Consider the following 57,671-nt stretch of genomic DNA (forward strand, 5'->3'; position numbering starts at 1 on the left):
GACGTGGACGGACCCCCTCGGTCGGCTCAGCTGCAGCGTGCTGCGGGGTAGGTCGCCGTCACCGGAGTGGTGGCCCCGTTCACCGTGGCGGTTCCCTCGAGCGTCCCGGCCGACAGGGAGGCGGCCCGGGTGGTGATCGCCAGCGTGCCCGTCTTCTGTGCACCGATCTGCTGGCTGCGCGCGCCCCAGGGGGTGACCCAGGCGACGTCCGCCGTGCCGGCGCCGGCGTTGCGGGTGGTGATCGTGACGACGGCCCTGCCGGAGATGCAGCGCGTTGTGGCGGTCGCGGTCACGGTGACGGCCGACGCCTGGACGGTGATGGTGGCGCGGACCGTGCGATTCGCGGTGAGCACCTCTTCCGCGGCGCTCATGTCGAGGACCGGTCCCCCGTCGGCGGCCCAGTGGATCCGGCGGAGGTAGGTGTCGCGGTTGCTGCTTCCGTTCGAGCGGGCGTGGAACACCAGGACCTCGTTGCCGTCCTCGTCGACCGTGAAGCTGTTGTGTCCAGGGCCCCACAGGTTCGCGGCCGGGTCGCTCTTCAGGAGCGGAGCGTCGGACTTGGCCCAGACCGTCTGATCGGTGAGATCGGCGCCGGACGGGGCGGTCAGGAGGCCGACGGCGTACGTGCGATCGGTTCCCGATCCCGAGTAGGTCAGGTAGACCTTCCCGTTGTGGGTGATGGCCGTCGCTCCTTCCGCGACGTTCGTGAGGTTGGTCTCCCAGCCGTAGGAGGCGGTGACGAGCTTGCGCGGTTCGCTGGTGAGGCGCCACGGGTTCGCGGGATCGATGGTGGCGATCCAGAGCTCGGCGTCGCCGATGACACCGCCGGTGACGTAGCGCTGCGACCAGGACACGTAGGTGCGGCCGCCGTCCTGGAAGACCGTCATGTCGAGGCTGATGCCGGGGTGCTGGGCGTCGCGCTGCAGCGCCGTGCCGTCCTGCTTGAGGACGGGGCGAGGCGTCTCCCAGTCGGCGAGACGTGTCGGGTCGCCGCCGGTCTTCAGCTTCTGCACATAGGACGTCACGCGCTGCCAGTCGATCGCGCCGATGCAGGGCGAGTAGTAGATGTAGAGCTCGCCGTCGAGATCGTGCAGCTCGGGCGCCCAGTAGCAGCCGGCGATGCCGGCCGTGCCCTGCGCGACGACCATGCTGTCGGCGGCGGTGCGGAGGCCGTCGATGGTCGGTGAGCTCCGCAGGAACATGCCGGGCTGGTCGTCGCCGCGGTCGTCCGTGGAGATGAAGAGGTAGCGGTCCTTCCAGCGGAGGATGTCCGGGTCGGCCTCGGCGCGGAGGAACGGCGCCGCGTAGTCGCGCTGTCGCACGGTTCCACTGACCTGGTAGGTCCCCGGCGTGGTCGTGTCCACGGCGGCCAGATCGGCGGCCGACCAGTCGACGGGCAGCTTCTTCGTGGAGCCGTCCGAGTAGCCGAGCGTCGCTGCCCCGAGCGCGGGCACCGCCGCCCCCTGCGGGACGGTCGCGGCGTCGACGGCCACGGTGGTGTTCCGGATCCGGCCCAGTCGCTTCTCGAGCGAGGAGGCGGTGTCGGCGGGGACGACCAGCAGGTTGGACGGCACGGCTCCGGTGATCGAGGTGGAGACGGCGGCATCGGGCAGCGAGATCGCGCCTCGGCGCAGGTCGCCGCGGGTTCCCGCGTCGGCGAGGTCGGTGAAGGACCGCGAGAAGTCCGCTCCCGCCGCGTCCTTCCAGGTCACTCGGTACTGCTTGGCCGCCGAGTCCCAGACGGCGCGCGGCTCGGAGGCCACGGTCACCCCGAGGTCGACGAAGCCACGCGGTTCATAGGAGACGAGGTCCTGGGTGGTGAAGAAGAGCGGCGTTCCGCGGCGTTCGGAGTCGACATCGCCGTTGGTGAGCGTGCGGGTGGCGAGGACGCCGTAGCCGCCGGTCGCGAGCTGGAAGACGTAGGGGTCGCGGAGCGTCCGGGTCTGCACGACATCCAGCACGCCGGTGGGCTGAGCATCGGCGAACAGGACGCCGGTGTTGTCGTTGAGCGCCTCGGTGCTGGTGCGGGTCGTACCGAGGCCGAGGTGCATGCTGTACGCGACGTTGCTGCCGTACTCCTGCGATCCCAGCGCAGTGCGCTCGTAGGCGAGGAGGTAGCGGGCCTGGCCCGCCGGGAGGACGCGGACGGAGAAGGTCTTCGTCGTGGTGGCCGTTCCGGAGCGGAGCTCCCCCGTGACGGTCGCGGACACGGCCGCCGTGCCGCTCGCGCGCACCGCGCCCGCTGCGATGCTCACGCCGGCGGTCGTGGTGCGCCAGGTGAGGGTCGCGCCGGCGGGAGCGGTGGGGAGCAGCTCGCCGTCGGCGAGCGTCGGGCGGAGGACGATGCTCTCGGCGAGCGCGTCGAGGTCGGCCTGGGCGTTCTGCGCGGCGACGATGAGCGGGAAGCTTCGGGTGGTCGAGGCGCCCCCGAGGGTGAGGGTCGCCGTCAGCGTGACGGCGGCGTCGGTGCTGCCGGAGGGCCGGATGACTGTTCCCGTGCTGCTGATGCGGGACGGGTCGGAGCTGGTCCACCGGATGCTCGAGCCCTGCGCGCCGGTGGTGGGGAGTGCGAGGTCCGAGCTCACGCGGGAGGGTCCGACGTCGATGGCCGCCGCGTCGGAGGCGAGGGCCGCGGTGCGGACACCGGCGTCGACGCCGCTCCAGTAGCTGTCTGCCACCTGCTGAGCGGAGAGAGCGCTGGTGCGGATCTGGAAGTCCCGCACGCCGCCCCTGTAGAAGGGGTCGGCGTAGGACGAGCGGCCGATGTAGCCGACGAGGTCGGTGCCCAGATCGCTGACCGATCGGTTCGTCACGGTCTCGGCGATGAGGCGGCCGTTGTAGTAGCCGGTCAGCTTCCCGGGCTGCAGGACGGTGGTGTAGAGGCCCCAGGAGGCGTCGGTGGTGGGCCCGGTCGGTCCGCTCGCGGGGATCCCCGCTTCGGTCGTCCACGGCGCCTGCGCGTTGCGGCTCGCGGTGATCACCGACTTGAAGCGTCCGCCGGGGTCGCGGGGGTTGAGCAGCCAGTACTGGGACGGCGGGCTCTCGGCCGTCCCGAAGAACACGGCGGCGTAGTTGCCCGCTCCGGTGTCGTTGCGCAGCCAGGTCTGGATGGTGAGGGTGTCGCGACCGTCGATGAGGCCGCGCGGCAGTTCGAGGTAGGCCGCGGCGCTGCCGCTCGCGCCTCCCGGAAGGACGAGCTCGCTCCCCGAGACCTGTGCTCCGGAGCCGCGGAGGATCGCGGTGCGCCCGCCGCCGGAGGCATCGGGGACCGTCGTGCCGGAGAGCTGGGAGAAGTCGTAGCGGACGAGGAGATCGTCGGCGGCGGTCGCCGGGACGGCCGGCAGTGCCACGCCGGCTGCGACGACCACCGAGGCGAGCGCGCCGACCAGGGCGGCGCGCCATCGTGTGGTGGGTTTCATGGGAACTCCTTCATGTCGGGGCGAGGCAGCGCTGCCTGCCCTGATCCGGTGCGGATCGAAGTCAGAGGGTGGAGGGTCGCGGGGGAGTGGGGCCGGCCCGCGGACCGGCCCCACTCCCGGCGCCCTATCCGCAGCGAGCGGCGGGGTAGGCCGCGGTGACGGGCGTGCTCGCACCTCCTGCGACGGACGTCCCGGTGAGGGTCCCCGCCGTGATGGCGGCTGCCCGGGTCGTGATCGCGAGAGAGGCGGTCTTCTGCGCGCCGATGCTCTGGGTGCGCTCACCCCAGGGCGTCGCCCAGGTGACGACCGCAGCGGCGGCGCCGGCGTTCTTGGTGACGACCGTGACGACGGCCTTCCCCGCGACGCACCGCGACGAGGCGGTGGCGGTCACCGTCGAGGTCGTTCCCCGGACGACGACGGTGGCGGTGACGGTCCGGTTCCCCGGCGCCACCTCCTGGGTCTTCGTCAGCGACAGGTCGAGGGTGCCGTTGGCCCGGACGTTGACGCCCTTCAGCCAGGTGTTGCGGTCGGAGTCGAACAGGCCCCCGGCGTTCACCGGATCCGTCGCCAGGTGCGGGTCCTGGTACGGGCGGGCGTGGTAGGCCAGGACGAGGTTGCCGGACTCGTCCTTCGCGAACGAGTTGTGACCCGTTCCGGCCTGCTGCTTCGTGTAGTAGTTCGTCTCGTCCGCTCCCAGACGACCGGTGAAGGTGTCGTTGGTGTCGAGGACCGGGAACGCGGTCTGCTTCCAGCTCGCGGGATCCTGCAGGTCCGCCGCCGCGGTCGTGCTCAGGAGTCCGAGGCTGTAGTACTTGTCCACCGTGCCTCCCGAGTAGGTGATCGAGATGGTGTCGCCCTGCTGCACCATGAACGGCGCCTCGACGACTCCCTGGTCGCGTCCTTCGGTCGTGTCGCTGGGAGTGGGCGCGAGCTTGCCGATCTCCCACGGCTGGCTCTCGCCGTAGACGCGCGTGAGCTGCCCGTCGACGAGGGGCACTGTCCCCTTCGGGCCGGAGACGGCCTTGCCGATCAGGATCTGGCCGCCGGAGGGCATGATCCAGTAGCCCTGCTGCTTGCCGGCCTCGGTGCGCTCGAAGTAGCTGACGTCGAACGCGGCGCCGTCGAGGACGACGGGCTCGCCCCACTTGGTCTGGTCGAAGAAGCCGCCCGCGGCGATCGACGCGTCGGTGCCCGTGTAGGGAATGAGGACGGTGTTGTCGCAGAAGCCGCCGACGGGGGCGTAGCCCTTGTTCATCCCGGCGACGATCCACCAGGTGCCGTTGATCTTGTGGAACTCCTGCGCCCAGATGAAGCCGCCCCAGCCGTAGAACGTGTTCGGATACTGCCCCTCCTTGCCGGGCGTGCCCTTGTCCGGGTCGATGACGATCTGCTCCGGCGCGTCCTGCAGCCCCGCGAGCGTCGTGGCCCGCTTGAGGCCGATCTTGCGGTAGCTCGAGCTCTCCTCGATCGGTCCGAGGGAGGACTGCCCGTAGTGCGATCCGGTCAGGTAGTAGTAACCGTCGTCGGGGTTGAAGAAGACGTGCGGATCGGCGCGGGCGTCACTCACCATCTCCTCGGGGTCCTGCTGGACGGTGCCGGACACCTGGTAGCTGCCCGGCTTGGCGGTGTCCACCCCGGAGAGGTCGTCCTGCCAGTCGACGTTGAGGCTCTTCTTCGATCCGTCGTTGTAGTCCAGCGTGGCCTGCTTCGGAAGCGCGGCCGCGACTCCGGCGGCTCCGGCTCCCTGGGCGACCGTGGCGTCGATCCTCTCGACGCCCGTGTTCTGCAGGTCGACGTAGTTCTTGTAGAAGACGTCGAACTCGGCGGCCGTCAGCGCGAGGTCGCTCGCCTGGCTCTGCGCGGCCCAGGACGGGAGTCCTGCGCCCTGGACGCCGAGGACCCGGGTGTCCGCCTTCGACGTGACGCCGAGAGGAGTGCTGGCGGTCAGGTCGGCGAGGACCGTCACCCGTCCCTCACCGGTGAGCAGGTCCGTCCAGAACACCTTGTACTTCTGCGCCGTGGCGTCGAACACGATGCGCGGGTCGGTCACGACCGAGCCGGGAGCGATCCGCACGGCGCGCTGCTGCGAGAACGTGCTCCCCTCGGGGGAGGTCCACACGTAGACGGAGTCGGTCGCGTTGTTCTGCGCGGACACCGCGCCCAGCGCCCCGTTCGCGGACCGGAAGAGGCTGGGCGACCCGACCTGGGCGTTCGGCTTCGCGCCCTGGTCGCCGTCGTTGGCGACGTACAGGATCGCCTGGGAGCGGTTCAGCGGCTCCCAGCTGCTGCCGCCGGCGGGCAGTGCCGCGGCGTACAGCGCGTCGGCGCGGCGGTCGTCGTTGTAGGCCAGCGGGTCGTCCTTCGTCCCGGCGGTGGTCGTCACCGTCTTGACGTAGGTCGCGATCCGTCCGCCGGGAGCGGCGATGCGGCTGTCCCAGCGGAAGGTCCGGCTGCTGCCCTCGACGGTGGCGGTGAGCGTCACGGCGGCGGTCCCGGTGCCGAGGCCCGACGTGTCGATCGCTCCGTTCGACTGCACGCGGCCCGCTCCGGCGCCGGTGGCGCTCCAGGTGACCTGCTTGCCGAGGACGCGGGACGGCAGGTCGCCGAGCACGGTGGCCGGCACGGCCAGTGCGGCGCCCGCGTCGGAGGTGACCGCCGGGTTCTCCGCGCCCAGCTCCGTGCCGGAGAGCGCCCGGTCGTAGATGCGCAGGTTGTCGATCAGGCCGGAGAAGTACTCTCCCCCGCCCCAGTTCGCCTTGCCCACCTGGAGGACTCCGCCGGACGAGCCGAGGATCTGGCTCAGCGGGACCCCGGAGCCGTTGACGGCGACCGGCTTCCTGTCGACGAAGAGACGCGTCGTCGTCTCCGTGACGACCAGATCGACGTGCTTCCACTCGGCGTTCGTCGCCGTCGTGGCCAGGTTGCCGGCCGTGTTCCGGCCGTTCGTGTTGTCGTACCGCTCGACCGCGATCCCCGAGGTCCGATCGAGGACGCCGAGGTAGTGCTCCTGGGCGTACTCCTGACGCGTCGCCGAGCGGGCGGCGAAGACGGCCCAGCCGGTGTTCGCCGAGGCGTCGGGCTTGCTGTCGTACGAGATCGTCACGTTCTGCCGGCCGGCCAGGAGCGCCGTGCCGTCCGTGGCGGTCAGGTCGAGCCACGAGGCCGACGAGAGGCGCGCGGCTGTGCCCTGGCCGGTGTTCCCGGGGACCAGGTTCGCCGCTCCCTGGACGGCGGCGCGGGTGCTGCGATCGACGAACGCGCCGTTGCTCGGGGCCGCATCGAAGGTGAAGTCCGCGAGCAGGCTCTGCTCGGGAGACGGGACCGCATCGGCTGCCGCAGCGGCTGTCACCGGGACCGCGCAGGACGCGAGCAGCGCGACCGACGCCGCCGCGGCGGTGACGAGTGCGCGCATCGCCCTCGGGTCGGGTCGTCTGGAATCCGGTCTTCTCGAACCCGGTCTTCTCGCATCCGGACTCTTCAGGTGGGGGGACGTCGACATTGACGGTTCCTCTCCGGATTCGCCTCTGAATCCGATGCGGGGAAGGCGGAAAGCGCGAGTTGCGCAACACCTGTCGAGCTTCTGGGAGGACGGGGGATCCTCGTCGACACGCTGAACCTAATGCAGATTGTTCACGGTAACAAGACGACCGACTCCGCAGGATCGCGCTCCTCCTGCGCAGGATCACGACACCGCGGCGGCCGCGTCCGACCGAGAGTGGAACCGACCCGTTCTCCCCCAGGAAAGGACCACCATGTCGAGAGTCGTGATCGTCTCGGGCGCCTCGAGCGGCTTCGGGGCGATGACCGTCCGCGAGCTCGCCCTCGCCGGCCACCGCGTCTACGCGGGCATGCGGGCGATGGACGGCCGCAACGCCCCCGCCGCCGAGGACGCCCGCGCCTTCGCCCGCGAGCACGGCGTCGATCTCCGCCCGGTCGAGCTCGACGTCTCCGACCAGGCGTCGGTCGACGCCGCCGTCGCCCGGATCGCCGAGGAGAGCGAGCGGATCGACGTGGTCGTGCACAACGCCGGCCACATGGTCCTCGGGCCGACCGAGGCGTTCACCGTCGAGCAGCTCGCCGAGGTCTACGACGTCAACGTGCTCTCGACCCAGCGGCTCAACCACGCCGTGCTGCCGATCCTCCGCGCGCAGGAGGACGGCCTGCTCGTCTGGGTCGGCTCGTCCAGCTCCCGCGGCGGCACGCCCCCGTACCTCGGCCCGTACTTCGCGGCGAAGGCGGCGGAGGACGCGCTGGCCGTCGGCTACGCGGTCGAGGTCGCGCGCTTCGGGATCGACACCGTCATCGTCGTCCCCGGCTCGTACACGACGGGCACCAACCACTTCGCGCACGCCGGCTGGGCCGCGCGCGCGGAGATCGCCGCCGCCTACGAGGACCGCTACCCGGGCCTGATGGACGACGTCTCGGCGCGCCTCGCCGAGCTCGCACCGGCCGACGCGGACCCGCGCGAGATCGCTGTCGAGATCACCCGTGTCGTCGGGCTGCCCCGCGGCGAGCGCCCCTTCCGCGTCGTCATCGACCCGGCCGACGACGGCGCCGCCCGCGTCTTCGCGCTCGGCGACGCGGTCCGCCGCGAGTTCTACGAGCGGATCCGGATGCAGGACCTGCTGAGCCCCGCCGACACCGACGTCCCCGCCACGACCGCAGCTCAGGGAGAGAACCGATGACCACCCAGGATCAGCCCCGCACCGCCCTCGTGACCGGCGGCTCCGGCGGGATCGGCCGCGCCGTCGTCGAGCGGCTCGCCCGCGACGGCTTCTCGGTGGCCGTGCACTACTCGGGCAACCGCGAGCGGGCGGAGGACGTCGCCGCGGCGGCCCGCGCTCAGGGCGTCGAGGCCGTGGTCGTCGGCGGCGACGTCGCCGACGAGGTCGCGATGGGCGCGGCCTTCTCCGACGCGGAAGGCGCGCTCGGCGGCCTCGACGTCGTGGTGAACACCGCCGGGATCATGATCCTCGGCCCCGTGGCGACCTTCGATCTCGCGGACCTCGACCGGATGCACCGCACCAACGTCCGCGGCCCGTTCGTCGTCGCGCAGCTCGCCGCGGCCCGCCTGCGACCGGGCGGGGCGATCATCACCTTCTCCACGAGCGTCACCCGCACCTCGTTCCCGAGCTACGGCCCCTACGTCGCGTCGAAGGCGGCCGTCGAGGCGCTCACGCTCGTCCTCGCCCGCGAGCTGCGCGGCAAGGACATCACCGTCAACGCCGTCGCGCCCGGCCCGACCGCCACCCCCCTCTTCCTCGACGGCAAGTCGGAGGAGGAGGTCGCCCGCCTCGCGGGCGCGGTGCCGCTCGAGCGCCTCGGGCAGCCCGAGGACATCGCCGAGACCGTCGCCTTCCTCGCCGGCCCCGGCCGCTGGATCAACGGCCAGGTCGTCTTCGTGAACGGCGGCCTCGCCTAGCTCGAGCAGGGACGAGACGCCGCTCCGCGGCTCCTCGACCAGCACGACGCCGACCCGCCCCCTCATGCTGATCGACCAGCATCCGCAGAGCGCCCCCTCATGCTGATCGACCAGCATCCGCAGAGCGCCCCCTCATGCTGATCAACCAGCATCCGCAGAGCGCCCCCTCATGCTGATCGAGTAGCGCCCGCAGGGCGCGTATCGAGATCCACCGCACCCCCACCCGCCACCGGCTCCGCCCCGTCGTACCGCGCCCGCGCCGCCTGCACCGCCGGCAGCTGGCGGTCGGTCCAGCGCAGCAGCGCGTCGACCAGCTCGTTCAGCGTGTCCCCGATCGGCGAGATGCGGTACTCGACCGCGATCGGCCGGGTCTCGAGGACGACGCGGCTGATCATCCCGTTGCGCTCGAGCCGGCGCAGCGTCGCGGTCAGCGACTTCTGCCCCACCGCCGGGACGGCCCGCCGCAGCTCGTTGAAGCGCAGCGGCCGCTCGCAGAGCTGATCGAGCACCTGCAGCGACCACTTGTCGAGCAGCTCGTCCAGCAGCTCCCGGTGCGGAGCGTCGACCTGCAGCAGCTCGGTCACGGTGGGGGCGGCGGCGGGTGGGGGCGTACTCGGGAGGCGTGCAGACCCGCCCGCTCCTTGCCGGTCGAGGAGCGCCGAAGGCGCGTATCGAGACCCGCCCGCCCCAGCACTCAGCCCCCCAGCACCCTGATCAGGGTCATCCCCGATGCCGTCCCGCCCACGACCTCCGAGAATCGACTCATGCCTCCTGCCCCGTCCCGCCCGCGCCTCGTGCGCGCCCTCCTCGTCGCCCTGGTCGGCGGTCTGCTTCTGGGCGGGCTCACCAGCCTCCTGCAGGGCTCGCTGCCCGGGCCGGTGAACTCCTTCGCCAACTCCTCGGGCGGCTGGTCGATGCTGGTCTTCGCGCTGGTGCGGCTCGGCGGCGCGCGGCCCGTGGCGGCGGCGGCGCTCGGACTCCTGACCTTCTGGGCCCTCCTCGAGGGCTACGACCTGGTGACCGCCGCGCGCGGCTTCGGCTACTCCCCGCCCTTCACCGACGTGTTCTGGCTGCTGGCCGTGCCGGCCGGGCCGATCCTCGGCGCCGCCGCCGCACTGACGCTGCACGGCACGACGCCCTGGCGCGTGCTCGCGGTCGCCCCGCTGTCGGGCGTCCTGATCGGCGAGGGCGCCTGGGCGCTGGCGAACGTCGCCGACACCACCAGCCCGGTCTACTGGTGGCTCGAGATCGTCCTCGGCACGGCGTTCCTCGCTCTCGCGCTGATCCGGAGGCGACCGCGCCGGCCGATCGCCCTCGCCGCCGTCGCGGTCACGGCGGCGGCCGCGCTCGCCTTCGTCGTCGTCTACTCCGTCCTGTGAGCCCCCGCCGTCCCGGATCGCCCGCACGATCCCTCCCCGTCCTCGCCGCCGGCCTCGCGCTCGTGGTCTCCGGCTGCTCGTCACTGAGCGCGCCCGCCGCCTCGCGTCCGCCGACGCCGCTCCCGTCGATCTCCGCCGCAACCTCTGCGGAACCCGCCCCCGTCGACGTCTCCGCCGAGCTCGCCGCCCTCGAGGCCGAGTTCGACGCGCGGATCGGCGTCAGCGCCGTCGACACCGGCAGCGGCCGGCAGGTCCTGCACCGGCAGGACGAGCGCTTCGGCTACGCGTCGAGCATCAAGGCCCTGGCCGCCGCGGAGTTCCTGCGCAGCGTCCCCGCAGACGAGCGCGACGAGGTCGTCACCTGGACCGCGGCGGACGTCGAGGCCGCCGGCTACTCCCCCGTCACGGGCGAGAGCATCGACGGCGGGCTGCCGCTGGCGCAGCTGGCCGAGGCCGCGGTCCGCCGCAGCGACAACACGGCGCTGAACCTGGTGCTCGACCGCCTCGGCGGGCCGATCGCCCTCGACCGTGCCCTCGAGCAGCTCGGCGACACGACGACCGACGTCGTCGACGAGGAGCCCGCCCTCAACACGATCGCCCCGGGCAGCACCGCGAACACCACGACTCCGGCGGCGTTCACCGCCGATCTCACCGCCGTCGCACTCGGCGAGGCCCTTCCCGCCGCGGATCGCACGCTGCTCCTGGACTGGATGAGCGGAAACGCGACCGGCGACGCGCTGATCCGCGCGGGCGCTCCCGAGGGCTGGGCCGTCGCGGACAAGTCGGGCGGAGCCGGCGGCCTCCGCAACGACGTCGCCGTCGTCACGCCTCCCGGCCGAGACCCGATCGTGCTGTCCGTCCTGACCTCCCGCAACGACCCGGAGGCGGACTACGACGACGCCCTCGTCGCGCGGGCGGCCGCTGTCGTGCTGGGAGCTCTGCAGTAGCCGGACGAAGGTGAGCGTCTGTCTGCCGCTCCGACCCCCCTCGGGGTGGTGTGTCGCTCGTCGGCTGTTCCCTATCCTGACGAAGCTGGGAGGCTCCCTGAATCCTTCCACAGGCTCGGCACCCGCTCCGGAGGTTCGCCCTCGGAGGTCCGCGAGCACGCGGTTCGTCCTCCCCCGGGAGGGTCGAGAAGCGCCTACCCGACAACCCGATGCACGGCCGCTCCGGCGTCCGTGCCGCGGCGGCGTCACCGCGGCAGTGCCGCACTCCATCAGCCCGGACCGCAGCGACGCGTCCTTCGGCACCGCTCCCCGGCGCGGCACCGATCCGCCGCCCGCTTCGAGGCTCCCTCGTCGACGTGCTCCGGGCGACCTCCGCACCGCACCAGTCCCTCCCCGCACAGCACGAGTCGATCGGACGACACCACATGGCCCCGACCACCCGCTCCAGAACCGCCCTCCCTCTTATCCGCCGCCCCAAGGACGCCCTGCGCGTCCTGGCGATCGCCGCCGCCGTGGCGATCGGCGTCACCGGAGTCTCGATCCCGGCCGCGTCGGCCGCGGAGGGCAGCGCCTCCCACGGGCCGGACGGCACGCACTACCCCTCGGCCACCCCCGACATCCGCTCCGGTGTCGCGGACTACACCGTCGTCGACGCGGCCGCGTCCGGCTCGGCGATCCGCAAGGCCCTCGACTCGCTCACCCGCACGCAGATCGCGGAGGGAGCCGTCGTCCGGGTCGCCCCCGGTCACATCGCCGACCTGTCCGCGCTCAACGGCTACCGCAACACCGGCAGCGAGAAGGTCCTGGTCACCGCCCGCGACGGCTTCCAGTCGGTCACCGGCGGCAACTGGGCGCTGCGCTCGGTCACCGGCATCACGCTGATGCGCTTCGACATCGACTCGCTCGACGTGAAGGGCGCCACGAACGCCTCGTTCGCCTGGCTGCGGATCAACAAGAACTGGCTCGGCCTCGCCGCGTCGGCGGGCGTGCCGGTGCGCGACGTCGAGCTGATCGAGGTCGTGGTGCCGGACTCGACGGTCAAGAGCGCCGACTCGGCGCAGATCAAGGCGTTCTCGCCGGACGTGATGGGCGACGTCCTGGTCGACGGCAGCTACCTGGCGCCGTCCTACTACGTCGACGCCGTCTACGGCGGGTCGAACCCGGCGCGGCCGCACACCGACACCCTCCAGATCGAGGGCAGCGGCGTCACCGGCCAGATCACTCTCCGCGACACGGTCGTGTTCACCTCCAACAACAGCGCCGTCATCGTCGGCGGAGTCCGGAACGTGGCGTTCGAGGACTCGTTCATCGTCGGCGGCCCGCTCGCGATGAAGCGCTACCCCTTCCTGCGCGGCGGTGCCGGCTACGCCGGTGCGATCAACGGCGCGGGCAGCGTCAGCGCGATCCAGGGCACCGGAGGCGGCAACATCGACGCCTCCGACTCGATGCTCGCCGGCTCGCTCCAGCCGAAGTGGGACACCGTGACGAACACCGTCACGAACATCGCGGGCAAGACCGCGACGCGCGGCGGCTTCACGCTCGACAGCACGCTGAGCTCGATGAGCGTCGACGAGCTCGACTCGAGGACGCCCCGCCCGACCACGTCCCGCCTGATCGGGATCTGGGACGACGTCGACACCTCGACGCCCACGCCGACGCCCACCCCGACCGCGACGCCGACGGCGACTCCCACGGCGACGCCGGAGCCGACCGCGACGCCGACGGCGACCCCCACCGCGACGCCCGAGCCGACCGCGACCCCCGAGCCGACGTCGACCCCGACGCCGACCAAGACCCCGGAGCTCCCCGCGGAGACGCCCGACGGTGAGGACGGCGGAAGCGGACCCGTCGCCGACACCACCGCCCCGAAGGTCGCGATCACCTCGCCGTCGGCCGGCGCCGTCATCAGCGGCTCGACCACCGCCACCGTCACCGCGACCGACGACACCGCCGTCACCGGCGTGGCGTTCTACCTCGGCAACCTCAAGGTCGGCGACGGCACGAAGACCGGCGGCAGCACCTGGTCGCTGACCACCAGCACCGCCGGCATGCGCGGCACCTTCCCGCTCACCGCCCGGGCGACGGACGCGGCGGGCAACGTCGCCGCAAGCGCTCCCGTGACGGTGACGCTGCGCTAGCTCCCCGCGCTCAGCCCTGAAGGGCCGGCCCCTCGGCGACGAGGCGCCGGCCCTTCGCCGTCCCCACTGATCGCGCAGCCGCGTAGCGCCCCCCCCCTCATGCTGGTCGAGCAGCCGCGCAGCGGCGTATCGAGACCCACCGTCCCCAGACCCTCACCGGCCGCGGCATAGTAGAGCCCGAATCGGCGTCAGCGCCAGTGCCCCACTGACGGGGCACGTCCCGTACATTGGCCGTGGAAGCACGCCACCCCTCCCCCTTTTCCCTGCCGCGCTGCCTCCACCTCTCCCGTCGACTCCGACGGACCTCCGTCCCCGACCCTCCTCCGCGCACCACCCGCCCTGCTCTCCCCGCACCGACCGCCCGGACCGCACCGCCGCGGGACTCCGAGGCCCCTTGAGGAGCCCCGGACCGTTCAGCGCCTCGAGGCTCCGGCCGCGCCGTGCTCCGGGCACCCCTCCCCCCGCTGCCCGACCCGATCGGAAGACACCCCATGGCACGAGCCACTCCCCCCAGGTCGTCCCCCTCCCGTCCGCTCCGCCCCGCCGCGCGCCGCGCACGCCCCCGAGCGAGGACCGCCCTCGCCCGCCTCCTCGCGATCACCGCCGCCGTCGGGATCGTCATCGGCGCGACCGTGCTCCAGGACGCACCCGCCGCCTCCGCCGCCGTCTCCGCCACGACCTCCGGGCCCGACGGCACGCACTACCCCTCGGACACCCCCGACATCCGCTCCGGACTCCCCCGCGGCACCACGGTCGTGGACGTCGCGGCCTCGGGCCCGGCGATCCGCACCGCACTCGACCGGCTCACCGCGAACCAGATCGCGAACGGCGCGGTCGTCCGCGTCGCCCCCGGCCGCGTCGCCGACCTCTCGGCCCTCAACGGCTACACCAACAGCGGGGCATCCAAGGTCCTGATCACCGCGCGCGACGGCTTCCGCTCGGTGACCGGCGGCGACTGGGCGCTGCGCGGAGTCACGGGCATCACGCTGATGCGCTTCGACATCGACTCGCTCGACGTCAAGGGCGCGAAGCACGCCTCCTTCGCCTGGCTCCGCATCGCCGACAACTGGCTCGGTCTCGCCGCGTCGGCGGGCCTGCCCGTGCGGGACGTCGAGCTGATCGAGGTCGTCGAGCCCGACTCGACGGTCAAGAACGCCGACTCCGCGCAGATCAAGGCCTACGCGCCCGACCAGCTGAGCGACGTCCTGGTCGAGGGCGGCTACCTCGCGCCCTCCTACTACGTCGACGCGAAGTACGGCGGCACCCGTGAGCCGCGCCCGCACACCGACACCCTGCAGATCGAGGGCTCCGGGATCACCGGCCAGGTCACGCTCCGCGACACCGTGGTGTTCGCCTCCAACAACAGCGCCGTGATCATCGGCGGCGTCCGGAACGTCGCCTTCGACGAGACCCTCGTCGTCGGCGGCAGCACGGCCGCGCAGCGCTACCCGTTCCTCCGGGGCGGCGCCGGCTCCGCCGGAGCGCAGAACGGCCCCGGCAGCCTGAGCGCGATCCAGGGCTCGGGCGGCGGCAACGTCGACGCGTCCGGCTCGACCTTCATCGGCTCGCTGCAGCCCAGCTGGGACTCGGTGACGAACACGCGGACGAACCTGCCGGGCAAGACGGCGCGATCGGGCGGCTTCACGGTCGACCAGAGCCTCGGCTCGCTGACCGCCGCCGACCTCGACGCGCGCAGCCCCCGGCCGACCACGGCCTACCTCACCGGCATCTGGGACGACGTCGACCTCCGCGGCAGCGGCAGCACCCCGGCGGCGACCGCAGGTCCGACCGCTGCTCCCACGTCGACGCCCACGAACGCCCCGGCGACCCCCGCTCCGGCACCGACGGCGACCCCGTCCGCGCCCGATCAGCCCGATTCGCCCGCGGAGCCCGAGACCCCCGCCGAGGACACCTCCGCCCCCGAGGTCGAGATCACCGCGCCGGAGCCGGGTGACGTGCTCGGCGGCCCGGCGATCGCGACTGTCTACGCGACCGACGACGTCGCCGTGACCGGAGTCGTGTTCCTCGTCGAGGGTGTCGAGATCGGCGACGGCGTCCAGACCGACGAGGACACCTGGTCGCTGGCCTCCGACACCGCGGGGGTGCAGGGCACCTTCGCGCTCACCGCCCAGGCGACGGACGCGGCGGGCAACACGACCGAGAGCGCCCCGGTCTCCGTGACACTGCAGTAGCGTCCGCAGACCGACGAAGGGCCGCTGTGCTGAGCGCACGGCGGCCCTTCGTCCTGCGCCCGAGCGACGCGACGGCCCGCGCCATCCGCGCCGGCGACACTGCGCAGCTGGGAGAAGGGTGTGACACTTCCTCAGGTCACCGCTTTGCTCCGCCGAGCCCCCTACAGGAGTCGCAGATGCACACACGCCCACCGCAATCCCACGGACAGCGCCGACCGAGCAGCAGGCCGCTCGACGTCGCGGCGTCCCTCGTCCTCACCGTCGGACTGCTCGGCGCGGCCGCCCCCGTCGCTCACGCTGCCGAGACGACACCGTCGACCGCAGCAGCCGCGACGCCGGCCGCAGGCAGCATTGGGTCACCAGCCGCCACCCCGTCACCCGCTCCGCAGGTGAACGGGGGGCTGAAGACGTCGATCACGGCGACCTTCGGCGGTTCCCCCGACGAGATCCTGAACGTCAACTCGAGGGTCTACTACGAGCTCACGGCCACGAACGTCACCGACGCACCGCTCAACGTGCGACACGTCGAGTTCCCCGGCTACGGGAACACCCTTGCTCTCGGTCCGGGCGAGTCGAAGGTCTTCACCGAGAGCATGCCCCTCGGCGGTCAGTCGCTGCACGACGGCAGGTGGTCGACCCCGATCGAGCTGAAGACATGGACCACCTCGTACGACGAGACGACAACGGTGACGGTCGTTCCCGACATCCCCCTTCCGAGCACTCAGGTGGAGAAGCGCGTCCCGTGGTTCTGGGAGCCGTCCGCGCTGCCGACCCCGACCCCGACGCCCACGCCGACGGCCAGCACGCCGGACCCGGCACCCCTCCCGGTGCCGACCGTCGCCACCCAGGAGATCACGGTGACCGTCACGGGGAAGTTCCTGACGGAGCCGGGTGAGCTCGTGAAGGAGGGCACTCGCGTCGAGTTCTCGCAGGACGTGAAGAACACGGGACCGGTCGACATCACGAAGGTCCTCGGTCGCGAGAAGCTCGCGGTCGGCGAGTCGTTCCACCTGACCACGACCGAGGCCGTCGTCACCGCGCAGAACCTGAAGGACGGTTTCGTGACGCCGGAGTCGGAGTCCTCGAACGAGATCCTTCCGGGCGGCACCCGGGTCATCGTGTCGGCGCCGAAGCTGCCCATCCCCGCCAAGGCTCCGGTGTCCACGGAGAAGCCGGATCTCGAGGTGAAGGTCTCCGGCACGTTCCAGGTGAAGGAGGGCGAGCCCGTCGTCGCCGGCACGAAGGTGGAGTGGGTCGCCGCGCTCACGAACACCGGGGACACCGCTCTCCGCGACGTCCAGGTCGCCGACGGCGAGAAGCTCGCCGAGCTGCCCGTCGGCAAGACCGGCGTGGTCTCCTTCCAGAGCACCGTCAGCGAGCGCGACGTGCTCGATCACTCGATCTCCGTCGCCGCCGCGGCCACGGCGATCACGAGGGACGGCTACGACTACTCGAAGCAGACCCTCGGTACCCTCGCCATCCCCGCGACGACTCCTGCCCCGGCCGGTCCCGACGCCCCAGCGTCGGCGGGACCCGCATCCCCCACTGCAGCCGGAGCCGACGCTCAGCCCGCCGCGACGCCGTCCAGCGCCACGGCAGCCCGGTCGGCCACCGAGGTCGCCACCTCCTCGAGCCGCGGTGAGGTCGCCACCTCGGCCGCAGCGGCGGCGACTCGGTCCACGGCCGGTCACCTCGCCTCCACCGGTTCCGACGCCGCCGCCGTGCTGCCCGCAGCGGGAGTCCTCGCCCTGCTCGGCGCCGTCGGCGTCTTCCTGGGCCGCCGCCGCAGGAGCCGCACCGTCACCGAGTGACGATCGTGCCGGGCTGGCGGGTCGGCACCCTCCTCCACCGACTCGGCTCCGGCGCTCAGGGAAGGGCCGCCGTGCACCCTGCACGGCGGCCCTTCTGCGCGCCCGGCGACCCGACGCGCCGCGCCAGTCGATGCGGAGAACAGACGTGACTCCGAGAGCGGTGTGAGACTTTCTCGCGTCCACGTTGCTCCGCCGAGCCCCGACAGGAATCGAAGATGCTCACACCCTCACCTCGCCCGCACGGCCCGCGCCGACCGAGCAGCAGACCGCTCGACGTCGCGGCCTCCCTCGTCCTCACCGTCGGCCTGCTCGGCTCCGCCGCGCCCGCTGCCTTCGCGGCCGACGCGGCTCCGGCCGCCCAGCCTCAGGCCGCACCGTCCTCGCCGGCGACGGTCGCCGTGAAGCCCGCCCTCGAGCGGTCGGTCACCGCCGTGTTCGAGCCGTTCGACACCGGGAACCCCGGTCAGAAGGGCGTCCGGGTGAAGTACACGGTGCGCCTCAAGAACACCGGCGACGTCCCGCTGAACGTCTTCCTCAAGGAGATCCCGCAGCCCGGGAACGCACCGATCACGGTCGCCGTCGGCGAGACCAAGGACGTCACCCGGCCCTCCATGCTCACCGACGACGAGCTGCGCAGCGGCGTCTGGTCCTTCTCCACCGCCGGAGACGCCTACGCCCCCGACGGCGTCCGCATCGACGCGAGCGTGAGCGCCACGATCCCCATCCCCGGTGCGCAGCCGGGCACGCCGGCCCCCGCACCCACGCAGCCCGCCACGCCGTCTCCGACGCAGCCCGCCACCCCTGCACCCGCGTCGGCGCCGGCGGTCGAGCACCCCGCCCTCGAGCGGACGGTCACCGCCGAATTCGTGCCGATCTCCCTGTTCCCGGTGAATGAGCGAGTGAGGGTGAACTACACCGTGCATCTCACCAATAAGGGCGATGTTCCGCTGGAGGTCTCCCTCGATGGGCAGTTCTCCACTCCGGGTCCAGTCGTCCTCGCCGTCGGTGAGTCGAAGGACATCAGCGGCAGCCGGGTGTACGCCGCCATCGGTCAGAAGCTGAAGAACGGCATCTGGTCCGAAACGTTCTCCGGCTTCGCGGTGACACCCGGAGGTGCTCGCATCGATGCGACCATCAACACTTCGATCCCTCTTCCCGGCGTGACGCCCGCCACCCCGACCCCTGCGCCGACCCAGCCCGCCACGCCGACCCCTGCGCCAACGCAGCCCGCTGTGCCGAGCACGCCGACGCCCGCACCCACGGTCGCACCGGCAAGCGCCGACCCGGCCGTGACCGTCACCATCACGGGGAAGTTCCTGACGGAGCCGGGTGAGCTGGTGAAGGAGGGCACGCGTGTCCAGTTCACGTACGACGTGAAGAACACGGGCGGAGTCGATCTGAAGGACGTCCTCGGGCACAAGACGCTCAAGGTCGGGGAGTCGTTCCTGCTGAACACGACGGAGGCCGTCGTCAGTGCGCAGAACCTCAAGGACGGCTTCGTCTCGGCGCAGTCGAAGCTGGTCCGGGGCACGCTTCCGGACGGTTCGCGCGTGACGGTCTCGGCGCCGTTCGAGTACAAGCTCCCCATCCCCGAGAAGCCCCCGATCCCGGTACCGGCGCCGGATCTGGACGTGAAGATCTCCGGAACGTTCCAGGTGAAGGAGGGCGAGCCCGTCGTCGCCGGCACGAAGGTGAAGTGGGTCGCCCAGCTCACCAACACCGGCAACGTCGCACTCCGCGACCTACAGGTCTCGGACAGTGAGAAGCTCGCCGAGCTGCCCGTCGGCCAGACCGGCGTGGTCTCCTTCGAGACCACCGTCACCGAGCGCGACGTCTTCAACCACTCGATCTGGGTCGCATCACCCGCCACCGCCACCACGCCCGACGGGACCGCGTTCAGCAAGCAGACCCTCGGCACCCTCGCCATCCCCGCGGTGACGCCGACGCCGACGCCCACCCCGACGCCGACGCCCGGCCCGACCGCGACCCCCACGGCGGGCCCCACTCCGGTCGGCCCCGACGTCCCGCCGAGCGGCGGCGCGGTCGCGCCTGCCGCCGGAGCGGCGAGCAGGGCGGGCAAGGAGATCGCGGTCCCGACCGCCCCCGCCGCAACATCGTCGTCGTCGTCGAAGCAGTCGACCGCGGGCCACCTCGCCTCCACAGGGTCTGACGCCGCCGCCGTGCTGCCCGTTGCCGGAGTCCTCGGCCTCCTCGGCGCGATCGGCGTGCTCCTCGGCCGCCGCCGCCGGCGCAACGGCACCGCCACCGACTAGAGCTCGAACCGTCCCGGTGAGCGAGGCGAGTCAGTCGCCGAGACGGAATCGCTGCCGACGAAGGGCCGCCGTGCATCGCGCACGTCGGCCCTTCTCGTGCGTCCACGCTGACCGACGTGCCGCGACATCCCGGTGTAAGGCGGGAGGGGACGATCCGAAAGCTGTGACACTTCCTCAGTCACCCTTCGTGCTCCGCCGAGTCCCCCAGGAGTTGCAGATGCTTCCACGTACGCCCACGACGCCACCATCGCGCCGATCGAGCGGTCGCCCGCTCGACGTCGCAGCGTCCCTCGCCCTGACCGTCGGCCTCCTCGGCTGCGCAGCGCCCATCGCCCAGGCGGCCGACGCGACCCCGACCACTGTCGGTGCCGACCTGGCGCCGACCGCCCTCGGTCAGTCCGCGCCGCCCGCGAGCACCACTGGAAAGCCCCCGTGGAAGGGGGCGTTCGACGTGTTCTTCCCACCAGGACCCGTCGCCGTGGGCACGAAGATCACGGTCAAGGCCCACCTCGTCAACATCGGCGCTGTCCCGCTGAAGGTGACCATCGACCCGCTTCCCCAGCCCGGCGGCGCTCCCGTCGACATCGCTCCCGGTGAGAAGAAGACCTTCATCGGCGAGTCGACCGTCACGGCGGAGGAGCTCCGCACGGGCACCTGGGCCCTCGACATCTCGATCCGGTCCGTCAGCCCCGACGGCTCCGTCGACGTCACGACCTCGAATCTCCGGAAGCCGTTCCCTGCGGTCGCGCCGACCACGCTGCCCTCGCAGCCCGCCACGCCGGCTCCGGCACCGACGCAGCCCGCCACGCCGGCACCGACGTCGGCGCCTGCCGTCGAGCACCCCGCCCTCGAGCGGACGGTCACCGCTACTTTCATCCTTCAACCCACCACCGATGGAAGCGAGCCTGCCGTCGAGATCGGGTTCACGATCCACCTCAAGAACACCGGCGACGTCCCATTGAACGTGTTCCTCGACCGCTACAGCCGGCCGGGCGTTGGTCCAATCCCACTTGCGGTGGGCGAATCCAAGGACCTCGACCATGACAACGACTTCGTTGGGGTGAGCAAGCTGGCGAGCGGTTCATGGCGCTTCACTACCGGGGGGACGGCTTACACCCCGAAGGGAGCTCGCATCGATGCAGGCATCGACACCTCGATTCCTGTTCCACAAGGGATTTTGCCCGTACCGACGCCCACGCCGACGCAGCCCGCCACGCCGACTCCTGCACCGACGCAGCCCGCTGTGCCGAGCACGCCGACGCCGGGTCCTTCGATGGCGCCTGCCAGCGCCGACCCGGCCGTGACCGTCACCATCACGGGGAAGTTCCTGACGGAGCCGGGTGAGCTGGTGAAGGAGGGCACTCGTGTCGAGTTCACGTACGACGTGAAGAACACGGGCGGGGTGGATCTGAAGGACGTCCTCGGGCACAAGACGTTCAAGGTCGGGGAGTCGTTCCTGCTGAACACGACGGAGGCCGTGGTCAGTGCGCAGAACCTCAAGGACGGCTTCGTCCCGGCGCAGTCGAAGCTGGTCCGGGGAACGCTCCCGGACGGTTCGCGCGTGACGGTCTCGGCGCCGTTCGAGTACAAGCTGCCCATCCCCGAGAAGCCCCCGATCCCCGTGCCGGCGCCGGATCTGGACGTGAAGATCTCCGGAACGTTCGAGGTGAAGGAGGGCGAGCCCGTCGTCGCCGGCACCAAGGTGAACTGGGTCGCCGAGCTCACCAACACCGGCAACGTCGCACTGCGCGACGTGCAGGTCTCGGACAGTGAGAAGCTCGCCGAGCTGCCCGTCGGTGAGACCGGTGTGGTCTCCTTCGAGACCGAGGTGACCGAGCGCGACGTCTTCAACCACTCGATCTGGGTCGCATCACTCGCCACCGCCACCACGCCCGAAGGGACCGCGTTCAGCAAGCAGACCCTCGGCACCCTCGCCATCCCCACGGTGACGCCGACCCCCGCGCCGACCCCGACCCCGACCCCGACGCCCGGCCCGACGACCAGTCCGACCGCCACCCCCACGGCGGGCCCCACTCCGGTCGGCCCCGACGTCCCGCCGAGCGGCGGCGCCGCCGCGCCTGCCGCCGGAGCGGCGACCAGGGCGGGCAAGGAGATCGCGGTCCCGACCGCCGCCTCCGCCGCAGCATCGTCGTCGTCGTCGTCGAAGCAGTCGACCACGAACCACCTCGCCTCGACCGGTTCCGACGCCGCTGCGGTGCTGCCCGCCGCCGGAGTCCTCGGCCTCCTCGGCGTGATCGGCGTGCTCCTCGGACGCCGCCGTCGGCGCAACGGCACCGCCACCGAGTAGTCACCTCGACGAGCCGGCGGGTGATGGCGGTCACCCGCCGGCTCCTCTCGTACCACCCGGATCGGGGTGGTCCTCCCCCGGACCCACCCCGCGGAGCGGGGGCAGCGAGGGCCAGGGCACACAGCCTTCTCGGCCAAACAGCACATTCCGTGCCACTTTCTTTCGGCCCACGGAACTGTCGCCATACGTTTCCCCCTGTTGCTCAGCGCACCGCTCGGTTCGACCGAGTGCCGCCGCCCCGCCGATGCTCATCGAGTTCGGACGGGAGCGGCCCGGCCGCTGCTGAGCCGCCCGGAACGCACCGCTGCGTGTCTCCGGGGCTCCTCCCCCGTGCGAGGCCCCCGGTCCGTCGCGCCTCGGAGTCCTCGACCCGCTGCATCGGCGATCCGTCACTCCGCCCTCCGATCGAAAGACACCGCCATGTCACGCATCACCTCCGCCACTCCGTCCACCCGTCGCACCCCCGCGCTCCTCCGCTCCCTCGCGGTCACCGCCGCCGTCGGTATCGCCGTCACCGGCGCCTCGTTCCAGATCGCGCCGGCCGCCTCCGCCGCTCCGGCCGCGGCCGCCGCGAGTGCCTCGACCTTCGGACCGGACGGCACGCACTACCCCTCCGACACCCCCGACATCCGCTCCGCGCTCCCCGCCGGCACGACCGTCGTCGACGTCGCCGCCTCGGGCCCCGCGATCCGCGCCGCGCTCGACGCCCTGGCGCCCGGTCAGATCGCCGCCGGCGCCGTGGTCCGCGTGGCCCCGGGACGCATCGACGACCTCTCCGCGCTCGACGGCTACACGAACTCCGGCCCGCTCAAGGTGCTGATCACCGCGCGCGACGGCTTCCAGTCCGTGACCGGCGGCAGCTGGATGCTGAAGGGCGTCACCGGCATCACGCTGATGCGCTTCGACATCGGCTCGATCGACGTGAAGGGCGCGACGCACTCCTCGTTCGCCTGGCTGCGGATCGCTAACAACTGGATCGGCCTCGCCGCCTCGTCGGGGATCCCGGTGCGCGACGTCGAGCTGCTCGAGATCGTCGAGCCGGAGTCGAAGCTCAAGAGCGGCGACTCGGCGCAGATCAAGGCCTACTCCCCGAACACGGTGAGCGACGTTCTGGTCGCGGGCGACTACATCGCGCCCTCCTACTACCTCGACAAGCAGTACGGCGGCGGCGCGAACCCCGCGCGCCCGCACACGGACAGCCTCCAGATCGAGGGCGCCGGCATCGTCGGCCAGGTCACCGTCCGCGACACCGCCGTGTTCAGCTCGAACAACAGCGCCGTCATCGTCGGTGGCGTGAAGAACGTCCTCTTCGACCACGCGCTCGTCCTCGGCGGCGACGTCGCGGCGCAGCGCTACCCGTTCCTCCAGGGCGGCGCCGGCTACCCCGGGGCCGTCAACGGCAAGGGCAGCGTCAGCGCGATCCAGGGCAAGGGCGGCGGCAACGTCGATGCGACCGACTCGATCTTCACCGGCTCGCTGCAGCCCACCTGGAACGCCGTCTCCGGTTCCCGGACCACCCTGACCGGCAAGGTCGCCCGCAGCGGCGGCTTCTCCGTCGACACGGCGCTCAGCGCGCTGACCGCCGCCGGCCTCGACGCGCTGGCTCCGCGCCCGACGACGGCGTACCTCGGCGCCGCCTGGGACCACGTCACCCTCTCGGGCGGCACGACGTCCTCGTCCGTGAAGGCCGCCACCCGCTCGGTCGCTCCGGCGCCGGCCGCGTCCGCCGCCCCGAAATCCACCCCCGCCCCGAAGACCGCCCCGGCTCCGAAGACCACCCCGGCCCCGAAGACCACCGCGGCTCCCAAGGCGGCCACACCGGCTCCGGCGGCGCCCACCGCGAAGGCCAGCACCGCTCCGACGGCGACCGCGGCTCCCGCACCCGCCGCCACCCGGGCGCCCGCTGCCGCGAAGCCGGCTCCGAAGAAGCCCGCCGTCGACCGGACCGCCCCGGCCGTTGCGATCACCTCGCCGCGCTCCGGCGCCGTGCTCGGCGGCTCGACGACCGCCACCGTCACCGCGACGGACGATGTCGCCGTGACTCGCGTCACCTTCCTCCTCGGCGGCACCGAGGTCGGCGACGCCGCGCAGAACGCCGACGGCACCTGGTCGCTGACCACCAGCACAGCGGGCAAGCACGGGACCTTCCCGCTCGCCGCCCGCGCGACGGACGCCGCCGGCAACAGCACCGTCAGCGCCCCGGTCACCGTCACCTTGAAGTAGCCCCCACGCGGGTGGATCTCGATACGCCCGCTACGCGAGCTACTCGATCAGCAGGGAGGGACCCTGCCCTTGTCATGCTTGTCGAGTAGCCCGGCCCGGGCGTATCGAGACCGACCCAGCCCGGGGACGCCGGTCTCCTCCCGCCCTGCACAGTGCGATGGCCGGGAAGCGAAGAGGTTCGCGTACCCCTGTCGCACTCGTTGACACCGGCCGCGGACCTCATTAGTGTCCCGAGTGCAGAAAAGTGTGACCGAGAACATCTGCATCCCTCGCCGACGACGTGCGCGCGTGCGGGCCCGGCGAACAAGGGGTCCACCGCGCTCCGCGCCGGTGCCCGGAGCTCCGGACCGGCCTCGTCGCCCAGCGCGAGGAACGCGTCCGGGGGCCGGACGGCATCGCTCCCGCAGGGGCCGGGGAGATCCGCCGGCGACAGCTCGACGCAGGGCTTGGCGCCCGCTCGAGCAGCGGTGCCCTCCGTTCGGGTCGGAGGGCACCGGCTCGCCCGCGCGCGCTTCGCGAGCAGGGGTCACAGCCTCGCGGCGACCGAAACACCGAAACTACTTTCTTTAACTCCCCGGGCTGGCTACGGTCGATCTCACCACCCGGAGGCCAGCGAAGACGGCTTCCTCGGGTGCGATTCACACTGCAAAGGAGCTCTCTGTGAGTAGATTTCGTAGACTTTTCGGTCTGGCCGCGGCGGCAGCACTCGCCGCGACGCTCGTCGCCCCGACGCTGCCCGCGTCCGCCGCGGGCAACACCCTCGTCGTCGATGCGAGCACGTCGATCGGACCCGTCACGCGGGTCGGCGCCGGCGGCCTGTAGGCGCTGGCCACGCCGAACGACCCGGCACCCGGCCTGCTGACGCCGCTGCGCCTCAAGCAGCACACGCAGCCGGCCCCCGGAGTCGGTCAGCTCGGCAACGGAGCGACGACGCCGACCGGCGACGTGCTGAAGGTGGCCGGCACCTTCACCCGGGACGGAGCGCAGTCCTACGCGCGGATGCCCGACGTGTACCCCGACTTCCCGTACCGCTGGATCAGCTGGGCGGACTGGACGCAGAAGATCGACACGATGGTGAAGGCCCGTCTCGACGCCACCGCCACCACGAACATCAACGGCTGGGAGCTGTGGAACGAGCCCGACGGGACCTGGGACACGGCGAAGGCCGGCCCCTACCTCGACGGCTGGACCCGCACCTACCGGCAGGTGAAGCTCCAGGACACGATCACTCCGATCGTGGGCCCCAGCTACAGCCGCTACTACCCCGACCTGATGCGCTCGTTCATGGCGCGGGCGAAGGCCGACGGCACTCTGCCCGACGTCGTCGTCTGGCACGAGCTCGATGACGGGATCTACAACGACATCGACGAGCACGTCGCCGACTACCGCTCGATCGAGCGCGATCTCGGCATCTCGCCGCGGCCGATCTCCATCAACGAGTACGGCTCGCCGAGCCAGATCGACACGCCGAGCGTGGCCGCGCACTTCATCGCGCAGTTCGAGCGCACCGGGATCCACGACGCCGAGCGCGCCTACTGGTACGAGTCCGGCACCGTCGGCGGCCTGGTCTGGAACAACCGACCGACCGGCTCCTACTGGCTCTACAAGTGGTACGGCGAGATGGCCGGGAACATGCTCGCCGTCACGCCGTCCGGCGACCTGGACGGCTTCGCGTCCTACGACTCCAGCCGGAAGATCGTGAACGCGGCCTTCGGCGGCACCTTCGGCGACAACCAGGTGCAGGTGAAGGGCCTCACCGGATTCGGGACCTCGGCCAAGGTGGTCCTGAACTACACGCCCCGGTCGGGCCGCATGACCAACGTCGACGCGCCCACCACGGTGTCGACGCAGACCCTGCCGATCACCAATGGGACCGTCACCGTCCCCGTGACGAGCCAGGACTACCTCGGCGCCTACCAGCTCGTCGTCACCCCGGCGGCGGGTCCGACTACGAGCTATCAGCAGGTCTACGAGGCGGAGAACGCGACCGTCGTGAACGCCGCGCTCCTCTCCGCCGGAACGGCGTCGAACGGCGGCTACGTCGGCCGGATCGACGGCTCGTCGAACGCCCGCAGCGACAGCTTCGTCGACTTCGTCGTCGAGGTGCCGACCGCCGGCAGCTACGGGCTCGGGATCCGCTACGCCAATGGCGGGGTGAGCACCTCGACCCAGGGCCTCGCCGTCAACGGCAGCGCCTTCAGCACCGTCTCCTACCCGTCGACGGGATCGTGGGGCGCCTTCGGCCCCTCCGTCTCGCGGCAGGTCGATCTGAAGGCGGGCTTCAACGTGATCCGGCTCGCGAAGGGGTCTCCCTTCTTCGCCGGCGGCTCCGGGTTCGCGGAGCTCGACAGCATCACGCTGACGCGCTGAGCGACACGGCCGTCCGGAGGCGCGTCGACGGTTCCGGACGGCCGTGCTCGGCCGAACGGTGACCTCGAGCGCCGGGCATGCCGGAGCCGGGTCATGGGCGGCTAGGGGTCTCCGAGCACCGCGAAGCCGAGTCGCCGGGCGGCGTGGAGCACCACCGCATCGGCGGTCACGTCGCTCAGTGCCGTGTGGAGGCTCGGCCGCGGCGGGAAGGCCGGCTTCCGCTCTACGCGGCCGAACAGCGTGGCGATCGGGTTGCCGGTGATCGCCGACAGGTGCCACAGCCCGTCGATGCTGCCGAGGCGCTCCTCGATCGCTCGGGCCCAGGCCTGCGTGGCCCGCTTCGGCCCCATCTGGAGAGAGGCAGCCGCACCGTTGCGGACGGGCCACTCACCGGTGAGATCGAGGAGCGTCAGCGGACGGGACGGACGCCAGCCGACGAGCCGCGGAGCGTTCTGCACGCGGTCGACCACCCGTCGACGCTGGTACGTCTCGCCGATCGCCGTCACGGCGTCCGCCGCGGCGTAGAGGACGCCGACGGTCGGGTGGTGCCCCGGAGGAGGCGGGTGCGGGTCGAAGCGCATCCCCGGCACCGGCCCGTGGTGGCGCAGGGCGTCCCAGGCGCCCACGTGCTCGCCCGCGCTGCGATACACGCGCCAGAGCGATCCGGAGTACTCGCGCAGGTGCGACGGGTCGGTGACGAAGGTCGTCGGCGGGGTGAGCGGGACCTTCACGACTCGTCGAACTCGGCCAGGGCGACGAGGACCTCCCGCGGATCGCCTCCCCCGGAGAGCCAGCGCACCGGGGTGACCGGCGTCTCGCCGATGAGGAGCTCCTCCTGCGGCGTGGTCATGAAGCCGAGCACGCTCGCGGGATGCATGTCGTCCGGGATCGCCTTGACGAGCGCGGGGACGCCCGGCAGCATCGGCCGCTCCCGGTCGTCGGTGAACTGCCAGGCCGGGAACCGTAGCTTCGAGCCGACCTTGAAGGCGTACAGCCCGGCCTTCGCCTTCCGGTGGCGCACGCGGGTCTCGTCGATCCTGAGTCGCGAGGCCACCTCGGCGGTGCCGAACGAGTCGACGATCGCCTGCAGCCGGGTGCGCCGCTCGAGGTCGGCGAGCTCTCCGCGCGCGACCTCCGCTTCGGCCTCGGCGAGCTCCTCCGCGGTCATCGACCCGGACTCGACGAGGAAGTCCGCCGCACCCTGGGCCAGCCCGCCGCCCGGCGACCGGTGTCGCGAGAGGAGTGCGGTCTGCTCCGTGAGGAGCGCGGCGAGCGTCTGCTCATCGCCTCCCCTGTCGCGGACGGCTCGATACAGCCCGTCCAGCCCGTCGGTCAGCTCGGGGTGGGCGACCATGGCGAGCAGCTCGGGAGAGAGCTGGACGAGAACGCCGCGGAGATGCTCGTGCACGACGTCCGGCGCGAGCTCGAGCTGGTCGGCGAGCTGAGACTCCGAGGCGCCCTGGGCGAGTCCGACGATGATCCTCAGCCGAGCCTCGAGGGCGGATTCACTGCCGGGCCCCGTCGAACTCGTGACCGGCGGCGGACTCGTGGCGAGGTCTGTCATGGTCGTCTCCTCCTGCTCTCTGCGCACTGCTGATCCTAGTTCGGAAGCAGCATGCGCGAAGAGGTGGGGACGTCCGGCGGAGGTCGGTGGCGCGCGAGGCCCGCCCGTCACCGCCGCGACGTCAGCAGCGTCCGCAGCGGCGGCGCGATCGACTCCCGGCGGAGAAGCGCGGTCGCGAGCAGGAGGAGCAGCAGCACCGAGCCGCGGACGAGGCCCTGCCAGTAGAAGGAGACGCCGAGCAGCACCAGTCCGTTGTTGATCAGGCCGAAGATCAGGACGCCGAGCACGGTGCCGAGCACGTTCGGCCGGCCGTGCGCGGAGAGCGTCGCGCCGATGAAGACCGCGCCGATCGCGTCGAGCACGTAGAGCTGGCCGCTGGCCGGCGAGTAGCCGTAGCTGCGCGAGGCGAGCGCGATGCCGGCCAGCGCTCCGATCAGCGCCGCGACGACGAACGCGGAGGCGAGCGAGAGCCCGACCCGACGGCCGGCGATGCGGGTGGCACCGGGCTGCTCCCCCGCCGCGGTGAGCACGCGGCCCCAGCGGGTGCGATCCAGCAGCAGCCAGACCGCGACGGCGACCCCGATCGCCAGCAGCACCGGGACGCCGATGCCGAGCACGGTCGCGTTCCCCCAGGCGGCGAAGGCGTCGGGCGTCGCCTGGCGGCGCAGGTAGATCGGCGCGCCGCCGCCGGTGAGCAGCTGCTGCGCGCTGGTGCCGATGAACCAGACCGAGAGGGTCGCGAGGAAGGCGCGGATCCTCAGCACGATCACCAGCACCGCGTTGACCACGCCCGCCAGCGTCCCGAAGCCGAGGCCGATCAGCACCGCGAACCAGGTCACGTAGCCGTCGGCGATCAGCGCGGTGGCGCCGAGGGCCGCGAGGTCGATCGCGATGCCGATCGAGAGGTCGATGCCGCCGGCCCGGACGACGAGCGTCATCGCGCAGGCCGCGATCAGCAGCAGCGCCCCGGCGCTCGCGACGTTGAGCAGGTTGGTCGGCGCGAAGTAGCCGGGCACGCTCGCGCCGAAGACGGCGAGCAGGAGCACGACCGCGGCGGGCGCGAGCAGGCGGACGGCGAGGGCCCGGCGGGACTCGGACACGGGCAGGGCGACGGCGGTCACGAGCGGACCCCTCTCTCGCGGAGGGCCGCGAGGCCGAGGACGAGCAGGATGAGCAGCCCCTTGATCGCGCCGACCCACTGGCTGTCGACGCCGATCAGGGTGAAGCCGTTGCCGAGCGCCGCCACGAAGACGGCGGCGAGCAGCGTGCCGCCGATGGTGACGACGAAGCGGCGCGAGAACACCACCGAGAGGTAGGCGGTGACGATGATGTCGAGCAGGATCTGGTTGCCGATCCCGGGCACGGCGGCGGCGAGGCGCGCGGCGAGCAGCAGCCCGGCGATGCCGGCCAGGAGCCCGGAGAGCAGGTAGCTGGTGAGGACGTGGCGCCAGACCGGGACGCCCGCGACGCTCGCCGCGGTCGGGTTCTGGCCGACGGCGTAGCTGCGGGTGCCCCAGGAGGTCCGGCCGACGGCGAGGGCGGTCGCCACCGTGACGACGGCGAGCACCGCGACCGGCGCCGGGAGGCCGAGGACGCTGCCGCCGCGCAGCCAGTCGAAGAGCGGATCCGCGACCGGCACCTTGACGTTGTCGGTGGCGAGGAAGACGACGGAGCCGACGATCCCGGAGACGGCGAGCGTGGCGAGCAGCGGGCGGAGGCCGAGCACGACGGCCGTGCCGCTGATCGCGCCGAAGCCGACCGAGACGAGCAGGGCGAGCAGCACGGCGGGCAGTGCGCCGAGGCCCGCTGTCAGGGCGACGGCCGCGACGACGCCGGAGAGGCCGACGATCGGTCCGGAGGCGAGGTCGATGCCGCCGCGGACGACGTCGTCACCCCCGGTGATCACCACGATCGCGAGGCCGAAGCCGGCGATCGCGGGGACCACGGCCTGGATCAGGATCGTCGAGACGTTGCCGCCGGTCGCGAAGACGGGCGAGGCGGCGCTGAACACCGCGATCTCGAGGACGACGACGAGGTAGCCGATCAGGGCGAGCGCGCCGATGCCGCGGCGGCGGGCGCGCGGGGCGGCGGGCGCCTCCGCCGGGGACGCCTTCTCGGTGGGCGCTGTGGTGAGGGTCATCGGGCACTCTCCAGTGCTTCGGGGGCGACGGCGCCGGAGGCGATCGCGAGCACGCGGTCGACGCTCAGCTCGCTCCGGGGCAGCTCGGCGCGCACGGCGCCGCGGTGCAGCACGAGGACGCGGTCGGCGAGGCCGACGAGCTCCTCGAGATCGAGCGAGACGAGGAGGATGCCGGCGCCCTCATCGACGAGCCGGTCGACCAGCGCGTAGACCGCGGCGCGGCTGCCGATGTCGACGCCCGCGGTGGGCTGATCGAGGACGAGCACCCGCGAGCCGGCGGCCAGCCACTTCCCCACGGCGACCTTCTGCTGGTTGCCGCCGGAGAGCGTGCCGACCACGGCCTCCGGATCGGCGGGCCGCACGTCCAGCGCGGCGATCTGCTCGAGCGCGAGCGCCCGGTCGCGGCGGCGGCTCGGCAGCAGGCCGCCGAGGCTGATCCGCCCGAGCGACGCGATCGAGAGGTTCTCGCGGACGGTGTGCGCGAGCAGGACGCCGTCGCGGCGCCGGTCGCTCGGCACGTAGCCGCCGCCCGCGGCGACGAAGGCGCGGGCGGAGGAGGTGGCGGTGCCGGCCACGCGCACCCGGCCGCTGCGGCGGGCGAGGCCGACCACGGCGTCCGCGAGCACGTCGACCCCGGAGCCGACGAGGCCGGTGACGCCGACGATCTCGCCCGGGCGGACCACCAGGTCGAGGGCGTCGAGCGCACCGGGCACGGTCAGCGCCTCGAGCTCGAGCAGCGGCGCGACGTCGGCGGCGACCACCCGGTCGGAGCGGAGCGCGAACTCCTCCACGTCGCGGCCGAGCATCAGCTCGACGATCCGGGCGCCCTGCTCGGCGTCGCCGTCGACCAGGTCGAGCCCGCCGACGTTCGCGCCGTTCCGGAGCACCACCACGCGGCTCGCGACGCGCTGCACCTCCTGGAGGTAGTGCGAGATGTAGATCACCGCGACGCCGCGCGCCTGCAGCCGGCGGATCGAGGCGAAGAGCGCCGCGACCTCCTCGGCGGCGAGCGGCGCGGTCGGCTCGTCGAGCACCAGGATCCGCGGCTCGACCAGCAGCGCCCGGGCGATCTGCAGCTGCTGCTGCTCGGCGACGGTGAGGTCGTCGACCAGGGTGCCGCCGCGGACGACGAGGCCGACGAGCTCGGCGAGCACGGCCTCGGCCGAGGTGCCCCGGCGGCGCAGCCGCTCGTGGCCGAGGTAGAGCTGCTCCGCCACGGTCAGGCGGCCGGCCAGGTGCCGGTCCTGGTGCACGACCCGGATGCCCGCCCGCTCGGCGTCGCGCGGGGCGGTGATCGCCACCGGTGCTCCGTCGATCGCGATCGAGCCGGCGTCCGCCGAGTACAGGCCGGTGAGGATCTTGATCAGCGTGGACTTGCCCGCGCCGTTCTCACCGACCAGGGCGACGACCTCGCCGCGGCCGACCGTGAGCCCGACGTCGCGCAGCACCGGGACGCCGGCGAAGGACTTGGAGATCCCCGCCATCTCGAGGGCCGGCGGCGGGACGACCGCGGGACTAGCCACCGAGACCGAGCTCCGCGGTCTTCTCGGCGATGTTCGCCTTGTCGATGAGCACCGGGGCGAAGTAGGTGGTCGGCGTGACCGCGTCCGCCTCGCCGCCGAGGAAGCGGGCCACGTTGTCGGCCGAGCCGGCGCCGATGGCGAGGTTCTGCTGCGCGACGGTCGCGGTGTAGGAGGAGTCGGGGTCGGCGATCAGGTCGAGCGCGCCCTGGTCGGCGTCGACGCCGTAGATCTTGATCTCGTCGCGGCCCGCCGCGTCGACGGCCTGCGCGGCGCCGATCTGCGGGGTGTCCCAGCAGGACCAGATCGCCGAGATCTCGCCCTTCGGGTAGCGCGAGAGGGCGTCGCCGATCTGCTGCTTCGCGTCCTCGATCGTGCCCTCGTACTTGTCCTGCAGCTCGGGCTGGAGGATCGAGATGCCCGGGTAGTCCTCGAGCACGAGCTTGAGCTCGTTGTAGCGGATGCGGCAGGGCGCGACCCCCGGGAAGCCGTTGAAGACCAGGATCTGCCCGGAGCCGCCGATGTCCTCGGCGATGGTGCGGGCGAGGGTCGAGCCGATCTGCCAGTTGTCGCTGGTGACGTTGTTCTCGGAGTACTCGGACACGTTGTCGATGGTGAACAGCGGGATGCCCGCGTCGTGCACCTCCTTCAGCGCCGGCGCGAGGGTCGTCGCGTCGCCGAGGATCACGATGATCGCGTCGGGCTTCTGGGCGACGAGGTTCTCGATGTCCGAGACGTGCTTGTCGTCCTTGGCCTCGGCCTGGGTGGCGACGACGGTGCCGCCGAGCGCCTCCACCCGGTCCTGCACCGACTGGTACACGATCCGGGAGAAGTCGTGGACGATGTCCTTCGCCGCGACGCCGACCGTCTTGCCCTCGAGGCTCGGGACGTCGGCGGTCGAGGCCGCGGCGGTGGTCGCCTCGGCGGCGGCGGCGTTCGCGGCGTTCGCGCCGGAGGACTCCTCCTTGAGCGAGCAGCCGGTGAGGACCAGCGTCGCGGCGGCGAGGAGCGCCACCGCGGAGGTGAGGGAGCGGAATCGCATGGGAGGGCCTGCTTCGGTGTGGGACGTCGGTGCGGGAGAGGGAGGCGGTGCGCCCGGAACCGTGGTGGGCCGGGCGGCGCTGCTGGCCATCGTGGCGGCGGCGCGGCGAGTCGTCACGCCCGCCGGTCATCCACCGCAACGCGGCGTCACACGGCGCAACACGGCGGCCGTTCGTTACGCCGGATTGCGCCGGCGGCGACGCGGTGTCGGCCGTCCCTCCTAGGGTCCGAAGCGCACCAGCCCCGAACCGAACGGAGTCCCATGGCGTCCCGCATCGTCCTCAACGCCTTCGACATGACCTGTGTCGGACACCAGGCGCCCGGCCTCTGGCGGCACCCCGACTCGCAGGCCGACCGCTACAACGACCTCGAGTACTGGATCGACCTCGCGAGGACGCTCGAGCGCGGCACCTTCGACGCGCTCTTCCTCGCCGACGTGCTCGGCGTCTACGACGTCTACCGCGGCTCCGTCGGCCCCGCGCTGATCGACTCCGCGCAGGTCCCCGTCAACGACCCGCTGCTGCAGATCCCCGCGATGGCCGCCGCCACGAAGCACCTCGGCTTCGGCGTCACCATCTCGCCCACCTACGAGCAGCCGTACGCCCTCGCGCGCCGGCTCTCCACGCTCGACCACCTGACCAAGGGGCGGATCGGCTGGAACGTGGTCACCTCCTACCTCGACAGTGCCGCGCAGAACCTCGGCCTCGAGCGGCAGATCCCCCACGACGAGCGCTACGACATCGCCGAGGAGTTCCTCGATGTCAGCTACAAGCTCTGGGAGGGCTCCTGGGAGGAGGGCGCGGTGCTGCGCGACCGCGAGCGCGGCGTCTTCACCGACCCGCGCAAGGTGCACCCGATCGGCCACTCCGGCACCCACTACCGGGTGCCGGGCATCCACCTCTCCGAGCCGTCGCCGCAGCGCACGCCGGTGATCTTCCAGGCGGGGGCCTCGCCGCGCGGCATCGACTTCTCGGCGAAGCACGGCGAGGCCGTCTTCATCAACGCGATCCGGCCGGAGCTGACCCGGCGGACCACGGATGCCATCCGGGACCGTGCTGAAGCCCACGGACGCCTGCGCACGGATCCGAAGATCCTGATCCTCGCGACCGTGATCGTCGCCGAGACGGACGCCGAGGCGCAGGCCAAGTACGCCGACTTCAAGACCTACTCGTCCCGGGAGGGCGCGCTCGCGTTCTACGGCGGCTGGTCGGGACTCGATCTCTCCCAGTTCCCGGCGGACGTGCCGCTGGACTACGTCGACACCGACGCGGTGCGCAGCGCCCTCTCGATCTTCACGAAGGCGGACCCCGATCGCGCCTGGACCCCGGACGACGTCGCGGAGTACCTCGGCATCGGCGGCATCGGCCCGGTGATCGTCGGCTCGCCGAGCACCGTCGCGGACGAGCTGGAGCGCTGGGTCGACGTCGCCGGGATCGACGGCTTCAACCTCGCCTACGTGGTCACCCCCGGCACCTTCGAGGACTTCGTCGACCTCGCCGTGCCCGAGCTGCGCCGGCGCGGCCGGGTCTGGGAGGAGTACGAGGGCGCGACCCTGCGCGAGTACCTCCAGGGCCCGGGCAGTGCCCGCGTGAAGGACTCGCACCCCGCCGCCGCCTACCGCGGCGCGTACACCGGCTCGCCCAGCGCCGCCGACGGACTGCCCGACAGCGTCCTCTCCGTTCTGCCCGCCCTCGACCCGGAGCCCGTCCGATGAGCCAGACCGCCCCTGCCCCGACCAGCCCCGAGTCCCGAGCCGAGCGTCCGCGCTCGCACTGGGACCGCGTCGCGACCGCCGCCGAGCACGAGCACTGGGACGCCGTCGCGTCCGGCGTCGCCGAGACCCTCGCGGCCGACGTCCTCGAGCGCGACCGCGGCAACCTCGACCCGACCACCGAGCTCGAGCCGCTGCGCTCCTCGGGCCTCGTGAACCTGCTCGACCCGGCCGAGTTCGGCGGCGGCGGCGCGGTCTGGAGCACGGCGTTCCGGGTGATCCGGATCCTCGCCGCCGCGGACGCCTCGCTCGCGCAGATCCTGCTGTACCACTACGTCAACTCGGCCAACATCGCCTTCTCGGCGCCGGAGTCCGAGCGCGAGCGGTTCTACCGCGCGACGATCGAGGGCCGATGGCTCTGGGGCGACTCGGTGAATCCGGTCGATCCCGATCTCGAGCTGACGCCCCGCGGCGACGGCTTCGAGCTGAACGGGCTGAAGCGCTTCTCGACCGGGGTCTCCTCGGGCGACGCGGTCCTGGTGAACGCGGTGATCGCCGCGGGCGACCGCGCCGGCGAGACGCTGACCTTCGTGCTGCCCCGCGACCGCGCGGGCATCGAGCCGCTCGGCGACTGGGACTACCTCGGCCAGCGGCAGAGCGCCTCCGGGTCCGTCCGCTTCACCGGCGTGCGGGTGGACGCGTCCGAGATCCTCGGCGCGCTCGTCGACGAGCCGTTCGCGACGCTGATCACGCCGTCGATCCAGCTCGGCTTCGGCAACCTCTACCTCGGCATCGCGCAGGGCGCCCTGGCGAAGGGGCGGGGGCTCACCCTCGGCCGGAAGAACTCCTGGTTCCTCTCCGGCGTGGAGACGTACGCGCAGGATCCGTTCGTGCGGCGCCTCTACGGCGAGCTGGTCGCGCACACGGCGGCTGCGGAGGCGCTGGCCGACCGCGTCGGCGCGCTGCACGACGCCGAGGTCGCCCGCGGGGCGGCGGTAACGGCCGAGTCGCGCGCCGCTCAGGCGATCGAGATCGCGAAGGTGAAGATCGTGACGGACGCGCTCGCGCTCGACGTGACGACCCGGATCTACGAGGCGACCGGCTCCTCCTCCGCGAAGAGCTCGATCGGGCTCGACCTCTACTGGCGCAACGTCCGCACCCACTCGCTGCACGACCCCGTCGACTACAAGAAGCTCGAGGTCGGCGCGAACTACCTGACCGGCGACGTCCAGCCGCTCTCCCTGTACACGTGAGCGGCACGGGATCCGAGCGCCTGGCGGAGGCGCGGGCCGCGTTCCGCCCGGTCTTCGACGAGATCGCGGCGGGCGCCGTCCAGCGCGAGCTCGACCGCGAGCTGCCCTTCGAGCCGATCGCGCGACTGCGCGCGGCCCGCTTCGGCGGTCTGCGGGTAACGGTCGAGCACGGCGGCCGCGGGCTCACGCTCCGCGAGACCGCGTCGCTGCTGATCGAGCTCGCGACGGCGGACTCGAACGTCGCCCAGGCGCTGCGCGGCCACTTCGCCTTCGTCGAGGACCAGCTGTCCTTCCCGCCGTCGCCGGCGCGCGACGGCTGGCTGCGCCGGCTCGCGGCGGGTGAGCTGGTCGGCAACGCCTGGAGCGAGATCGGCACGGCCGCGGTCGGCGTCACGCAGACCACGCTCACCCGCCGGGGCGACGAGCTGGTCGTGAACGGCACCAAGTACTACTCCACCGGCACGATCTTCGCCGACTGGACCGACGTCGTCGTGCGCCGCGAGGACGGCACGGACACCGCCGTGGTGGTGCGCGTCGACCAGCCGGGCGTGGTCGCGACCGACGACTGGTCGGGCTTCGGCCAGCGGCTCTCGGGCAGCGGCACCACCGTCTTCACCGAGGCGCTCGTCGAGCCGGAGCACGTCTTCGCCTCGGTCCTGCGGGCGCCGCACCAGACGCCGTTCTTCCAGCTCGAGCTGCTCGCGGTGCTGGCGGGCATCGCCGCCGCGGTCGAGCGCGACGCCGTGGCGGCCGTCCGCACCCGCTCGCGGGTCTACAGCCACGGCCTGGCCGATCACGGCCGGGACGACGCGCAGATCCAGGAGGTCGTCGGCGCGATCTCGGCGATCGCGTTCGGCGCCCGGGCCGCGGTGCTGGTCGCGGCGGAGGCCGTCGGCGAGGCTGCAGTGGATCCGTCACTGGTGCCCGCGGCCGGCGCCGAGGTGTATCGGGCGCAGGTGCTGCTCACCGAGTCGGTACCGCGCGCGGCGACCCTGCTCTTCGACGCACTCGGCTCGTCCGGGGTCGCGACGGGCGCCGCGCTCGACCGGCACTGGCGCAACGCCCGCACGGTCGGCGCGCACAACCCGGTGATCTACAAGCAGCGGATCGTCGGCGAGTGGGCGCTGAACGGCACGCCGCCGCCGCTCGCCTGGTCGATCGGCGTCGGGCGGCCGCAGGGCTGAGCCGCGGATCAGGCGTGCCGGTTCAGCGACCCGCCTGCACCGCGTGCAGCGTCGCGTAGCGCCCGCCCGCCGCGAGCAGCTCCTCGTGGCTGCCGGTCTCGACGATCCGCCCGCGCTCGAGCACGACGATCGTGTCGGCCGAGCGGATCGTCGACAGCCGGTGCGCGACGACCAGGGTGGTGCGGCCGCGCATCAGCCGCAGCAGCGCCTCCTTGACGGCCGCCTCCGACTCCGGATCGAGCGCGCTGGTCGCCTCGTCGAGCAGGAGCACCCGTGGGTCGCGGACCAGGGCGCGGGCGATGGCGATGCGCTGGCGCTGCCCGCCGGAGAGACGGGCGCCGCGCTCGCCGACGACCGCGTCGAGGCCGTCCGGCAGCTCGCGGACGAACTCCAGGGCGTTCGCGTCGCGGAGGGCGGCGAGGATCCGCTCCTCCCCGACGCCGGTCAGCCCGTAGGCCACGTTGTCGCGGATCGAGCCCTCGAAGAGCACCGAGTCCTGTGGCACGACGGAGACGGAGCGGCGCCAGGTGCGCAGGTCGAGGGTCTCGGCGTCGACGCCGTCCAGCAGGATGCGGCCGCCGGTGGGGCGGAGGAAGCCCAGCACCAGGTTGAGCATCGTCGACTTGCCGGAGCCGGAGGAGCCGACGAAGGCGACGGTCCGGCCGGGCTCGATGTCGAGATCGATGCTCCGGACGCCGACGGTGCTCGCCGCGCCGGCGCCGCTTGCGCCACCGACCCCGTCCGCGCCGTAGCGGTAGGTCACGTCCTCGAGCCGGATGCGCCCGCGCACCTGGGCCGCGCGCGCCTTGCCCTCGTTCTGCTCCAGGTCCGGGTCCTCCAGCAGCTCGCCGATCGAGCGGATCGACTCGGTGCCGCGGGCGATGACGGGCAGCAGCATCAGCAGGTTGGTCATCGCGCCGGTGAGCAGCGCGAAGTAGGAGCTCAGCAGCACGACCTGGCCGGGCGTGATCGGCAGCCAGCCGCTGATCGAGACCCAGGCGGCGAGCACCAGGCAGCCGATGCCGAGCAGCTGCAGGCTCACCCAGGAGAGCGAGGCGAAGCGGCCGTTCAGCAGGTCGAGGCTGTAGCCGGCCGAGCGGACGCCCTCGGCGCCGGCGGCGACCCGCGCGACCGCGGTCTGCTCGAGACCGTGCGCGCGGGTGATCGGAATGAGCGTCGCCATCTCGCCGACGCGCGCCGAGAAGTGCTCCACCTCGCGGCGGAACTGCTCATTGCTCCGGCGGGAGCGGCGGCCCAGGAAGGCGCGCAGCAGCACCGCGAGCGGGATGGCGCAGGCGTAGACCGGGAGGAACGCGGGCACCTCGATCGCGGTCATCACGACCGCGCCGATCGCCACCATCGTCGCGGAGAGCAGCGGGTGGCCGACCTGCTGGTACATCGTCTCGATGTTCTCGACGTCGCGGACGACCTTGGTCTGCACGATCGACGAGCTGGCGCGGGAGTGGAAGCCGATGGAGAGGTTCTGCAGCCTGGCGGCGAGCGCGTTGCGGAGGTCCGTGCCGGTCTGGCGCACGGCGCTCATGTAGAGCCGGGTGTACATCACGTGGTTCGGGTAGTTCTGCAGCAGCGCGAGCAGGGCGATACCGGCCCACAGCCAGAGCGTCGACTCCGGACCGCCGGCGACGACGACGTCGACGATCGCGCCGGTGACGACCGGGAGCAGCCAGAGCGGGGTGTCCTTGACCGCGAAGAACAGCACGGCGACGACCACGCGCGGGCGGTAGCGGCCGAGCAGGCGGAGGGCGGAGCGGCCGGGGTGACGGCGGTCGAGCAGGAGCGGGGCCTGCGAGGGACGGGCTTCTCTCACGAGACGGTCGACTCCGATCGGGGGGTCCGCGGCGCCTTCGGGAGCGACCGCTCCGACGGGGACGCCCTCGACGCTACCCGGGTGGCGCAGTCGTGGGCAAGCGTTTTCCTGGCTAGGGTTCTGCCGACCGATGCGCCCGGGCGAGCCGGTGCGCCAGACCTCGTGAGGACCCCGATGACCGAGCCGATGCCCCTGCGCGAGGACGCCTTCGCCGTGCCCTACTGCGATCCCGTGTTCGACGGACCGACCGACCCGGTGCTGGTCGCCGACACCCTCCGCGGCGAGTGGCGCCTGTTCTACACCCAGCGGCGCGCGACCCTCGATCTGCCCGGGGTCGAGTGGGTGCACGGCAGCGCCGTCGGCGTCGCGGTGTCGGGCGACGGCGGGGCGACCTGGCAGTACCGCGGCACCGTCCCCGGTCTCGACGCCGGGCTGTCGGCCGAGCTGCCCACTCTCTGGGCGCCCGACGTCGTGCGGATCGGGGATCGCTGGCAGATGTTCCTCACCCGGATCGACGGCACCCCCGGCGACTGGACCGGGCGGGCGACGATCGCGCAGTTCGAGAGCGACGACCTCGAGACCTGGCGGCTCCTCGGCGAGATCGACCTCGGCTCCGAGCGGGTGATCGACGCCGCCGTCGCGCGCACCGGCGACGGGCGCCACCGACTCTGGGCGAAGGACGAGCGGCGCGACTCCAGCACCGTCGTCGCCGTCAGCGACGATCCCGGCGACCCGGCGTCTTGGCGCCTCGAGGGCGTCGCCGTCGGCGGGCGCGCGCACGAGGGGCCGAAGGTGTTCCCGCTGGCCGGCCGGTACTGGCTGATCACCGACGAGTGGCGCGGGCTGGCCGTGCACCACTCCCCCGACGGCGTCGGCGACTGGCGGCGTCAGCACGAGCGGGAGGGCCTGATCCTGACCGCTCCGGAGCGGCTGGACGGTGCGCCGATCGTCGCCCGGCACGCGGACGTCGTCCCGCTCGACGAGGACCGCGCCCTGATCGTCTACTTCACCCACCCCGGCTGGGACGGCAGCGACCTCGCGTCGATGCCGCCGAGTGCCGCGATGCGCCGCTCGCACGTCCGCGCGGCCGTGCTCACCGTCGTCGACGGCGCGCTGGTCTGCGCCGCCGACGGCGTGCCGGTCGACTAGCCGCCCCGTGCGGCCACCCCGTGCCGGTCGAGCACCCGCCGCAGGCCGCCACCCCCTGCTGGTCGAGCAGGCGCCGCAGGCCGCCACCCCCTGCTGGTCGAGCAGGCGCCGCAGGCGGCCACCCCCTGCTGGTCGAGTAGCCGCCGCAGGCGGCGTATCGAGACCCCACGTCCTCAGCACGCCGACTGCCGGACCCTCGCGTCCGGCAGGGCCGGATCTCGATACGCCCGCTGCGCGGGCTACTCGATCAACATAGGAGGGCCGCCACTGCGGCAGGCGGCAGGCGGGCGGCCACCCCCTGCTGGTCGAGCAGGTGCCGCGGGCGGCGTATCGAGACCCCGCCGCGAGCCCGGCTTGACGGGCGAGACCCCGGCACGTATTTTGGGGCAAACGCTTTCCCGAAACGTTTCATTGCAGTTCGGGGCTCGAAACGATGATGTTCTCGAAAGGACGACGATGTTCCGCTCACACAGCAAGCGCTACTCGGCGGTGGCCGCCGTGGCCGTGGCCGCCCTCGCTCTGACCGGCTGCTCCGGTGGAGGCTCCGGGGCCTCCGCCACCCTGGACCCGGACGAGGAGATCACCCTCGACTACACGTTCTGGGGCAACGACGACCGCGCCGCTCGCTACGACAAGGCGATCGCCCTGTTCGAGGACGAGCACCCGAACATCACCATCAACTCGACCTTCACCGACTACCCCGGCTACTGGGAGAAGCGCCAGACCGAGGCGGCCGGCGGCGGACTGCCCGACGTGATGCAGTTCGACTACACCTACCTCCGCCAGTACGGCGACAACGGCCTGCTCGGCGACCTGTCCGAGTACTTCGGCGGCGTGGTCGACGAGACCACCATCTCCCCGGAGCTGCTCGCCACCGGCGAGCTCGACGGCGCGACCTACGCGATCCCCACCGGCTACAGCGCCTGGGCCGTCTTCCAGAACCAGGACCTCCTCGCCGCGAACGGCGTCGAGCCCTACGCCGGCGGCGGCAGCTGGGAGGACTACGCGGCCTACGTCGCCGACGTCACCGCGAAGACCGGCGGCGCCGTCTACGGCGGCACCGACTACACCGGCCGCATCCAGAACTTCGAGCTGCAGCTGCGCGCCGAGGGCAAGGAGCTGTTCACCGAGGACGGCGAGCTCGGCTTCACCGAGGACGACCTCGCCGCGTTCTGGGAGCAGGGCGACGAGATGCGCACCAGCACCGGCGTTCCGGCCGCGCGCCTCCAGGAGCTGCTGCCCAAGTCCGGCTTCGGCGCCGGCATCGCGACCAGCGAGATGAGCTGGAGCAACTTCCTCGGCGGCTACATCGGCGACAGCGGCGCCTCCGAGATCGTGATGACCGCTCCCCCGACCGCGGACGAGGGCAGCAAGGACCTCTACCAGAAGGTCGGCCTGATGCAGGCGATCTCCTCGGCGACCGAGCACCCCGAGGCCGCCGCGACGTTCCTCGACTTCCTGATCAACAGCCCCGAGGTCGGCGAGATCTTCGGCGCCACCCTCGGCATCCCCGCCTCCTCCGAGCAGCTCGCCGGCGCGAACCTCGAGGGCCCGGACAAGCAGGTCGCCGACTACCTCGACTCCGTCGAGGACCGCCTCGGCGAGGCCCCGGCCGCCCCGGTCGCCGGCTACGGCGCCATCGAGGCGAACTTCCTCGACCTCGGCACCAGCCTCGGCCTCGGCGCGGTGAGCGTCGACGAGGCGGTCCAGCAGTTCTTCGACGAGACCGACGTCACGCTCCAGAACTGACCCGGGCGCCCCGCACCGCTCCGCACTGATCCCCACTGATCCGCACTGATCCCCACTGATCCGCACTGATCCCCTTCATCCAGGCCAGGAAAGGCATCACATGACGACGACGTCGACCCCCAGCGGCACCGCCGCGGACGGTCGCGTCGCGCCGATCGCCGACCGGACGAGCACTCCTCGTCCGGTCGGCCCTCAGGCGCGGCGACGCCCCAAGCGGGACACCCTGGCCGGCTACGTGTTCCTCTCGCCGTGGCTGATCGGCTTCGTCGGGCTCACGCTCGGCCCGATGCTGATGTCCCTCTACTTCTCCTTCACCGACTACAACCTCTTCCGGGCGCCGGAGTGGATCGGCACCGGGAACTTCGAGCGCCTGTTCGGCGACCCGAAGTTCCTCCAGTCGGTGCAGCTCACCCTCGCCTACGTCTTCATCGGCACGCCGGTGAAGCTGGCCGCCGCCCTCGTCGTGGCGATGCTCCTCAACTACAGCGCGAAGGGCACCGGCTTCTTCCGCTCCGCCTTCTACGCGCCGTCGCTGATCGGCGCGAGCGTCAGCATCGCCATCGTCTGGCGAGCGATGTTCTCGACCGACGGACCGGTCGACTCGGGACTGCAGATCTTCGGCATCCAGATCGGCGGCTGGGTCGGCGTGCCCGCCCTGATCCTGCCGATGATGATCATCCTGGCCGTCTGGCAGTTCGGCGCCCCCATGGTGATCTTCCTGGCCGGCCTCAAGCAGGTCCCGGCCGAGCTCTACGAGGCCGCGATGGTCGACGGAGCAGGCCCCTGGCGGAAGTTCCGCAGCGTCACGCTGCCGATGCTCTCGCCGGTCATCTTCTTCAACCTGCTGCTCGAGATGATCAACGCCTTCCAGGTCTTCGCCTCGGCGTACATCATCGGCAACGGCACCGGCGGCCCGGCCGGCGCCACGAACTTCTACACGGTGTACCTCTACACCCGCGCCTTCACGAACAACCAGATGGGCTACGCCTCGGCGATGGCCTGGGTCCTCCTCCTCTTCGTCGGCGTCCTCGCCTTCGTCCTCTTCAAGACCCAGAAGAGCTGGGTGCACTACTCGGGAGACACACGATGACGACCTTCGACACCACGCTCCCCTCGGCCGACACGCAGGTGCTCACCGAGCCGTCGCCCCGCCGGCGCCCGCGCCGCAAGCGCCCGAAGACCGCGACGCTGGTCTGGATCGCGGCGATGATCGTGCTCACCGCGATCGTGCTCTACCCGCTGGTCTGGATGGGCGCCGCGGCGTTCAAGCCGAACAGCGAGTTCGGCGGCCAGACTTCGCTGCTGCCGCAGAACCCGACGCTCGACAACTTCGTGAAGGTGCTCGCCGGCGTCGGCGGAGTCCCGCTCTGGCGGTTCTTCCTCAACTCGACGATCCTCGCGGTCGGCTCGGTCATCGGAGTGGTGATCTCCTCCTCGATGGCGGCCTACGCCTTCGCCCGGCTCGACTTCCGCGGCCGCCCGCTCTACTTCGCGCTGATGATCGGCACGCTGCTGCTGCCGATGCACGTCCTGCTCATCCCGCAGTACACGATCTTCCGCACCCTCGGGATGATGGACACCTACTGGCCGCTGCTGATCGGCAAGTTCCTCGCGACCGAGGCGTTCTTCGTCTTCCTGATGGTGCAGTTCATCCGCAACCTGCCCCGCGAGCTCGACGAGGCGGCGCGGATCGACGGCGCCGGCCACCTGCGCATCTTCGGCTCGATCACGATCCCGCTGATCCGACCGGCGCTGATCACCTCGTCGATCTTCGCCTTCATCTGGAGCTGGAACGACTTCCTCGGCCCGCTGCTCTACCTGAACACGCCCGACCAGCAGCCGCTGCCGCTCGCGCTCCGCGTCTACAACGACCAGACCTCGGCGTCGGACTACGGCGCGACGATCGCGGTCTCGGTGCTCGCGCTGCTGCCGGTGCTGATCTTCTTCATCGTCTTCCAGCGCTTCCTGGTCGACGGCGTCGCCACCCAGGGCCTCAAGGGATGAGCCGCGCGTCACGGGCGCAGCGCGAGGCCCGTGCGGCCGCCGCCGACGGCACGGCGCTGCGCTGGCCGGGGGCGGCGAACCGCTTCGCGCTGTTCGCCGAGGTCCTCTTCACGGGGCTCCTCGTCACGATCCTCGCGCTGCCGCTCGTGACGCTGCCGCTCGCCCTCGCGGTCGGGGCGCGGCACCTGCGCCGCTTCGTCCTCGACGAGCCGTCCTCGCTGCGCACGGCGCTGGCGGAGGCGCGCGCCGGGGTCCTGCGCTCGCTCCCCGTCGGTCTCGCGCTGCTGGCGCTCTCCGCGGTGCTCGGCCTCGACCTGCTGGTCGCCTCGACCGGCGCCCTGCCCGGAGCGACCGCGGTCGCGGTGGTCTGCGCGGCGCTCCTCGCGGCGGCGCTCGTCGTCGTGCTGACGGCGTCGGCGCTCTGGGTGCCCGACTCGCGCTGGGTGCCGCTGCTGCGCCAGGCCGCGATGCTGGCGGTCCGCGACCTGCGCGGCTCCGGCGCGCTGCTGGTGGCGCTGGTGCTCGCGGCCGTGGTGACCTGGCAGCTGGCACCCTTGGTGGTGCCGGCGCTCGGCTGCACGGTGTTCGCCGCGCTCGCGGTGCGGCTGTCGCGGACGGCGCCCGCGGCGCGCTGAGCACGACCCCGTGAGGATCGTCTCCGCGACGATCACCACAACGACTCGACGACCACGACTCGACGCTCACCACTCGACGACGACCACGGAAGGCCCACGGCTCGGATGATCCACTACGGCGGCGACTACAACCCGGAGCAGTGGGACGAGAGCGTCTGGCCGGAGGACGCGCGGCGGATGCGCGAGGCCGGCGTCACGACCGTCAGCCTCGGCATCTTCGCCTGGGCGCGGATCCAGCCCGACGAGGACACCTTCGACTTCGGCTGGCTCGACCGGATCCTCGACCTGCTGCACGAGCACGGCATCGCCGTCGACCTGGCGACGGCCACGGCCTCGCCGCCGCCGTGGGCCACGAGCAGCTACCCGGGCATCCTGCCGCAGGACGAGAACGGCGCGACCTACTGGCCGGGCAGCCGCCAGGCCTACCGCCCCACCTCCCCCGACTACCGCCGGCTCGCGGCCCGGCTGGTCACCGCGATCGCCGAGCGGTACCACGACCACCCCGCGATCGTGCTCTGGCACGTCAACAACGAGTACGCCTGCCACCTGCACCACGACTACTCCGACGACGCGGCCGCCGCGTTCCGTGTCTGGCTGGAGCGGAAGTACGGCTCGATCGACGAGCTGAACCGGCGCTGGGGCACCTTCTTCTGGTCGCAGCGCTACGCGTCCTTCGCCGAGATCGTGCCGCCGCGGAAGGCGCCCTACAGCCACAACCCGGCCGGGCTGCTCGACTTCCGCCGCTTCACCTCGGACGCGCTGCTCGAGCTCTACACGATGGAGCGCGACATCCTCCGGGCCTCGGGTGCGACGCAGCCGATCACGACCAACTTCATGGGCGCCTTCCCGCCGCTCGACTACTGGAAGTGGGCGGCCGAGGTCGACGTCGTCAGCGACGACAACTACTTCGATCCCGCTGACCCGGAGTCGTTCCGCACCGCCGCTTTCACCCGCGACCTGATGCGCTCGCTCAAGCCGGGCGTGCCGTGGCTGCTGATGGAGCAGGCGACCGGCGCCGTCAGCTGGCGGCCCTCCAACGCCGTGAAGGCGCCCGAGCAGATGGCCGCGCTGTCGATGCAGGCCGTCGGGCGCGGCGCGGACGGCGTGCTCTTCTTCCAGTGGCGGCAGTCGCGGCGGGGCAGCGAGAAGTTCCACTCGGCGATGCTGCCGCAGGCGGGCGTCGGGACCCGCACCTGGCGAGAGGTCGTCGAGCTCGGCCGGGTGCTCGGCGAGCTGCCGGAGCTGTCGGTGGAGTCGTCGACAGACGGAACAGCCGGTGGATCGGCCGGCGGATCGGCCGGCGGCCCGACCGGCTCCGGTGCCCGCATCGCGCTCGTCCTCGACTGGGAGAACTGGTGGGCGATCGGCAACCCGGACCACCCGGTCGTGCTCGACCTCCTGGAGCTCGTCCAGCGCTGGTACTCCGCGCTGCACCGGCAGAACCTCGCGGTCGACCTGGTGCTGCCGACGGCGGACCTGGCCACGTACGACCTCGTGCTGCTCGCGCACTCCTACCTGCTCACCGACGCGGCCGCGGAGAACCTGACGGCGTTCGTCGAGCGGGGCGGCCGGCTGCTGGTCACCGCGTTCAGCGACGTGGTCGACGAGGACGACGCCTTCCGCGAGGGCGGCTTCCAGGTTGGGCTCCGCGAGGTGCTCGGTGTGACGGTGCTCGAGTTCGCCGGGATCGGGGCGGCCGGCGCGGAGGTCGCCGGCGCTCCCTTCGGCGTCCTGCGCGGCGAGCTGCTGGCGGAGGAGCTCGGCGTGCTCGTCGACCCGTCCGACGAGCGGCCGGTCGAGGTCCTCGGCCGCTACTCCTCCGGACCCGCGGCGGGCACCCCGGCGCTGACCTCGCGGCGCACCGGCACGGGCACGGCGCACTACCTCGCGACGATCCCGGACGACGCGGGCATGCTCGCGCTGACCGCCTGGCTGGCCGAGCAGTCCGGCATCGCCCCCGTGCTGCAGACCGGGAGCCCCTGGGTCGAGGCGGCCCGCCGCGGCGACGTTCTCACGGTGATCAACCACGGCCAGGACCCCGTCGACGTCGCCGTCTCCGGCACCGACCTCGTCACCGGCCACCCCGTCGACACCGTCCACCTCGCCCCCTACGCCTGGACCCTCCTCCGCACCTGACGCCCTCTCCCCTCTCCCTCTCCGCGAGATGCCACTTATGCACACTTCTAGCGGCGTGTCGCGCTCACAAGTGGCATCTCGCGGGGGGCGGAGTGGGTGGCCGCGATGTCGGCGGCGACGGCGTGCAGGGCCGAGCGGACGAGGCGGGCGGCGGGGTCGAGCTCGCCGGACCAGGCGACCCGCAGCGAGCGGCCCGCCCAGCGCGGGCCCGCCACCGGCACGGCGACGACGCCGCGCGGCAGGCCGGCGATCGCGAGCGCGGGAACGGTCGTGACGCCCAGGCCCGCGGCCACGAAGGCGAGGCGGCTGCTCCAGCTGTCGATCTCGGCGACCACCCGCGGCTGCGCGAGCGCGGGCCACGCGCCGAACTGCGGCTCGCCCCGCGCGCCGCGGCCGACCACCCAGTCGGCCCCGGCGAGATCGTCGACGCTCAGCTCCCGCGCGTGCGCCCACGGGTGCCGCTCGCCGACGGCGACGTGCAACGACGCGGCCGGCAGCACCTCCGTGTCGATGCCCTCGAGGCCATAGCCGTCGGGCTCGGCGCCGTCGGGCTCGGCGCCGTCGGGTTCGGAGCCGACCGCGACGACCGCGAGGTCGAGGCGCCCCGTGCGCAGCCGCCGCAGCTGCACGGGCGTCGAGGACTCGACCAGGACGACGTCGATCGCCGGGTGCGCCCGGGTCACCCGGGCGATCGTCTCCGGCGCGAGGTGCATCGCGGCCGTCGCGAAGGCGCCGAGGCTCACCCGCCCGAGCAGCGGGCGGTCGAGGTCGGCGATCTCGCGGGCCGCGGTGTCGAGGTGGTCCAGGATCGCCGACGCGTGCCGGGCGAGGCCGAGGGCCGCCGGAGTGGGGACGACGCCGCGCGGCCCGCGCTGGAAGAGCGGCGCGCCGACCGCCTCCTCGAGCGCAGCGATCTGCTTCGAGACGGCGGACTGGGTGAAGCCGGTCTGCTCGGAAGCGCCGGTGAAGGAGCCTGTCCGCAGCACGGCGACCAGCGCGCGGAGCAGCTGCGGGGGCACGTCGAGGGTCACCGGTCCAGTATGCGCGCGGCATTCCCTCGAGGAATGCCCGCGGTGCCGATCATTCGCTACCGGAAGGAGCGCGAGCCGGGGAGAGTGGCGGCAGGACGACTCCCAGAACCTGGTTCCTGACCGGCACGTCCAGCGGCTTCGGCCGGCTCTGGGCCGAGGCGGCGCTCGAGCGCGGCGACCGCGTCGCGGCCACCGCCCGCGACCCCCGCAGCCTCGACGACCTCGCCGAGCGCTTCCCCGACCGCCTGCTCCCGCTCGCGCTGGACGTGACCGACCGCGACGGCGTGCTCGCCGCGGTCGACCGCGCGGAAGGGCACTTCGGCGGCCTCGACATCGTGGTGAACAACGCCGGCTACGGCCACTTCGGCATGGTCGAGGAGCTGACCGAGCGCGAGATCCGCAAGCAGCTGGAGACCAACTTCTTCGGCGCGCTGTGGGTGACCCAGGCCGTGCTCCCGGCGCTGCGCCGCTCCCGGGGTCGGCTGCTGCAGGTCACCAGCGAGGGCGGCGTGCGCGCCTTCCCCGGCATCGGCGCGTACCACGCGTCCAAGTGGGCGCTCGAGGGGCTGAGCGAGTCGCTGCGGCAGGAGGTGACGGGCTTCGGCGTCCGGATCACCTGCGTCGAGCCCGGCCCCTACGCCACCGACTGGCTCGCACACGGCTCACGCCGGAGCGCCGAGCTGCCCGAGTACGCGGCGGTGCACGCGGACGGGCCGGACTTCTCCGTGGGCGACCCCTCGGCGACGAGTGCCGCGATCCTCCAGCTCGTCGACGCGCAGGACCCGCCGGCGCGGCTCATCCTGGGGACGGTGCTGCCCGCGATCGAGGAGCTCTACGCCGAGCGCCTGCGCACCTGGCGCGAGTGGGACGACGTCTCGGTGCGGGCGTTCGGCACGCCGCAGTGAGCGGCGAGGCGGAGGGTCCGCCCGGCGCGGTCCCGGGCTGGACCGGCGTCGCGGTGCGCGAGGTGGTCGATCCGCACGACCACGAGGTGACCGCGCCGGCGACCGACGCGCTGCAGCTGATCCTGGTGACCGCCGGCTCCTACCTGATCGAGAGCGCCCGCCCGCACGGCCGCTGGGCGCACGGGCACGCGGCGCCGGGACGCTCGGCCGCGACGGCGCCGGGGCGCGAGATCCGTGCGGCGTGGCGCAGCACGAGCTCCGAGACGTTCCGCTCGCTGCACGTCACCGTCGCCGCGCCGCTGGTCGCCGGGGTACTGGAGGGCGTCCCCGGAGCGTCCGCCGACCGGCTCGACTTCCTCGCGGTCGGCGACGACTTCGTCCTCTCCGCGATGCTCGAGCTCGCCCGCGCCGCGCGGGCCGGAGCGCCGTCCCTGCTCGCCGACGCGGTGGGCACGGCGCTGGTCGCGCACCTGCTCTCCCTGCCGGAGCCCACACCGGGCACCGCCGGGCTCTCCCGCACGCAGCTCGCCGTGGTGACCGACCACCTCGCGGCCCGGCTCGCCGACCCGGTGACCCTCGACGAGCTCGCCGCGCTGGTGCACCTCAGCCCCTTCCACTTCCTGCGCCGCTTCTCCGCCTCGACCGGCTCGACGCCGATGCGGTACCTCACCGCCCTGCGGATGGAGCACGGCCGAGACCTGCTGCGCCGCTCCGACACCCCCGTGGCGGCGATCGCCGCGGCCTGCGGCTACGCGACGCCCGCCGCCTTCGCCGCCGCCTACCGCCGCCACCACGGCGCCAGCCCGCGCGAGCACCGGCCGCCCCGCTGACGGCTGCCGGGACGCCGGTCTCCTCCCCCTCCTCACGGGCCAGCGGCGCTCACCCGGCGAGACGTCCCGCCGCCGTCGAGGCGTCCTGCTCCGCGTGGACGCCTCGACCACACCGGGACGCCTCGCCGCCTGGCGGGTGGGAAGGCGCTCCCGCCTCCCGCGCCACAGATGCGTCGAGCCGCGTCCCGGCCCGCAACCGCCACGATCGCGGGCCATCCTTCTCGCGTGATGTGCGGTGCGGACGAGGACGACGACGGCGAGGAGACGCTGTCGTCGTCGTCGCCGACGCGCCGGCCACCGCGATCGAGCGGGAGGCGACGGTGAACCCCGCGTCCGAGCGGGTCGCTCGTTCGGTGATCATCGCAGCAGGCGGCGGAGTCGCCGGAGCGATCCTGCGCAGTCTGCTTCCGCCGTTCGTCCTCGATGAACCGTTCTGGCGGGACTTCTGGAGCGGACCGCCCACCGCTGGTCTCTTCGCCGTCATCGCCGCGACGATCGCCTTCTTCCCGGCGTTCCGTTCGACACGCATCGCGCGTGAGACGGCCGCTCGCGATCAGTGGTGGAAGCGGGCGGAGTGGGCACTGCGCTTGTCGAGTTCGGCGATCCGGGCCGATCGAGAAGTCGCCAACGACGCGCTGACGGCGTTGCTGAACGAGGCGACCGAGACCGAGGCACGGATGATCTACCGGACCATCGAGAATCTGCAAGGTGACGAGGACGTGGACACGTCGCCCGGACCTCACGAGAATCGACAGTGGAGGTGGTCGCTGTGGCGCCGGTGAGCAGAGGGACGAGCGATCTGCAGCGGAGGATCGCAGAAGGCAGGGCTGAGCCGATCAGCGACCGAGAACGAGCGCAACTCCGGGAGATGCGGGAGATCTACGTCCGCCGCTTCGGCAGGGATCCGGACGCGAGGCCCGCTGACAAGTCGAGGTAGGCGCGGCGTCACCGGCAAGCGGCGCTCACCCGGCGAGACGTCCCGCCGACGTCGAGGCGTCCTGCTCCGCGTGGACGCCTCGACCGCATCGGGACGCCTCGCCGTTCCGGACGGAGGGTGACTCGGAGTCAGGCGCCTCCCCGCCGCGAGCGACCGCGCAGCACCGGCACTGCGGTGGCGCCGAGCATCGCGCAGCCCGCGGCGGCGACGGTCGCGGCGACGACGGTCTCGGTCCACGGGGTGGTGTCGAAGGACTGGTAGCCGGTGATCGCGGGCGCGACGACGAAGGTCGCGATCAGCAGTCCCGGGAGGGTGCTGCCGAGCAGGCAGGCGTACGCCAGCGCCGCCCCTACCGACCTCCGGTGCGCCTGCGCGGCGAGGGCTCCGAGGCCGACGACGGGCACCAGCCCCAGCATCATCTGCAGGAAGGGGAGCTGCAGCGGAGTGGGCGCGCCGATCAGCCCCGACAGCACTCCGTGCAGCCCGTTCAGCCCGAGGACGCCGGCGACCAGGAGCGCCGTCAGGCGGAGGAGACCGCCCCCGCCGATCGCCCGCGCCGACACCGGCAGGGCGATGGCGATCAGCAGCAGGCCCGCGCCGTGCACCTGCGCCGCCGTGCCGAGGGGCTCCCACGGATCCGCGGGGATCAGGTAGTCGAAGAGATGATCCTCGACCGACCGGTCCGTCCGCGTCCAGCCCTCGCTCGCGGTGACCCAGCGCTGCAGCGAGGCCTGCAGCTGCAGCAGCGCCGCCCCGAGCAGAAGCGCCGCGGCGAGCAGCGCCCCGCGCGGCGATCCCTGTCCACTCCGCGCGTCCGCCGCGGACGTGCGCACCGTCTCTCGCTCCGCCATGGGCGGCAGGCTAGCGCCGCCCGGCCAACGGCGGGAGAACCAGCGGTGCACGGCCCGGGAGGGATCCGCCGGCCTCCTGTGCGTGGGTCTCCGCGGAAGCGTGCCGAGGAGCGGTGACCGCCGAGCTCGGGCTCGCAGAACCTGCTCCGGCTCGTCGGAGCACGCGGGTGCCACGAGCCGAGGCGGTTCCGACGAGCCGGACGTCCGCGGGCCGGTCAGCGCCCGTCGCCCGCAGCCAGCAGCTCCCGGACCGTGCGCGGCTCGCGCCCCAGCAGGCTCGCGAGCGTCGGGTCCGTCCCCGCGAAGAAGCCGGCCGCCGCCGCCTGGTGCATGCCGAGCAGGAAGCGCGCCTGCGGCTCCGGCTGCCCGGCGGCGACGCGGCGCGCGAGCCACTCGTCGTCGCCGAGGATCCAGAACTCGATCGGCCGCCCCGCGACGTCCGCGGCGAGCTCCGCGACCTCCGCGAAGGTCGGCGCCTCGAGGGCGGTGAGGGTGACCGGTCCGTCGTGCGCCTCGTCCGCGAGCAGGAGGAGAGCGGCGGCCTCCGCCGCGTCCTCCCGCGCCGTCCACGAGACGGGGCCGTCGGACGGCACCTCGATGACACCGGTCGAGCGCCAGTCGCCGAGGAAGAACGCGAGGCTGTGGGCGTAGAAGCCGTTCCGCAGCGAGGTCCAGGCGACTCCCGACTCCGCCAGCAGCTGCTCGGTCGCGGCGTGATCGCGGCCCGGCCCGAACGGGGTGTCCGGCGAGGCGCCCTGGTGGCTGGTGTAGAGGATGCGGCCGACCCCGGCCTCGACGGCGGCCTCGACCGCGGCGCGGTGCAGGGCCGGCGCATCGGCTCCCGGGTCGTTCGAGGAGACGAGCAGCAGCTGGTCGGCGCCCGCGAACGCGCCGGGCAGGGACGCGGAGTCGGCGTAGTCACCGCGCCGCACCACGACACCCCGGTCGGCGAAGCGCGCGGCCTTCGCGGTGTCCCGCGCGACGACGACGATCTCGGCGGCGGGCAGGGAGTCGAGGAGGTGGTCGACGGTGGCGCCGTTGAGCGCTCCGGTGGCGCCGGTGACGATGATCATGGAGGGCCTTTCGAGCGGGGACCACCGGGTATCGGTGATACTGCTCGAACGATAACCCTGGAATACCAGCGATAGCAACAGTGCGATATCGTCGATCCATGACCGCGCCCCCCACGGACACCCGAGCCCGCATCGTCGACGCGGCGGCCCGCCTCCTGCGCGAGGCCGGCCCAGCGGCCGTCACCACCCGCGGCGTCGCGGAGGCGGCCGGCCTGCAGGCTCCGGCGATCTACCGCCTCTTCGGCGACAAGGACGGCCTGCTCGAGGCGGTCGCCGAGCACGTGCTGAGCAGCTGGGTCGCCGAGAAGTCGGCCGTCGTCGAGGAGGCCGCGGCCGGCGACGTCGACCCGATCGAGGATCTCCGCGCCGGCTGGACGGCGCAGATCGAGTTCGGCCTCGCGAATCCCGCACTCTTCCGCCTGCTCAGCGACCCGGCCCGCGCGGCCGCCTCACCGGCGGCGACGTCGGGGAGGCGGGTTCTCGCGGCGCGGATCCAGCGGGTCGCGGCCGCCGGTCGCCTCCGCGTCCCCGAGGAGCGCGCCGTCGGGCTGATCCAGACCGCGGGGACCGGCGTCGTGACGACCCTGCTCTCCTCCCCCGCGGCGGAGCGCGACGCGGGTCTCGCCGACGCCGCGTTCGAGGCGGTGCTCGCCGGGATCCTCACCGAGCAGCCGCCCGCCGCGGACGACGCGCCACTCGCCGCCGTCGTCGCCGTCCGTGCCCTGGCGCCGCGGCTCGCCGATCTCCGGCCGGCCGAGCGCGAGCTGCTGCGCGACTGGCTCGACCGCGTGCTCGACGGCGGCGTGCGGCGGCGGACCGCGGAGGACTGACAGGATCGCCGGGTGCCCTCCTCCGCCGCGTGCCTCACCGAGCGCGACGTCGACTGGACGATCGACGACAGCGACGCGGCCGTCGTCGTCGCGACGAGCTACGGCCGGGACCCCGTGGTCGAGGTCGTGCTGGACGCCGGACTGTCCGGCGGTCGCGAGATCCTCGCCGCCCTCGCCCCGGCGGTCTCCTCGGTGCCGGCGACACGGAGGTGCTCGTGAGCGGCGCACGACCCGGAGGATCGGCCGGCCGGCCGCCCGGGGCCCGCGGGCGCGCGCACGCCGTCCGAGCCGTGCTGGGCGCGATGCTGGCGCTCGTGCCGCTCGCGATCGGGGCGCTCGTCGACAGCGTGAACGGGACCGCGGCCACTCCCCTGTCGGCCGACCCGGGCTTCGTCCTCCTCGCCCTCGGCGGGCTCGCCGTCTGCGCGGCGGTGGCGAGCCTGCCGGTCGGCGCCGCGACGTACCTGCTGGACCGCCTGATCGAGCGCGTCTGGACCAGCAGCGGAGGGCGCCTGGCCGCGCAGGTCGTGGCGAACGCCCTCATCGGCGGTGGAGCCGGGCTGCTGCTCGGGGGGCTCGTCGCGCCGTTCTGGCGTCCGATCGAGCGCGCACTCGTCTTCACCGGCCCGTGGGCGCTGGCCGCCGCCGCCCTGGTCCTCCTCTCGGCCGTCCTGCGGAGCCGCCGAGCTGCAGGCTGATCGAGTAGTCCGCGAAGCGGGCCTATCGAGATCCGCCGGCGTCGGCACGAGAGCCTGCAGGCCCGACGCCTCTGCGGTGGGAGGGTCTCGATACGCCCCTGCGGGGCTACTCGACCAGCATGCACTTGCTGATCGAGTAGCCCGCGCGGCGGGCGTATCGAGATCCGCCGGCGACCGAGCGTCACTCCGCCGCGTTCTCCTTCTGCGGCGGGCAGTCGCCGCCGGGCTCGGTCGCCAGCTCGAAGTGCCACATCTCATTGCCGTAGGTCTGGCAGAGGCCGTAGTCGGCGCCGTGCTGGCTGAGCCAGCTGTCCGCGTCGGTGTAGCCGATGTCGATCGCGTCGCCGGTCACGTGCGCCGAGAGCTCGGGGGTGCTCACCCACTTCCGGGCCTCCTCGAGGCTGCCGTACTCCTGCACGGCGTCGTCGAGGAGCGCCTGCTGGTAGGCGGCGCTCCGCCAGCCGGAGGTGACGACCGTCTCGACGCCGTCGGCCGCCATCGCCTCGGCCGCCGCCTCGACGGCCGCCCGCAGCGCGGGGTCGAGGTTCGCGATGACCGGCAGGTTGTCGTCGTGGATCGAGACGGAGTCGCCGACGCCGAGGTAGCCGTCCTCGACGGAGCGGCCGGTGTCGCCGGACACGGTGGTGAGGTCGGCGAGGCCGCCGGAGACCTGCTCGGCGGCGGCGCAGCCGGTGAGGCCGAGTGCCGCGACGAGGAGGAGGACGCCCGCGCGGGCCCGGGTTCGCTGGTGGTGCTGCCTCATGATCGATCCCTTCTGCGGCCGCCGTTCGGATCGGCGGTGCGGGGACCACTCCACCGCGGAGGGTGTTGCGGGGGCGTAGGGCTTTTCCGAGACGCCCGCGATACACCGCGGCTCGTAGCATCGACCGCATGCGTGTTCTGGTGGTCGAGGACGAGCCCCTGATGGCGGAGGCGATCCGCGACGGGCTCCGCCTCGAGGCGATCGCCGCGGACCTCGCCGGCGACGGTGACACCGCGCTGGAGCTGCTGGGACTCACCGCCTACGACCTCGTCGTCCTCGACCGGGACATCCCGGGCCCGTCGGGCGACGAGGTCGCCGCCGCGATCGTCGCGTCCGGGAGCGGCGTCCCGATCCTGATGCTCACCGCCGCCGACCGGCTGGACGACAAGGCCTCGGGCTTCGAGCTGGGCGCCGACGACTACCTGACGAAGCCGTTCGAGCTGCGCGAGCTCGTCCTGCGCCTCCGGGCCCTGGACCGCAGGCGCGCGCGCAGCCGCCCGCCGGTGCGCGAGATCGCGGGGCTCCGCCTGGACCCGTTCCAGCGCGAGGTGCACCGCGACGGGCGCTACGTCGCGCTGACCCGCAAGCAGTTCGCCGTGCTGGAGGTCTTGATGGGCGCCGAGGGCGGCACGATCAGCGCCGAGGAGCTGCTCGAGCGGGCCTGGGACGAGAACGCCGACCCCTTCACGAACGCGGTCCGCATCACGATCTCCGCCCTCCGCAAGCGCCTCGGCGAGCCGTGGCTGATCGGCACGCTGCCCGGAGTCGGCTACCGCATCCTCACGGACGGTGCCGTCGACGAGAGCGGCGACGGCACCCGTGGCTAGGCCGCCCGGCATCAGCGCCCGCGTTCGCCTGACCGTCAGCTACGCCGGCTTCCTGCTGCTCGCCGGCGGCCTCCTGCTCACCGTCGTCTGGCTGTTCCTGCTGCGCTACATCCCCGCGGAGGCGGTGGTCGGCTCCGGCACCGACGGCACCGACGGCTTCCGCCCCGGGCGCGACGACCTGCTCCGCGCCTTCACGCCCGCCGCCGTCGCCGCCCTGGCGTTCCTGCTGCTCTTCGGAATGGTCGGCGGCTGGTTCCTGGCCGGCCGGATGCTCGCCCCGCTGCGGCGGATCACCCACGCCACCCGCCTCGCCGCGGCCGGGGACCTCTCGCACCGGATCACGCTCGAGGGTCGGCGGGACGAGTTCCGCGAGCTCGCCGACGGCTTCGACGCCATGCTCGAGCGGATCGAGGCGCACGACGCGGAGCAGCGGCGGTTCGCGGCGAACGCCTCGCACGAGCTGCGCACCCCGCTCGCGATCACGCGGACGCTCCTCGAGGTGGCGCGCGACGATCCGGACCGCGACGTCGACGCGCTGGTCGCCCGCCTCGGGAGCGTCAACACGAGGGCGATCGAGCTCGTCGAGGCGCTGCTGCTGCTCGGCCGCGCGGATCAGCGCTCCTTCGCCCGCGAGAGCGTGGACCTGTCGCTCCTGGCGGAGGAGGCGGTCGAGACGCTGCTCCCCCTCGCCGAGCGGGGCGGCGTCGCGCTGGAGACGGCCGGCGGCCTCGCCCGTACCTCGGGCTCGCCGGCGCTGCTGCAGCAGCTGAGCGTCAACCTGCTGCACAACGCGATCGTGCACAATCAGCCGGCGGGCGGCTGGGTGCGGCTCGGCACGAGCGTCGACGCGGGCTCCGCCGTCCTCGTGATCGAGAACTCCGGGGCGCCCCTCGACCCGCTGTCCCTCCCCGCACTGACGGAGCCGTTCCAGCGCGGGGCCGCGCGCATCCGCTCCGAGCACGCCGGGACGGGTCTCGGCCTCGCGATCGCGGCGAGCATCGTCCGCGCGCACGGCGGCGAGCTGGACCTGACCGCACGACGCGAGGGCGGGCTCCGCGTCGCGGTGCGGCTGCCCGCGGCCTGAGTCCGCCCTGCTGGCCCCGCGCTACTGCCCGCCGCCCTGCTCCCCCGCGGCGAGCGCCGCCTGCAGCGTGCGGATGAACGCGCCGAGCGCACCGGAGGCCAGGAGTCCCGGCCCGAGCGGACCGGAGGCGTCCTCGCCGAGCAGCGGCAGGCGCGCCAGGGCCGTCCGCACCGGGGCGCTCATCCCCGCCAGCTGCCGGTCGATCTCGGCCGCGCCGCCGCGCCCCGGGTCGGCCAGCTCGGCCGCCCTCGCCGCGAACGCCGCGGCACCCAGCGCGTGCGCGCCGAGGTGCGCGACTCCGGAGGCCTGCCCCGCCGACCAGGCCGCCGCCTTCGCCGCGGGCGACGTCGCCGACTGCGACGCCCGGCCCGCCTCGAAGCGGCGCCGGATCTCCCCGGCCGCGCTCAGCTCGCCGCGGGCGAAGGCACGTGCCCGGGCGATCCCGTCCCGGGCCCGGTCGTCGTCGGGGGCCTCCGCCTCGAAGAGCGGCAGGACCCGCTCGGCGCAGTCGGCGGCCCAGGCGGCGACGAGCCGGCGGTCCTCCTCGGTCAGGGTCTGCGGAGAGGGCATGCCAGCACTCTGGCAGACGCCCGGCGGACGCTCCGGGCGCGGATCCTCCCCGGCCTCTTGTCGTGCCGCGCACTTCTGGGCAGTGTTGCCCGCATGAGCCTCTACCTCTCCTGCCCCGTCGCGAGCGTCGAGCGCGCCACCGCCTTCTACACCGCCCTCGGCTGGAGCCGGAACGAGGCGATGTCGAACGAGAACGTCGCCTGCTTCGCGATCGCGCCGGATCAGTACCTGATGCTCAGCAGCCGCGAGATGTACGCGAGCGTCGGCGGCACCGAGGAGCTGATCGGCGGTCCGGACACCCCCTCGAAGATGACCGTCTCCTTCGACCTCGGCAGCCGTGAGGCCGTCGACGAGCTGACCGAGCGCGCCGGCGCCGCGGGCGGCCGCATCGGCGACACCGACGAGTACCCCTTCATGTACCAGCGCCAGTTCGACGACCCCGACGGCTACCACTACTCCCCCTTCTGGATGAACCCCGACGCCTGACGGCTGCACCGGCGGCCGGCGAGGCGTCCTCGAACCGTCGAGACGTCCACCTGCACCGGGACGCCTCGACCGTTCGAGGACGCCTCGACCGTTCGAGGACGCCTCGGCGCCGCCGCCGGGCATAGTGGGCACATGACTGCTGCAGCCGACGTCCTCCTCCGCGGGCCCCGGGGGCGCCGCCTCTGCTGGGAGTACGCGACGGCGGCGGATCCCGCGCTGCACACTGCGGCGTTCCTCCTCGCGCACGCCGCGGGCGGTCGCGGGGAGTCGGTCCTGCTGTACGCCTCCGAGGACGGAACGGACGCTCGCGATCTGCCGGTCCCCACACCCGAGAGCCTCGCCGCGATGATCGCGGCGCTCCCGCCGACCCCGGCGGAGGACGACGCCGTC

At 72.8% G+C, this 57,671-nt stretch carries 46 protein-coding genes (1 of these 46 running past the window's edge); 31 read left to right on the forward strand and 15 right to left on the reverse strand.

Going from position 1 to position 57,671, the window contains the following annotated elements:
• Positions 1-26 precede the first annotated feature (26 nt).
• Together MT351_RS08510 and MT351_RS08515 are read right to left on the reverse strand one after the other, a co-directional pair.
• Entirely contained in the window at positions 27-3,419 is a 3,393-nt protein-coding gene (locus MT351_RS08510; RefSeq protein WP_243581915.1) for a family 43 glycosylhydrolase, read from the reverse strand.
• 124 nt (positions 3,420-3,543) lie between these two features.
• Positions 3,544-6,831: a family 43 glycosylhydrolase gene (locus MT351_RS08515; RefSeq protein WP_243581916.1), complete on the reverse strand. Its 3,288-nt coding sequence runs from the start codon at positions 6,829-6,831 to the stop codon at positions 3,544-3,546.
• Between the two features lie 340 nt (positions 6,832-7,171).
• Here MT351_RS08515 and MT351_RS08520 point away from each other — a divergent pair, with 340 nt between their 5' ends.
• Complete coding sequence (locus tag MT351_RS08520) at positions 7,172-8,104, forward strand: SDR family NAD(P)-dependent oxidoreductase (RefSeq protein WP_243581917.1); 933 nt, start codon at positions 7,172-7,174, stop codon at positions 8,102-8,104.
• Positions 8,101-8,841, forward strand: a complete 741-nt coding sequence (locus tag MT351_RS08525; protein ID WP_243581918.1) for an SDR family oxidoreductase — start codon at positions 8,101-8,103, stop codon at positions 8,839-8,841. Before MT351_RS08520 ends, MT351_RS08525 begins: the two co-directional genes overlap by 4 nt.
• A gap of 167 nt (positions 8,842-9,008) precedes the next feature.
• Here MT351_RS08525 and MT351_RS08530 read toward each other — a convergent pair whose 3' ends face one another.
• Complete coding sequence (locus MT351_RS08530; RefSeq protein WP_243581919.1) at positions 9,009-9,425, reverse strand: helix-turn-helix domain-containing protein; 417 nt, start codon at positions 9,423-9,425, stop codon at positions 9,009-9,011.
• Positions 9,426-9,605: 180 nt separating this feature from the next.
• Between MT351_RS08530 and MT351_RS08535 the strand changes: the two genes are divergently transcribed.
• From MT351_RS08535 to MT351_RS20275, 10 genes are all read left to right on the forward strand, one after another.
• Positions 9,606-10,220, forward strand: a complete 615-nt coding sequence (locus tag MT351_RS08535) for a DUF6518 family protein (protein WP_243581920.1) — start codon at positions 9,606-9,608, stop codon at positions 10,218-10,220.
• Positions 10,217-11,167 (forward strand): class A beta-lactamase, encoded by a 951-nt coding sequence (gene bla, locus MT351_RS08540; RefSeq protein ID WP_243581921.1) that lies wholly within the window; start codon positions 10,217-10,219, stop codon positions 11,165-11,167. Before MT351_RS08535 ends, bla begins: the two co-directional genes overlap by 4 nt.
• 425 nt (positions 11,168-11,592) lie before the next feature.
• The gene (locus MT351_RS08545; RefSeq protein WP_243581922.1) at positions 11,593-13,305 is read left to right on the forward strand and encodes an Ig-like domain-containing protein; all 1,713 of its coding nucleotides are present in this window, start codon (positions 11,593-11,595) and stop codon (positions 13,303-13,305) included.
• A gap of 491 nt (positions 13,306-13,796) precedes the next feature.
• Complete coding sequence (locus MT351_RS08550) at positions 13,797-15,497, forward strand: Ig-like domain-containing protein (protein ID WP_243581923.1); 1,701 nt, start codon at positions 13,797-13,799, stop codon at positions 15,495-15,497.
• A gap of 389 nt (positions 15,498-15,886) precedes the next feature.
• Positions 15,887-17,308, forward strand: coding sequence for an LPXTG cell wall anchor domain-containing protein (locus tag MT351_RS08555; RefSeq protein ID WP_243581924.1), 1,422 nt, complete (start codon positions 15,887-15,889; stop codon positions 17,306-17,308).
• Between the two features lie 215 nt (positions 17,309-17,523).
• Positions 17,524-19,581, forward strand: coding sequence for an LPXTG cell wall anchor domain-containing protein (locus MT351_RS08560; protein ID WP_243581925.1), 2,058 nt, complete (start codon positions 17,524-17,526; stop codon positions 19,579-19,581).
• A gap of 217 nt (positions 19,582-19,798) precedes the next feature.
• Positions 19,799-21,889, forward strand: coding sequence for an LPXTG cell wall anchor domain-containing protein (locus tag MT351_RS08565; RefSeq protein ID WP_243581926.1), 2,091 nt, complete (start codon positions 19,799-19,801; stop codon positions 21,887-21,889).
• A gap of 420 nt (positions 21,890-22,309) precedes the next feature.
• Positions 22,310-24,112, forward strand: coding sequence for an Ig-like domain-containing protein (locus MT351_RS08570; RefSeq protein ID WP_243581927.1), 1,803 nt, complete (start codon positions 22,310-22,312; stop codon positions 24,110-24,112).
• A 660-nt stretch (positions 24,113-24,772) separates the two neighbouring features.
• Positions 24,773-24,934 (forward strand): hypothetical protein, encoded by a 162-nt coding sequence (locus MT351_RS08575; RefSeq protein WP_243581928.1) that lies wholly within the window; start codon positions 24,773-24,775, stop codon positions 24,932-24,934.
• A 132-nt stretch (positions 24,935-25,066) separates the two neighbouring features.
• The gene (locus MT351_RS20275) at positions 25,067-26,482 is read left to right on the forward strand and encodes a CBM35 domain-containing protein (RefSeq protein ID WP_243581929.1); all 1,416 of its coding nucleotides are present in this window, start codon (positions 25,067-25,069) and stop codon (positions 26,480-26,482) included.
• Positions 26,483-26,583: 101 nt separating this feature from the next.
• On the opposite strand, the gene MT351_RS08585 is transcribed toward MT351_RS20275, so the two are convergent.
• From MT351_RS08585 to MT351_RS08610, 6 genes are all read right to left on the reverse strand, one after another.
• Positions 26,584-27,213, reverse strand: coding sequence for an RES family NAD+ phosphorylase (locus MT351_RS08585; RefSeq protein ID WP_243581930.1), 630 nt, complete (start codon positions 27,211-27,213; stop codon positions 26,584-26,586).
• On the reverse strand, positions 27,210-28,046 hold the full coding sequence (locus MT351_RS08590; protein WP_243581931.1) for a hypothetical protein: 837 nt from the start codon (positions 28,044-28,046) through the stop codon (positions 27,210-27,212). Before MT351_RS08590 ends, MT351_RS08585 begins: the two co-directional genes overlap by 4 nt.
• A 107-nt stretch (positions 28,047-28,153) precedes the next feature.
• A complete protein-coding gene (locus tag MT351_RS08595) occupies positions 28,154-29,167 on the reverse strand; it encodes an ABC transporter permease (RefSeq protein ID WP_243581932.1) in 1,014 nt (337 codons plus the stop codon).
• Entirely contained in the window at positions 29,164-30,186 is a 1,023-nt protein-coding gene (locus MT351_RS08600) for an ABC transporter permease (RefSeq protein WP_243581933.1), read from the reverse strand. Before MT351_RS08600 ends, MT351_RS08595 begins: the two co-directional genes overlap by 4 nt.
• A complete protein-coding gene (locus MT351_RS08605) occupies positions 30,183-31,709 on the reverse strand; it encodes a sugar ABC transporter ATP-binding protein (RefSeq protein WP_243581934.1) in 1,527 nt (508 codons plus the stop codon). Before MT351_RS08605 ends, MT351_RS08600 begins: the two co-directional genes overlap by 4 nt.
• Complete coding sequence (locus tag MT351_RS08610) at positions 31,702-32,748, reverse strand: sugar ABC transporter substrate-binding protein (RefSeq protein WP_123737093.1); 1,047 nt, start codon at positions 32,746-32,748, stop codon at positions 31,702-31,704. The genes MT351_RS08605 and MT351_RS08610 overlap by 8 nt, the downstream gene beginning before the upstream one ends.
• A 261-nt stretch (positions 32,749-33,009) precedes the next feature.
• Between MT351_RS08610 and MT351_RS08615 the strand changes: the two genes are divergently transcribed.
• Genes MT351_RS08615 through MT351_RS08625 form a run of 3 tightly spaced genes read left to right on the forward strand, consistent with a single transcriptional unit; the run spans position 33,010 to position 36,895 of the window.
• The gene (locus MT351_RS08615) at positions 33,010-34,461 is read left to right on the forward strand and encodes an LLM class flavin-dependent oxidoreductase (protein WP_243581935.1); all 1,452 of its coding nucleotides are present in this window, start codon (positions 33,010-33,012) and stop codon (positions 34,459-34,461) included.
• Positions 34,458-35,711 carry an acyl-CoA dehydrogenase family protein gene (locus tag MT351_RS08620; RefSeq protein ID WP_243581936.1) on the forward strand — a complete coding sequence of 418 codons (1,254 nt, stop codon included), beginning with the start codon at positions 34,458-34,460 and terminating at the stop codon, positions 35,709-35,711. Before MT351_RS08615 ends, MT351_RS08620 begins: the two co-directional genes overlap by 4 nt.
• A complete protein-coding gene (locus MT351_RS08625; RefSeq protein ID WP_243581937.1) occupies positions 35,708-36,895 on the forward strand; it encodes an acyl-CoA dehydrogenase family protein in 1,188 nt (395 codons plus the stop codon). The genes MT351_RS08620 and MT351_RS08625 overlap by 4 nt, the downstream gene beginning before the upstream one ends.
• Positions 36,896-36,917: 22 nt before the next feature.
• Here MT351_RS08625 and MT351_RS08630 read toward each other — a convergent pair whose 3' ends face one another.
• Positions 36,918-38,723: an ABC transporter ATP-binding protein gene (locus MT351_RS08630; protein WP_243581938.1), complete on the reverse strand. Its 1,806-nt coding sequence runs from the start codon at positions 38,721-38,723 to the stop codon at positions 36,918-36,920.
• A gap of 174 nt (positions 38,724-38,897) precedes the next feature.
• Between MT351_RS08630 and MT351_RS08635 the strand changes: the two genes are divergently transcribed.
• The 6 genes from MT351_RS08635 (at position 38,898) to MT351_RS08660 (ending at position 46,396) form a co-directional block, all read left to right on the forward strand.
• Entirely contained in the window at positions 38,898-39,872 is a 975-nt protein-coding gene (locus MT351_RS08635) for a glycoside hydrolase (protein ID WP_243581939.1), read from the forward strand.
• Between the two features lie 456 nt (positions 39,873-40,328).
• Positions 40,329-41,621 carry an ABC transporter substrate-binding protein gene (locus MT351_RS08640; protein ID WP_243581940.1) on the forward strand — a complete coding sequence of 431 codons (1,293 nt, stop codon included), beginning with the start codon at positions 40,329-40,331 and terminating at the stop codon, positions 41,619-41,621.
• A 100-nt stretch (positions 41,622-41,721) separates the two neighbouring features.
• Entirely contained in the window at positions 41,722-42,711 is a 990-nt protein-coding gene (locus tag MT351_RS08645) for a carbohydrate ABC transporter permease (RefSeq protein WP_123703775.1), read from the forward strand.
• Positions 42,708-43,625, forward strand: coding sequence for a carbohydrate ABC transporter permease (locus MT351_RS08650; protein WP_159422856.1), 918 nt, complete (start codon positions 42,708-42,710; stop codon positions 43,623-43,625). The genes MT351_RS08645 and MT351_RS08650 overlap by 4 nt, the downstream gene beginning before the upstream one ends.
• On the forward strand, positions 43,622-44,260 hold the full coding sequence (locus tag MT351_RS08655; protein WP_243581941.1) for a hypothetical protein: 639 nt from the start codon (positions 43,622-43,624) through the stop codon (positions 44,258-44,260). Before MT351_RS08650 ends, MT351_RS08655 begins: the two co-directional genes overlap by 4 nt.
• A gap of 105 nt (positions 44,261-44,365) precedes the next feature.
• Entirely contained in the window at positions 44,366-46,396 is a 2,031-nt protein-coding gene (locus MT351_RS08660; RefSeq protein ID WP_243581942.1) for a beta-galactosidase, read from the forward strand.
• Positions 46,397-46,443: 47 nt separating this feature from the next.
• On the opposite strand, the gene MT351_RS08665 is transcribed toward MT351_RS08660, so the two are convergent.
• The gene (locus tag MT351_RS08665; RefSeq protein ID WP_243581943.1) at positions 46,444-47,427 is read right to left on the reverse strand and encodes a LysR family transcriptional regulator; all 984 of its coding nucleotides are present in this window, start codon (positions 47,425-47,427) and stop codon (positions 46,444-46,446) included.
• Between the two features lie 20 nt (positions 47,428-47,447).
• Here MT351_RS08665 and MT351_RS08670 point away from each other — a divergent pair, with 20 nt between their 5' ends.
• The 3 genes from MT351_RS08670 (at position 47,448) to MT351_RS08680 (ending at position 49,944) form a co-directional block, all read left to right on the forward strand.
• Positions 47,448-48,332, forward strand: coding sequence for an SDR family NAD(P)-dependent oxidoreductase (locus MT351_RS08670; RefSeq protein ID WP_308197729.1), 885 nt, complete (start codon positions 47,448-47,450; stop codon positions 48,330-48,332).
• Positions 48,329-49,162, forward strand: a complete 834-nt coding sequence (locus MT351_RS20280; RefSeq protein WP_243581944.1) for an AraC family transcriptional regulator — start codon at positions 48,329-48,331, stop codon at positions 49,160-49,162. Before MT351_RS08670 ends, MT351_RS20280 begins: the two co-directional genes overlap by 4 nt.
• Before the next feature lie 353 nt (positions 49,163-49,515).
• Positions 49,516-49,944 (forward strand): hypothetical protein, encoded by a 429-nt coding sequence (locus MT351_RS08680; RefSeq protein WP_243581945.1) that lies wholly within the window; start codon positions 49,516-49,518, stop codon positions 49,942-49,944.
• Between the two features lie 283 nt (positions 49,945-50,227).
• On the opposite strand, the gene MT351_RS08685 is transcribed toward MT351_RS08680, so the two are convergent.
• Positions 50,228-50,950, reverse strand: coding sequence for a hypothetical protein (locus MT351_RS08685; protein WP_132437137.1), 723 nt, complete (start codon positions 50,948-50,950; stop codon positions 50,228-50,230).
• Positions 50,951-51,165: 215 nt separating this feature from the next.
• Positions 51,166-52,023: an NAD(P)H-binding protein gene (locus tag MT351_RS08690; RefSeq protein ID WP_243581946.1), complete on the reverse strand. Its 858-nt coding sequence runs from the start codon at positions 52,021-52,023 to the stop codon at positions 51,166-51,168.
• A gap of 98 nt (positions 52,024-52,121) precedes the next feature.
• Between MT351_RS08690 and MT351_RS08695 the strand changes: the two genes are divergently transcribed.
• The 3 genes from MT351_RS08695 to MT351_RS08705 are packed head-to-tail and all read left to right on the forward strand — an operon-like array spanning position 52,122 to position 53,551.
• Complete coding sequence (locus MT351_RS08695) at positions 52,122-52,853, forward strand: TetR/AcrR family transcriptional regulator (RefSeq protein WP_243581947.1); 732 nt, start codon at positions 52,122-52,124, stop codon at positions 52,851-52,853.
• 12 nt (positions 52,854-52,865) lie between these two features.
• On the forward strand, positions 52,866-53,072 hold the full coding sequence (locus MT351_RS08700; RefSeq protein WP_243581948.1) for a hypothetical protein: 207 nt from the start codon (positions 52,866-52,868) through the stop codon (positions 53,070-53,072).
• Positions 53,069-53,551 carry a hypothetical protein gene (locus tag MT351_RS08705; protein WP_243581949.1) on the forward strand — a complete coding sequence of 161 codons (483 nt, stop codon included), beginning with the start codon at positions 53,069-53,071 and terminating at the stop codon, positions 53,549-53,551. Before MT351_RS08700 ends, MT351_RS08705 begins: the two co-directional genes overlap by 4 nt.
• Positions 53,552-53,732: 181 nt before the next feature.
• Here MT351_RS08705 and MT351_RS08710 read toward each other — a convergent pair whose 3' ends face one another.
• Positions 53,733-54,314: a M15 family metallopeptidase gene (locus MT351_RS08710; protein ID WP_243581950.1), complete on the reverse strand. Its 582-nt coding sequence runs from the start codon at positions 54,312-54,314 to the stop codon at positions 53,733-53,735.
• A 128-nt stretch (positions 54,315-54,442) separates the two neighbouring features.
• Here MT351_RS08710 and MT351_RS08715 point away from each other — a divergent pair, with 128 nt between their 5' ends.
• Positions 54,443-55,141 (forward strand): response regulator transcription factor, encoded by a 699-nt coding sequence (locus MT351_RS08715; protein WP_243581951.1) that lies wholly within the window; start codon positions 54,443-54,445, stop codon positions 55,139-55,141.
• A complete protein-coding gene (locus tag MT351_RS08720; RefSeq protein ID WP_243581952.1) occupies positions 55,134-56,225 on the forward strand; it encodes a HAMP domain-containing sensor histidine kinase in 1,092 nt (363 codons plus the stop codon). The genes MT351_RS08715 and MT351_RS08720 overlap by 8 nt, the downstream gene beginning before the upstream one ends.
• Before the next feature lie 21 nt (positions 56,226-56,246).
• Here MT351_RS08720 and MT351_RS08725 read toward each other — a convergent pair whose 3' ends face one another.
• Complete coding sequence (locus MT351_RS08725) at positions 56,247-56,795, reverse strand: putative immunity protein (RefSeq protein WP_243581953.1); 549 nt, start codon at positions 56,793-56,795, stop codon at positions 56,247-56,249.
• Positions 56,796-56,888: 93 nt separating this feature from the next.
• On the opposite strand from MT351_RS08725, the gene MT351_RS08730 reads away from it, so the two are divergent.
• A complete protein-coding gene (locus MT351_RS08730) occupies positions 56,889-57,281 on the forward strand; it encodes a VOC family protein (RefSeq protein ID WP_123703755.1) in 393 nt (130 codons plus the stop codon).
• A gap of 132 nt (positions 57,282-57,413) precedes the next feature.
• A protein-coding gene (locus MT351_RS08735) for a hypothetical protein (protein ID WP_243581954.1) crosses the window boundary here: on the forward strand, positions 57,414-57,671 show its beginning. It continues 795 nt past the right edge of the window; the window shows 258 of its 1,053 coding nt (coding positions 1-258); it begins with the start codon at positions 57,414-57,416; the stop codon falls past the right edge of the window.

This window comes from Rathayibacter sp. VKM Ac-2926, assembly GCF_022815565.1.
Lineage (GTDB): Bacteria > Actinomycetota > Actinomycetes > Actinomycetales > Microbacteriaceae > Rathayibacter > Rathayibacter festucae.

Bases quoted from the DNA above. Each gene is read 5' to 3' on its own strand.
- MT351_RS08510 (WP_243581915.1), bottom strand. From the start codon at position 3,419: ATGAAACCCACCACACGATGGCGCGCCGCCCTGGTCGGCGCGCTCGCC.
- MT351_RS08515 (WP_243581916.1), bottom strand. From the start codon at position 6,831: ATGCGCGCACTCGTCACCGCCGCGGCGGCGTCGGTCGCGCTGCTCGCG.
- MT351_RS08520 (WP_243581917.1), top strand. From the start codon at position 7,172: ATGTCGAGAGTCGTGATCGTCTCGGGCGCCTCGAGCGGCTTCGGGGCG.
- MT351_RS08525 (WP_243581918.1), top strand. From the start codon at position 8,101: ATGACCACCCAGGATCAGCCCCGCACCGCCCTCGTGACCGGCGGCTCC.
- MT351_RS08535 (WP_243581920.1), top strand. From the start codon at position 9,606: ATGCCTCCTGCCCCGTCCCGCCCGCGCCTCGTGCGCGCCCTCCTCGTC.
- MT351_RS08545 (WP_243581922.1), top strand. From the start codon at position 11,593: ATGGCCCCGACCACCCGCTCCAGAACCGCCCTCCCTCTTATCCGCCGC.
- MT351_RS08550 (WP_243581923.1), top strand. From the start codon at position 13,797: ATGGCACGAGCCACTCCCCCCAGGTCGTCCCCCTCCCGTCCGCTCCGC.
- MT351_RS08560 (WP_243581925.1), top strand. From the start codon at position 17,524: ATGCTCACACCCTCACCTCGCCCGCACGGCCCGCGCCGACCGAGCAGC.
- MT351_RS08565 (WP_243581926.1), top strand. From the start codon at position 19,799: ATGCTTCCACGTACGCCCACGACGCCACCATCGCGCCGATCGAGCGGT.
- MT351_RS08570 (WP_243581927.1), top strand. From the start codon at position 22,310: ATGTCACGCATCACCTCCGCCACTCCGTCCACCCGTCGCACCCCCGCG.
- MT351_RS08590 (WP_243581931.1), bottom strand. From the start codon at position 28,046: ATGACAGACCTCGCCACGAGTCCGCCGCCGGTCACGAGTTCGACGGGG.
- MT351_RS08600 (WP_243581933.1), bottom strand. From the start codon at position 30,186: ATGACCCTCACCACAGCGCCCACCGAGAAGGCGTCCCCGGCGGAGGCG.
- MT351_RS08610 (WP_123737093.1), bottom strand. From the start codon at position 32,748: ATGCGATTCCGCTCCCTCACCTCCGCGGTGGCGCTCCTCGCCGCCGCG.
- MT351_RS08615 (WP_243581935.1), top strand. From the start codon at position 33,010: ATGGCGTCCCGCATCGTCCTCAACGCCTTCGACATGACCTGTGTCGGA.
- MT351_RS08620 (WP_243581936.1), top strand. From the start codon at position 34,458: ATGAGCCAGACCGCCCCTGCCCCGACCAGCCCCGAGTCCCGAGCCGAG.
- MT351_RS08635 (WP_243581939.1), top strand. From the start codon at position 38,898: ATGACCGAGCCGATGCCCCTGCGCGAGGACGCCTTCGCCGTGCCCTAC.
- MT351_RS08640 (WP_243581940.1), top strand. From the start codon at position 40,329: ATGTTCCGCTCACACAGCAAGCGCTACTCGGCGGTGGCCGCCGTGGCC.
- MT351_RS08645 (WP_123703775.1), top strand. From the start codon at position 41,722: ATGACGACGACGTCGACCCCCAGCGGCACCGCCGCGGACGGTCGCGTC.
- MT351_RS08650 (WP_159422856.1), top strand. From the start codon at position 42,708: ATGACGACCTTCGACACCACGCTCCCCTCGGCCGACACGCAGGTGCTC.
- MT351_RS08655 (WP_243581941.1), top strand. From the start codon at position 43,622: ATGAGCCGCGCGTCACGGGCGCAGCGCGAGGCCCGTGCGGCCGCCGCC.
- MT351_RS08660 (WP_243581942.1), top strand. From the start codon at position 44,366: ATGATCCACTACGGCGGCGACTACAACCCGGAGCAGTGGGACGAGAGC.
- MT351_RS08685 (WP_132437137.1), bottom strand. From the start codon at position 50,950: ATGGCGGAGCGAGAGACGGTGCGCACGTCCGCGGCGGACGCGCGGAGT.
- MT351_RS08690 (WP_243581946.1), bottom strand. From the start codon at position 52,023: ATGATCATCGTCACCGGCGCCACCGGAGCGCTCAACGGCGCCACCGTC.
- MT351_RS08695 (WP_243581947.1), top strand. From the start codon at position 52,122: ATGACCGCGCCCCCCACGGACACCCGAGCCCGCATCGTCGACGCGGCG.
- MT351_RS08710 (WP_243581950.1), bottom strand. From the start codon at position 54,314: ATGAGGCAGCACCACCAGCGAACCCGGGCCCGCGCGGGCGTCCTCCTC.
- MT351_RS08715 (WP_243581951.1), top strand. From the start codon at position 54,443: ATGCGTGTTCTGGTGGTCGAGGACGAGCCCCTGATGGCGGAGGCGATC.
- MT351_RS08725 (WP_243581953.1), bottom strand. From the start codon at position 56,795: ATGCCCTCTCCGCAGACCCTGACCGAGGAGGACCGCCGGCTCGTCGCC.
- MT351_RS08730 (WP_123703755.1), top strand. From the start codon at position 56,889: ATGAGCCTCTACCTCTCCTGCCCCGTCGCGAGCGTCGAGCGCGCCACC.